General features: G+C 73.4%; 48 protein-coding genes and 1 pseudogene (1 of these 49 running past the window's edge). 27 read left to right on the forward strand and 22 right to left on the reverse strand.

Going from position 1 to position 57033, the window contains the following annotated elements:
* Positions 1-618: pseudogene (locus tag AB0A74_RS14745) on the forward strand (hypothetical protein); the annotation flags it as partial.
* Here the strand turns inward: AB0A74_RS14745 and AB0A74_RS14750 are convergent.
* Complete coding sequence (locus tag AB0A74_RS14750) at positions 599-913, reverse strand: metalloregulator ArsR/SmtB family transcription factor (protein ID WP_358249558.1); 315 nt, start codon at positions 911-913, stop codon at positions 599-601. The pseudogene AB0A74_RS14745 and the gene AB0A74_RS14750 overlap by 20 nt on opposite strands.
* Positions 914-998: 85 nt before the next feature.
* Here AB0A74_RS14750 and AB0A74_RS14755 point away from each other — a divergent pair, with 85 nt between their 5' ends.
* Positions 999-2153 (forward strand): site-specific integrase, encoded by a 1155-nt coding sequence (locus tag AB0A74_RS14755; protein WP_358249559.1) that lies wholly within the window; start codon positions 999-1001, stop codon positions 2151-2153.
* Between the two features lie 440 nt (positions 2154-2593).
* Here the strand turns inward: AB0A74_RS14755 and AB0A74_RS14760 are convergent, their stop codons facing one another.
* From AB0A74_RS14760 to AB0A74_RS14770, 3 genes are read right to left on the reverse strand one after another with little or no spacing between them, the layout of a single operon-like run.
* Positions 2594-3283, reverse strand: coding sequence for a histidine phosphatase family protein (locus AB0A74_RS14760; RefSeq protein ID WP_358249561.1), 690 nt, complete (start codon positions 3281-3283; stop codon positions 2594-2596).
* 10 nt (positions 3284-3293) lie between these two features.
* Positions 3294-4118 (reverse strand): undecaprenyl-diphosphate phosphatase, encoded by an 825-nt coding sequence (locus tag AB0A74_RS14765; RefSeq protein ID WP_358249563.1) that lies wholly within the window; start codon positions 4116-4118, stop codon positions 3294-3296.
* Positions 4115-5164 carry an LLM class F420-dependent oxidoreductase gene (locus tag AB0A74_RS14770; protein WP_358249565.1) on the reverse strand — a complete coding sequence of 350 codons (1050 nt, stop codon included), beginning with the start codon at positions 5162-5164 and terminating at the stop codon, positions 4115-4117. The genes AB0A74_RS14765 and AB0A74_RS14770 overlap by 4 nt, the downstream gene beginning before the upstream one ends.
* Before the next feature lie 119 nt (positions 5165-5283).
* Here AB0A74_RS14770 and AB0A74_RS14775 point away from each other — a divergent pair, with 119 nt between their 5' ends.
* Both AB0A74_RS14775 and AB0A74_RS14780 read left to right on the forward strand, forming a co-directional pair.
* The gene (locus tag AB0A74_RS14775) at positions 5284-6249 is read left to right on the forward strand and encodes an aldo/keto reductase (protein WP_358249566.1); all 966 of its coding nucleotides are present in this window, start codon (positions 5284-5286) and stop codon (positions 6247-6249) included.
* A gap of 131 nt (positions 6250-6380) precedes the next feature.
* Entirely contained in the window at positions 6381-7073 is a 693-nt protein-coding gene (locus tag AB0A74_RS14780; protein ID WP_358249567.1) for a carbonic anhydrase, read from the forward strand.
* Here AB0A74_RS14780 and AB0A74_RS14785 read toward each other — a convergent pair.
* Positions 7070-8137, reverse strand: a complete 1068-nt coding sequence (locus AB0A74_RS14785) for a hypothetical protein (RefSeq protein ID WP_358249569.1) — start codon at positions 8135-8137, stop codon at positions 7070-7072. The genes AB0A74_RS14780 and AB0A74_RS14785 overlap by 4 nt on opposite strands.
* A 173-nt stretch (positions 8138-8310) precedes the next feature.
* Here AB0A74_RS14785 and AB0A74_RS14790 point away from each other — a divergent pair, with 173 nt between their 5' ends.
* The 4 genes from AB0A74_RS14790 (at position 8311) to AB0A74_RS14805 (ending at position 12887) form a co-directional block, all read left to right on the forward strand.
* Complete coding sequence (locus AB0A74_RS14790) at positions 8311-9282, forward strand: hypothetical protein (RefSeq protein ID WP_358249570.1); 972 nt, start codon at positions 8311-8313, stop codon at positions 9280-9282.
* On the forward strand, positions 9279-9491 hold the full coding sequence (locus AB0A74_RS14795) for a DUF5703 family protein (RefSeq protein WP_358249572.1): 213 nt from the start codon (positions 9279-9281) through the stop codon (positions 9489-9491). Before AB0A74_RS14790 ends, AB0A74_RS14795 begins: the two co-directional genes overlap by 4 nt.
* Before the next feature lie 450 nt (positions 9492-9941).
* A complete protein-coding gene (locus tag AB0A74_RS14800; protein WP_358249574.1) occupies positions 9942-10130 on the forward strand; it encodes a hypothetical protein in 189 nt (62 codons plus the stop codon).
* A gap of 234 nt (positions 10131-10364) precedes the next feature.
* Positions 10365-12887: a CHAT domain-containing protein gene (locus tag AB0A74_RS14805; protein WP_358249576.1), complete on the forward strand. Its 2523-nt coding sequence runs from the start codon at positions 10365-10367 to the stop codon at positions 12885-12887.
* A 92-nt stretch (positions 12888-12979) separates the two neighbouring features.
* Here the strand turns inward: AB0A74_RS14805 and AB0A74_RS14810 are convergent, their stop codons facing one another.
* From AB0A74_RS14810 to AB0A74_RS14820, 3 genes are all read right to left on the reverse strand, one after another.
* Positions 12980-14083 (reverse strand): SWF/SNF family helicase, encoded by a 1104-nt coding sequence (locus AB0A74_RS14810; protein ID WP_358249578.1) that lies wholly within the window; start codon positions 14081-14083, stop codon positions 12980-12982.
* Entirely contained in the window at positions 14080-16689 is a 2610-nt protein-coding gene (locus AB0A74_RS14815; RefSeq protein ID WP_358249669.1) for a DEAD/DEAH box helicase, read from the reverse strand. Before AB0A74_RS14815 ends, AB0A74_RS14810 begins: the two co-directional genes overlap by 4 nt.
* A gap of 100 nt (positions 16690-16789) precedes the next feature.
* Positions 16790-17371, reverse strand: a complete 582-nt coding sequence (locus AB0A74_RS14820; RefSeq protein WP_358249579.1) for a PadR family transcriptional regulator — start codon at positions 17369-17371, stop codon at positions 16790-16792.
* Between the two features lie 60 nt (positions 17372-17431).
* On the opposite strand from AB0A74_RS14820, the gene AB0A74_RS14825 reads away from it, so the two are divergent.
* Together AB0A74_RS14825 and AB0A74_RS14830 are read left to right on the forward strand one after the other, a co-directional pair.
* Positions 17432-18586 carry a winged helix DNA-binding domain-containing protein gene (locus AB0A74_RS14825; RefSeq protein ID WP_358249581.1) on the forward strand — a complete coding sequence of 385 codons (1155 nt, stop codon included), beginning with the start codon at positions 17432-17434 and terminating at the stop codon, positions 18584-18586.
* Entirely contained in the window at positions 18583-19503 is a 921-nt protein-coding gene (locus AB0A74_RS14830; RefSeq protein ID WP_358249583.1) for a GNAT family N-acetyltransferase, read from the forward strand. The genes AB0A74_RS14825 and AB0A74_RS14830 overlap by 4 nt, the downstream gene beginning before the upstream one ends.
* Here AB0A74_RS14830 and AB0A74_RS14835 read toward each other — a convergent pair.
* Together AB0A74_RS14835 and AB0A74_RS14840 are read right to left on the reverse strand one after the other, a co-directional pair.
* Positions 19478-20245, reverse strand: coding sequence for a putative protein N(5)-glutamine methyltransferase (locus AB0A74_RS14835; protein ID WP_358249585.1), 768 nt, complete (start codon positions 20243-20245; stop codon positions 19478-19480). The two genes, AB0A74_RS14830 and AB0A74_RS14835, sit on opposite strands and share 26 nt — an antisense overlap.
* A gap of 10 nt (positions 20246-20255) precedes the next feature.
* Positions 20256-21029 carry a TetR/AcrR family transcriptional regulator gene (locus tag AB0A74_RS14840; protein ID WP_358249671.1) on the reverse strand — a complete coding sequence of 258 codons (774 nt, stop codon included), beginning with the start codon at positions 21027-21029 and terminating at the stop codon, positions 20256-20258.
* A 280-nt stretch (positions 21030-21309) separates the two neighbouring features.
* Here AB0A74_RS14840 and AB0A74_RS14845 point away from each other — a divergent pair, with 280 nt between their 5' ends.
* On the forward strand, positions 21310-23586 hold the full coding sequence (locus AB0A74_RS14845) for an excinuclease ABC subunit UvrA (protein WP_358249587.1): 2277 nt from the start codon (positions 21310-21312) through the stop codon (positions 23584-23586).
* Positions 23587-23614: 28 nt separating this feature from the next.
* Positions 23615-24427, forward strand: coding sequence for a siderophore-interacting protein (locus tag AB0A74_RS14850; protein ID WP_358249588.1), 813 nt, complete (start codon positions 23615-23617; stop codon positions 24425-24427).
* Between the two features lie 70 nt (positions 24428-24497).
* Here AB0A74_RS14850 and AB0A74_RS14855 read toward each other — a convergent pair whose 3' ends face one another.
* Positions 24498-25313, reverse strand: a complete 816-nt coding sequence (locus AB0A74_RS14855) for a hypothetical protein (protein ID WP_358249590.1) — start codon at positions 25311-25313, stop codon at positions 24498-24500.
* A 292-nt stretch (positions 25314-25605) separates the two neighbouring features.
* Here AB0A74_RS14855 and AB0A74_RS14860 point away from each other — a divergent pair, with 292 nt between their 5' ends.
* The 3 genes from AB0A74_RS14860 to AB0A74_RS14870 all read left to right on the forward strand — a co-directional run bounded on the left by AB0A74_RS14860 (position 25606) and on the right by AB0A74_RS14870 (position 29536).
* Positions 25606-27528, forward strand: a complete 1923-nt coding sequence (locus tag AB0A74_RS14860) for a S8 family peptidase (protein WP_358249592.1) — start codon at positions 25606-25608, stop codon at positions 27526-27528.
* A 64-nt stretch (positions 27529-27592) separates the two neighbouring features.
* On the forward strand, positions 27593-28333 hold the full coding sequence (locus AB0A74_RS14865; RefSeq protein WP_358249593.1) for an IclR family transcriptional regulator: 741 nt from the start codon (positions 27593-27595) through the stop codon (positions 28331-28333).
* A 51-nt stretch (positions 28334-28384) separates the two neighbouring features.
* Positions 28385-29536, forward strand: a complete 1152-nt coding sequence (locus tag AB0A74_RS14870; RefSeq protein WP_358249595.1) for a 4-hydroxybenzoate 3-monooxygenase — start codon at positions 28385-28387, stop codon at positions 29534-29536.
* 100 nt (positions 29537-29636) lie between these two features.
* Here the strand turns inward: AB0A74_RS14870 and AB0A74_RS14875 are convergent, their stop codons facing one another.
* A complete protein-coding gene (locus tag AB0A74_RS14875) occupies positions 29637-30779 on the reverse strand; it encodes a S1 family peptidase (protein ID WP_358249597.1) in 1143 nt (380 codons plus the stop codon).
* Positions 30780-31421: 642 nt separating this feature from the next.
* On the opposite strand from AB0A74_RS14875, the gene AB0A74_RS14880 reads away from it, so the two are divergent.
* Positions 31422-31544 carry a hypothetical protein gene (locus AB0A74_RS14880; RefSeq protein ID WP_358249599.1) on the forward strand — a complete coding sequence of 41 codons (123 nt, stop codon included), beginning with the start codon at positions 31422-31424 and terminating at the stop codon, positions 31542-31544.
* A 153-nt stretch (positions 31545-31697) separates the two neighbouring features.
* Here AB0A74_RS14880 and AB0A74_RS14885 read toward each other — a convergent pair whose 3' ends face one another.
* Positions 31698-32267, reverse strand: a complete 570-nt coding sequence (locus tag AB0A74_RS14885) for a hypothetical protein (RefSeq protein ID WP_358249601.1) — start codon at positions 32265-32267, stop codon at positions 31698-31700.
* A 112-nt stretch (positions 32268-32379) separates the two neighbouring features.
* On the opposite strand from AB0A74_RS14885, the gene AB0A74_RS14890 reads away from it, so the two are divergent.
* From AB0A74_RS14890 to AB0A74_RS14905, 4 genes are read left to right on the forward strand one after another with little or no spacing between them, the layout of a single operon-like run.
* Positions 32380-32826 (forward strand): YbaB/EbfC family nucleoid-associated protein, encoded by a 447-nt coding sequence (locus AB0A74_RS14890; protein WP_358249603.1) that lies wholly within the window; start codon positions 32380-32382, stop codon positions 32824-32826.
* Complete coding sequence (locus AB0A74_RS14895) at positions 32823-33131, forward strand: type VII secretion target (RefSeq protein WP_358249605.1); 309 nt, start codon at positions 32823-32825, stop codon at positions 33129-33131. Before AB0A74_RS14890 ends, AB0A74_RS14895 begins: the two co-directional genes overlap by 4 nt.
* A complete protein-coding gene (locus AB0A74_RS14900) occupies positions 33128-34513 on the forward strand; it encodes a hypothetical protein (protein ID WP_358249606.1) in 1386 nt (461 codons plus the stop codon). Before AB0A74_RS14895 ends, AB0A74_RS14900 begins: the two co-directional genes overlap by 4 nt.
* Positions 34510-35001 carry a DUF6346 domain-containing protein gene (locus AB0A74_RS14905; protein ID WP_358249608.1) on the forward strand — a complete coding sequence of 164 codons (492 nt, stop codon included), beginning with the start codon at positions 34510-34512 and terminating at the stop codon, positions 34999-35001. Before AB0A74_RS14900 ends, AB0A74_RS14905 begins: the two co-directional genes overlap by 4 nt.
* A 33-nt stretch (positions 35002-35034) precedes the next feature.
* Here AB0A74_RS14905 and AB0A74_RS14910 read toward each other — a convergent pair whose 3' ends face one another.
* Positions 35035-36537, reverse strand: a complete 1503-nt coding sequence (locus tag AB0A74_RS14910; protein WP_358249610.1) for an alpha/beta fold hydrolase — start codon at positions 36535-36537, stop codon at positions 35035-35037.
* 170 nt (positions 36538-36707) lie between these two features.
* Here AB0A74_RS14910 and AB0A74_RS14915 point away from each other — a divergent pair, with 170 nt between their 5' ends.
* Genes AB0A74_RS14915 through AB0A74_RS14935 form a run of 5 tightly spaced genes read left to right on the forward strand, consistent with a single transcriptional unit; the run spans position 36708 to position 39392 of the window.
* Positions 36708-37154, forward strand: coding sequence for a YbaB/EbfC family nucleoid-associated protein (locus AB0A74_RS14915; protein ID WP_358249612.1), 447 nt, complete (start codon positions 36708-36710; stop codon positions 37152-37154).
* 3 nt (positions 37155-37157) lie between these two features.
* The gene (locus AB0A74_RS14920; RefSeq protein ID WP_358249613.1) at positions 37158-37481 is read left to right on the forward strand and encodes a hypothetical protein; all 324 of its coding nucleotides are present in this window, start codon (positions 37158-37160) and stop codon (positions 37479-37481) included.
* Positions 37474-38172, forward strand: a complete 699-nt coding sequence (locus AB0A74_RS14925; RefSeq protein ID WP_358249615.1) for a hypothetical protein — start codon at positions 37474-37476, stop codon at positions 38170-38172. Before AB0A74_RS14920 ends, AB0A74_RS14925 begins: the two co-directional genes overlap by 8 nt.
* Before the next feature lie 9 nt (positions 38173-38181).
* The gene (locus AB0A74_RS14930; RefSeq protein ID WP_358249617.1) at positions 38182-38940 is read left to right on the forward strand and encodes a nucleic acid/nucleotide deaminase domain-containing protein; all 759 of its coding nucleotides are present in this window, start codon (positions 38182-38184) and stop codon (positions 38938-38940) included.
* Complete coding sequence (locus AB0A74_RS14935; protein WP_358249619.1) at positions 38937-39392, forward strand: SUKH-4 family immunity protein; 456 nt, start codon at positions 38937-38939, stop codon at positions 39390-39392. Before AB0A74_RS14930 ends, AB0A74_RS14935 begins: the two co-directional genes overlap by 4 nt.
* On the opposite strand, the gene AB0A74_RS14940 is transcribed toward AB0A74_RS14935, so the two are convergent.
* A complete protein-coding gene (locus AB0A74_RS14940; protein WP_358249621.1) occupies positions 39393-40049 on the reverse strand; it encodes a maleylpyruvate isomerase N-terminal domain-containing protein in 657 nt (218 codons plus the stop codon).
* A gap of 21 nt (positions 40050-40070) precedes the next feature.
* Positions 40071-42368 (reverse strand): PEP/pyruvate-binding domain-containing protein, encoded by a 2298-nt coding sequence (locus tag AB0A74_RS14945; RefSeq protein ID WP_358249622.1) that lies wholly within the window; start codon positions 42366-42368, stop codon positions 40071-40073.
* 172 nt (positions 42369-42540) lie between these two features.
* Between AB0A74_RS14945 and AB0A74_RS14950 the strand changes: the two genes are divergently transcribed.
* Positions 42541-43392 carry an alpha/beta hydrolase gene (locus AB0A74_RS14950; RefSeq protein WP_358249623.1) on the forward strand — a complete coding sequence of 284 codons (852 nt, stop codon included), beginning with the start codon at positions 42541-42543 and terminating at the stop codon, positions 43390-43392.
* Positions 43393-43412: 20 nt separating this feature from the next.
* Here the strand turns inward: AB0A74_RS14950 and AB0A74_RS14955 are convergent, their stop codons facing one another.
* The 4 genes from AB0A74_RS14955 to AB0A74_RS14970 are packed head-to-tail and all read right to left on the reverse strand — an operon-like array spanning position 43413 to position 47903.
* Positions 43413-43976, reverse strand: coding sequence for a QsdR family transcriptional regulator (locus tag AB0A74_RS14955; RefSeq protein ID WP_358249625.1), 564 nt, complete (start codon positions 43974-43976; stop codon positions 43413-43415).
* Positions 43973-45265 (reverse strand): MFS transporter, encoded by a 1293-nt coding sequence (locus AB0A74_RS14960; RefSeq protein ID WP_358249626.1) that lies wholly within the window; start codon positions 45263-45265, stop codon positions 43973-43975. The genes AB0A74_RS14955 and AB0A74_RS14960 overlap by 4 nt, the downstream gene beginning before the upstream one ends.
* A complete protein-coding gene (locus AB0A74_RS14965; protein WP_358249627.1) occupies positions 45262-46221 on the reverse strand; it encodes an alpha/beta hydrolase family protein in 960 nt (319 codons plus the stop codon). Before AB0A74_RS14965 ends, AB0A74_RS14960 begins: the two co-directional genes overlap by 4 nt.
* An 8-nt stretch (positions 46222-46229) precedes the next feature.
* Positions 46230-47903 (reverse strand): fatty acyl-AMP ligase, encoded by a 1674-nt coding sequence (locus AB0A74_RS14970; protein ID WP_358249628.1) that lies wholly within the window; start codon positions 47901-47903, stop codon positions 46230-46232.
* Positions 47904-48199: 296 nt separating this feature from the next.
* On the opposite strand from AB0A74_RS14970, the gene AB0A74_RS14975 reads away from it, so the two are divergent.
* On the forward strand, positions 48200-54823 hold the full coding sequence (locus AB0A74_RS14975; protein WP_358249630.1) for a type I polyketide synthase: 6624 nt from the start codon (positions 48200-48202) through the stop codon (positions 54821-54823).
* Between the two features lie 51 nt (positions 54824-54874).
* Here AB0A74_RS14975 and AB0A74_RS14980 read toward each other — a convergent pair whose 3' ends face one another.
* Both AB0A74_RS14980 and AB0A74_RS14985 read right to left on the reverse strand, forming a co-directional pair.
* Complete coding sequence (locus tag AB0A74_RS14980) at positions 54875-56053, reverse strand: S8 family peptidase (RefSeq protein ID WP_358249632.1); 1179 nt, start codon at positions 56051-56053, stop codon at positions 54875-54877.
* Positions 56054-56166: 113 nt separating this feature from the next.
* Positions 56167-57033, reverse strand: the 3' portion of a protein-coding gene (locus AB0A74_RS14985) for a DMT family transporter (RefSeq protein ID WP_358249634.1). The gene runs 84 nt beyond the window's last position; the window shows 867 of its 951 coding nt (coding positions 85-951); the start codon falls outside the window, past its right edge; its stop codon occupies positions 56167-56169.

Consider the following 57033-nt stretch of genomic DNA (forward strand, 5'->3'; position numbering starts at 1 on the left):
ACCGCGGCCGACACCGACACCACCGCGGCCGACACCGACACCACCGCGGCCGACACCGACACCACCGCGGCCGACACCGACACCACCGCGGCCGACGCCCTCCCCGACCCGACCGGTTCTGTCGGTACCCCGTGGGACGCTGGAACCGGGGGCCGGAGGCCACACCACCGCGGCCACCCACCCGCGCCGGCCACCGCGAACAACCGCGCCACCCGCCGCGCCTTGGCAGCGGCAGCGGCCGGCGCGGTGCTCGTCGTGGGCGGAGCGGTCCACGCGCTGCGCCCCGACCCGACCACCCCTCCCGCCGCCGAACACGGGAGCACCGCGCCGAACACCGCCGCCCCGAACACCGCCGCCCCGAACACCCCCGGGCCGAACACCGCCGGGCCGAATACCCCCGCCCGGAACACCGCGGTGCCGAACAGTGCCGAGCCCACCACCACTCCGCCCTCGACACCCCCGGCCGGCCCCTCGTTCCCCTACCGCCTTTACACCCACTGCGGCATCGACGAGGCCAAGATCGGCGACACCGGGGCCGTCTTCACCGACGCCAAGGGCCACGAGGTCCGGTTCCGGGTCCGCCCGGAGGCCATCGACTTCACACGGGTGTGCCGTTGACCGCCCGCGTGATCGAGTCCAGCACCCCCGGGAAGCGCTGCTCCATCTCCTCGCGCCGCAGCTCGTGCGTCCGGTAACTGCCCTGCGGGGTCACGCGCAGCACGCCCGCCTCCCGCAGCACCTTCAAGTGGTGCGACAGCGTCGACATGCTCACCGGAACGTCGAACTGCCCGCACACGATCCCACCCGACCGCGCCAGCTCCGCCACGATTCGCAACCGCACCGGGTCGGCGAGCGCGGCGAGCACCGCGGAGAGCCTGAGGTCCTCCACAGCGGGGTGTTCCAGCGCGCGCATGCCGGGGATCGTAACCGCCGATCAGGATTCCATTTCTGTCTACACTGAAGGAATAAAGATTATTGACCTGGTAGCGTCACGCCCCATGAGCCTGCCGGAGCCGGTCCGCGCCGAACTCGACCGCGTCACCCACCCGGTCCTGGTCGACCTCGCCGCCCTGGAGCAGGTCCGCCGCCGCTTCGACGACGAGCAGGCGGCCGCCCTCGCGGGCTACCTCAGCGCCGCACAGTCCCCCAACACGCTGCGTGCCTACCGCTCCGACTGGGTCGCCTGGGCCGCGTGGTGCGAGCGGGAGAACCGCCAGGCGCTGCCCGCCGACCCGGTCGACGTCGCCGTCTACCTCGCCGTGGCCGCCGAGAGCGCCAAACCCGACGGCTCCCCCGCGTTCAGCCCCTCCACGCTGGAGCGCAAGGCCGCCGCCATCGCCGCCGTGCACGCCGCCGGCGGCCTCCCCTCCCCCACCAGGTCCGACGTCGTCCGCCTGACCCTGCGGGGCATCCGCCGCACCCGCCGCGACCAGCCCCGCCGCAAGCGCCCGGTCCTGCTGGACACCCTGGCCGACCTGCTCGCCGAACGCCCGCCGCCGGGCTGGCCCACCGGGGTCGCCCGCCGCCGCGACGCCCTGCTGCTCCTGGTCGGCTTCGCCGGCGCCCTCAGGCGCAGCGAACTGGCCAACCTCCGCCTGGAAGACGTCACCGTGGACGTGGACGCCCGCACCCGGGAGCCGCTGCTGCTGGTGGACCTCGGCGTCACCAAGACCGACCAGACCGGCACGCACGCCCAGCGCGTGGTGCTCCCCCGCGGCGCGCGCCGCCCGACGTGCCCGGTGTGCGCGTTCGCGGACTGGGTGGACGTCCTGACCGCCGCCGACCCGCGCGGCCTGCTGGAGGACGAACCCGACGGCGAACCCACCCACCGCTGCCACAGCTACCGGCCCCAGGCCCACCAGGGGCCGCTGTTCCCCGCGGTGAGCCGGTACGGCCGGATCGCCGCCAAGCCGATGTCGGACAAGGCGGTCTCGGACCTGGTGAAGCGGTACGCGCTCAAGGCCGGCCTGGACCCGGCGCTGTTCGGCGGGCACTCGCTGCGCGCCGGGTTCGCCACGCAGGCGGCGCTGGGCGGGGCCAGCGACCGGGAGATCATGCGGCAGGGCCGGTGGACCAACCCGCGCACCGTGCACCGCTACATCCGTACCGCCAACCCCCTCGAAGACAACGCGGTCACCCGTCTGGGCCTGTGAACACGCGTCCGGGAGTGTGACGCAGAGCGCACGAACGGTTGTTAACTGTAAACAGGCCCCGTCCGGGCGGACTGGACCGAACGGGCCAGCGGAATGCGGCACAAGACCGCTTGCCACGATTTGTTTCCGTGGTGTTTCCACATAGTTTGAGCTGCGGTTTTGCCAGTTTTTCGCACGTCGTGCAGGGAGCTGACCTGCACTGCTCGCGAACTCGTGAAAGCGTCTCACGTTTTAAGAGGGCATTTACCCGCGCATTAACGGCAATACGATCAGTCCACCTTGGTCGCCCTCGCCACGACCACCGGCTTTCCGCCGCCAGGCCGTGGCCCCCGGACTACCCTGCACTGTCCGGGGGCCACCGTCACCCTTCCGGGACCCGCTGCCCGCCCGGGACCGCCTCCGGCCCGTCCACGGCGATCGGTGGGTCCGCGGCTACCGGATCACGTGGTGCCGCCGACGACGGCGTCCGAGGACGGCTCCTCGTCGCGCTTCTCCGGCGGCGGCACGACCCCGGACAGGTCGCCGCCGTTGTCGTTGACGCGCAGCACGAAGGGCCGGGTCGGCGTGTAGGACACCACCGACACCGACGCCGGGTCCACGACGATGCGCTGGAAGCCGTCCAGGTGCACGCCGAGCGCGTCCGCCAGGACCGCCTTGATCACGTCGCCGTGGCTGCACGCCACCCACACCGCCCGCGGCCCGAACCGCTCGGTCACGCGGGCGTCGTGGGCCCGGATCGCCGCCACCGCGCGGGCCTGCACGGCCGCCAGGCCCTCGCCGCCGGGGAACACCGCGGCCGACGGGTGCTGCTGCACCACCTGCCACAGCGGTTCCTTGAGCAGCTCCTTGATCTCCTTGCCGGTCCACTCGCCGTACTCGACCTCGGCCAGCTCCGGCTCGACCACCGGCTCCAACGCGCGCGCGGCCAGCAACGGGGCCAGGGTCTGGGCGCAGCGCTCCATCGGCGAGCTGACCACGGCGTCGATCGGCACGCCGGCCAACCGCTCCACGAGCTTCTCCGCCTGCGCCACGCCGCTGTCGGCCAGCCCCACGCCGGGGGCGCGGCCCGCGAGCACGCCGGAGCCGTTGGCGGTGGAACGGGCGTGTCGGAGCAGGATCACGGTAGCCACGACGACCACCCTATGTGGCGTTGATGAGACCCATCGACAGCAGGCCCATCAGCACGATGCCCAGCAGCAGCCGGTACCAGACGAACGCCGAGTAGCTGTGCTTGGACACGTACCGCAGCAGCCACGCGATGGTCGCGTAGCCGACCACGAACGACACCAGGGTCGCCACGATCATCTGCGGCACGGACGCGGCGTTGGGCTCGGACCGGTCGAGCACGTCGGGGATGCTGAACAGCCCCGCGCCGAACACCGCGGGCAAGGCCAGCAGGAAGGAGTACCGCGCCGCCGCCGCCCGCTCCAGGCCCAGGAACAGGCCCGCGGTGAGCGTGCCGCCGGAGCGGGACACGCCCGGGATCAGCGCCATCGCCTGCGCCAGGCCCATGCCGACGGCGTCCTTGAGCTCCAACCGGGTGCGGATGTGCTTGGCGAACTGGTCGGCGACGCCGAGCAGGATGCCGAACACCACCAGCACGGTCGCGGTGATCCACAGGTTGCGCAGCGAACTGCGGATCTCGTCCTTGAAGACGTAGCCCAGCACGCTGATCGGGATGGACCCGATGATCACGTACCACGCCATCCGGTAGTCCTCGGTCTTGCGGGCGGCCTTGCTGAACAGCCCCTTGAACCACGCGGCGATGAAGTTGCCGATGTCCTTGGCGAAGTAGATCAGCACGGCGACCTCGGTGCCCAGCTGGATCACCGCGGTGAACGACGCGCCCGCGTCGTTGCCGAAGAACAGCGTCGAGACGATCCTGACGTGCGCCGACGAGGAAATGGGCAGGAATTCCGTCAAGCCTTGGACGATTCCGAGAACCAGGGCCTGCAACCAGCTCAACTACCCACTCCCGCCAGATCCAGAGCTTCGGTCGCGGTGCGCAGCGCCGCGATCCCCTGCTCAAGATCTTGCAGCATGGGCGAAAGGGTGAGCGTGGTGACCCCCGCTTCGGCGTAGGCCTTCATCCGCTCGGCGATGCGCTCGCGGGTCCCCAGCAGCGACGTCGAGTCCAGGAACTCCACCGGCAGAGCGGCCATCGCGCCCTGGTAGTCCCGGGCGAGGTACTTCTCCTGCACCTGCGCGGCCTCGGCGGCGAAGCCCATGCGCGCGGCCAGGGCGTTGTAGAAGTTCTTCTCCCGGCTGCCCATGCCGCCGACGTAGAGCGCGGCGTAGGGGCGGACGGTGTCGGCGCAGGCGCGCCAGTCCTCGCCGACGACCAGCGGCACGGTCGGGACGACGTCGAAGCCCTCCAGGGTCTTGCCGGCCTTGGCCCGGCCGGCGCGGAGCGCGTCCAGGGAGGCGGCGGAGTGCTCGGGCGAGAAGAACACGCCCAGCCAGCCGTCGGCGATCTCGCCGGTCAGTTCGAGGTTCTTCGGGCCGACCGAGGCCAGGTAGATCGGGATGTGCTCGCGCACCGGGTGCACGGTCAGGGTGAGCGCCTTGCCGGGGCCGTCGGGCAGGGGCAGCCGGTAGTGCTCGCCGTCGTAGCGCAGCTTCTCCCGGCGCAGGGCGGCGTTGACGATGTCGACGTACTCGCGGGTGCGGCCCAGCGGCTTGTCGAAGCGCACGCCGTGCCAGCCCTCGGAGACCTGCGGGCCGGACACGCCCAGGCCCAGCCGGAACCGGCCGCCGGACAGGGTGTCCAGGGTCGCGGCGGTCATCGCGGTCATGGCGGGGGTGCGCGCCGGGATCTGCAGGATGGCGCTGCCGACGTCGATGCGTTCGGTCTGCGCGGCCACCCACGCCAGCACGGTCGGCACGTCGGAGCCGTAGGCCTCCGCCGCCCAGACGACCGACCAGCCCAGCCGGTCGGCTTCCCTGGCCAGTTCGAGGTTGGCGGAGTCGTTGCCCGCGCCCCAGTACCCGAGGTTCAGTCCCAGTCGCACGGGACGGGACCCTACCGGCGGGTAACCGGGTGCGCCAGGGCAGGCTATCGGGTTGTTCTGGACCGGACATGCGCCGTGTGCGCCCGCCGGAATGTCGATCACCGTTTAGGCTGCGCCGCGTGGAACAGCGATACCTCGGCCGCAGCGGTCTGCGGGTCTCCCGGATGGCCCTGGGCACGATGACCTGGGGCCGGGACACCGACGCGGACGAGGCCGCCACGCAGCTCATGGCCTTCACCGAGGCGGGCGGCACGCTCGTGGACACCGCCGACGTCTACGTGGAGGGCGAGAGCGAGCGCATCCTGGGCGGCCTGATCGGGGAGGTCGTGCCGCGCGACGAGCTGGTCATCGCGACCAAGGCGGTGGCGCGGCGCAACGACGGCCCGTTCGGCGGCGGCGCGTCGCGGGCGGCGCTGCTGTCGGCGCTGGACGGCTCGCTGCGCAGGCTGGGCGTGGAGCACATCGACCTGTGGCAGCTGCACGCGTGGGACCCGGCGGTGCCGCTGGAGGAGACGCTGTCCGCGCTGGACCACGCGGTGGCCTCGGGCAAGGTCCGCTACGCGGGCGTGTCGAACTACTCGGGCTGGCAGTTGGGCACCGCCGCCGCGCTGCCCGGCCACACGCCGATCGTGTCCACGCAGGTGGAGTACTCGCTGCTGGAGCGCGGGGTGGAGCGGGAGGTCGCACCGGCGGCCGAGCACCACGGGATCGGGCTGCTGCCGTGGGCGCCGCTGGGCCGCGGCGTGCTGACCGGCAAGTACCGCAACGGGACGCCGTCGGACTCGCGGGGCGCGTCGGCGCACTTCGCCGGGTACGTCGAGCAGCACCGCACCGAGCGGGCGGCGCGGATCGTGCAGGCGGTGGCGACGGCGGCGGACGGCCTGGGCACCAGCCCGCTGTGCGTGGCGCTGGCGTGGGTGCGCGACCGGCCCGGCGTGGTGGCCCCGGTGGTGGGCGCGCGCGACACCGGCCAGCTCCTGGGGTCGTTGGCGGCGGAGGACATCGCGCTGCCGCCGGCGATCCGGTCGGCGCTGGACGACGTGAGCGCCGTCGAGTTCGGTTATCCGGAACGTCCGATGGGGTGACGTTCGACCGAATCCTCCGCTTTGGTAACTTCGCGTCACCAAATGTGTGTGATCTGTTACCCCAATGGCGGTGTCGGTCGTGATCGGGTCTAGCGTTCGCCGCCGTGCGCGATTCAAGTGACACAGCCGCGGTGACGCGGCGTCGACTGTTCGGCCTCACAGCCGGCACGGCGGCGGCCCTGGCCGCCGCGTCCCCCGCCTCCGCGCAGGAGGCGCCGGACTCGAAGAACCTCGACGCGGAGGCCTCCTGGCGCAAACTCGCCGAGGGCAACCGGCGTTTCGTCAGCGGTCACCAGACCCACCCCCACGAGTCGCTGAAGTGGCGCGAGTCCCTGGTCAAGGGCCAGCACCCGTTCGCCTGCGTGGTCGGCTGCGCCGACTCCCGCGTGCCGCCGGAGCTGGTGTTCGACGAGGGCTTCGGCGACCTGTTCACCATCCGCGCGGCCGGCGAGGTCCTGGACAACAGCGTCCTGGGCAGCGTCGAGTACGCGGTGGAGCACCTGGAGGTGCCGCTGGTCGTCGTGCTCGGGCACGCCTCCTGCGGCGCGGTCTCGGCCACGATCGACGTGGTGCGCGGGCGGACCGAGGTGTCCGGTGACATCTCCACGCTGGTGCGGGCGATCGAGCCCGCGGTCCTGGCGACCCCGCCGGACCGGGACGAGAAGGCGTTCCTGGCCCGGTGCGTGGACAACCAGGCCAAGCGGGTGGCGGCGCTGATGGTGGAGCGGTCGGTGACCATCAGGACCGCCGTGCGCCACCACGGGGTGAAGGTCGTGGCGGCCAGCTACCAGCTCGACACCGGCGCGGTCACCCGGCTGACCTAGATCAGCACCTCGTCCACCAGCCGGAACCACTCCCGGACCCCCGCGAGCTGGTCCTCCAGCCAGGTCGCCACGTCGGCGGCCAGGTCCAGCGCGCGGGGTGTCCGGACCCGGCCCGCCAGGTGCTCCACCAGCGCCTGGATGCGCCGCACCGGCGGCGGGTGGGTGGCGGCGAACGGGACCGGCCGGGACTGCTCGGCGGCCAGGCGGTCGGTCACCTCGTGCAGGAACAGCACCAGCAGCAGCGCGCCCACCAGGCACGGCTCGATGACGTCCACCTGGCGCGGGGCCAGGTCGTCGAGGGTGCGCAGCATGATCGTGGCGGCGACCCGGTCGGCCTCGTGCTCGCGCGGCCAGCCGACCGACCAGGCGTCCAGGGCGCCGACCGGCGTGTCGGGGTCGGTGACCCGGCGGGCGGTGACCAGGTGGCCCGCGAGGACGTGCGCGACCTCGTGCGCGATGACGAACTGGGTCGCGCGGCGCAGCATCAGGCCGACCAGCGCCAGGCGTTGCCCGGCCAGTTCGGGCAGGGGGCGGGCGGCGACGGCGCCGTTGCCGTAGAGGTAGGCGTTGACGGCCTCGGCCAGGGCGTAGCCCGCCTGGTCGGCGGTGAGCAGGGACGGCGTGCCGTAGGCGGGCAGCGCGCCGGTCATGATCTTCAGCACAGCGGCGGTGAGGTCCAGCAGGGCGGTGTTCACCAGGACCAGCACGCCCCGGCCGGGCACCGGCACGCTGACGCCGTCCAGGGTGCCGGTCGGGAAGACGCCCGCCAGCACCGGGGTCCGGACGCTCCAGCCCGCCGCGTCGGCCAGGTGCAGCACCTCGGGCTGGCAGGCGTCGAGGGTGGCCTGCAGGTCGCGCAGGTGCGCCGGGCGGTAGGCCGCGGGGCGCACGCGGACGTCGGCGAGCCTGGTCAGGCGGGTGCGCAGCGGTTCGGCGGCCACCTGGGTCCAGGTGTGGTAGCGGTCCTCGCCCGGGGCCTCCCGGGCGGGTGGGCCGAGGTGGTCGGCGACCCTGCGGTCGCGCAGCAGCTCCACGTGCCTGGCCCGCAGTTCCTCCACCGTCATCGGCCGCCTCCCGTCACCTGGGATAGTCGCGGAAAGGCCCGTCGGGGTACGGGTGCGCGGCCACTACCACTCCCCTGGACCAACGACAACACCCTCCCCCTGCGTGACGATGGTGGTTTCGTGATGGATGCTGGGAGGACGTTCTCGCGATCGGGCTAGCTGGAGGTTCGACGTTGCGCCGACTGGCCGCGGCAGTGCTCACCGGGACCGCGTTGCTGTCCGGCTGCGCGACCGAGGAGAACCCGGGCGACCCGCTGCAGATCGCCGCGACCCTGGAACCCGCAAAGCCCGCGGTGTCGCCGCGGGTCACGGCCACGCCCGAGGGCACGGTCCTGCCGATGCGCCGCGCGAGCGCCGTCGCGGTCCTGCCCGGCCACGTCGCCGTGGCGCTGGCCGACCCGCCGTCGGTGTCGCTGCACCCGTTGGACAACCTGGCCGCCCCGCGGGTGGTGCCGCTGCCCGGCGTGGCCGAGCGGCTGGTGGTCGCGGGGGACGCGGTGGAGGTCCCGGTGCCCGGCAGCGGGGTCGTGGTGACCGTGCGCGCGGACGGCACGTCGTCGTCGCGGCCGGTCGACGGCGGGCCGGTGGACGTGGCGCGGGCGGGCGGCAAGGAGGTCGTCGCGCGCCGGGACGCGAAGTCGTTGGACGTGGCCGGTCGCGCGGTGGGCGGGGTGTCCAGCCCGGACCGGCTGGTGGCGGTCGGCGACCACGCGGTGGTGCTGGACCGGCCGCGCAGCGCGGTGTTCGACGTGGACCTCGGCGCGGAGCCGAAGCTGGGCGCGGGGTTGCGGGCGGGCGAGGGCGCGACCGCGGCGGTGGCCGACCGGTTCGGCCGCGTGCTGGTCGTGGACACGCGCGGCGGTGAGCTGATGGCGTTCTCGGTGCGCCCGCTGATCATGCGGCAGCGCTTCCCGCTGCCGGGCGCACCGTACGGGATGGCCTACGACGAGCGGCGCGACCTGCTGTGGGTCACGCTCACCGAGCGCAACGAGGTGGTCGCGCTCGACGTCGCGGGCGGCGAGCCGGTGGAGAAGCGCCGGTACGCCACGGTCCGCCAGCCGGACTCGGTGGCGGTGGACCCGGGCAGCGGGCGCGTGTTCGTCGCGTCCGGAGACGGCCAAGGGATGCAGGTGATCGGGTCATGAGCGAAGGGGTGGTCGACGGGGACTGGGAGTACCGGCCGCTGCGCCTGCCGGCCGGTGTCTCCCGTCGCACGGCGACGACGCAGTTGGCGATCCACGCGGAGTTCGCGGGCTGGGAGCTGTCGCGGACGCTGCTGTTCGGCGACGGTTCCCGCAAGGTGTGGCTGCGCCGCAAGCGCACCGCCGACTCCCTGCCCGGCGTGATCACCTGACGCACCCCCGGGGTCCGCACGCGCCCACGGGCACGCGCGCCGTCCCCTGCCGCCCGCACGACCGCCGGCGGGCACCGCGCGACTCGGCCACCCGGGTGACGCGCACAGCCCCGGCCGGGTGACGCGCACGACCGCCCGCACTCCCCCGAACCACCGGATTTATTCGCGGCGCTGAGGAATTTTCGCTTTCGGGCGAACCCGCCTGCGACAGCCGGCGTGATCCACTCGGCCGGCCACGCCCCCAGTATTACCTGAATGGGTGAATACTGCGCCGTTTACGCACGTCAGCCCGAGGTTGCTCGCCGATGTGCAAAATTTACCCATCGATCATTACTCCGTTGTGCCACCATTGGTCCGTTCGTGCGGAAGAGGGGCCGCCGAACGTGACTCGGCGCAGTCGCGCGGGTCGCTTGATTGGCCTAGACAGATCATCAGGGGAGGAAGATCGCTATGTCTACGACCACCGAAACCGGTTTCCAGGGCGGCGACGTCCCGGAGGACGCGACCACCACCGACGTCCTGCCGGAGACGCCGGAACAGGACGGGGAGCAGCACGACCACGAGCACAACCACGACGGCGGCGAGCTGACGCCGATGTGCTCGGGCAACGGCTGCGTCCAGAAGACGTCCGCCAACTGACCGGCCCGGAGAACCGATCGAGAGGAACCGATCGGCCCTGGGAACCGATCGACCCAGCGTGACCGCGCCCGCCGACCGACGATCCGGTCGGCGGGCGTTTCCCGTCGCCTTCTGTGCTGTGATGGACATGTGCCTGTGATCGCTTCCCGCGACGAATCCGAGGTCATCCGCGAAGCCCGCGCCCTGCACCGCGACGGAGTGGACGCGTCGTGTTCCGGGCGACATCGCGAAGCGATGCGGTTGTTGCGCCGGGCCCGGGGCATGGCGGAATCGGTGGATCCGGTCGATCCGGGCATCCGGCTGGAATGGCTCGTGACGCGCATCCGCCTCTCCTCGACGCTTTCGGCGCTCATGGCCGACACCGCGGGCCTGACCGCCGGGCTGACCGGCCTGGACGAGGTGCGCCTGCTCATCGAGGACGTCGCCGACCCGCTGCTGCGCGCCGAGCTGTCCGGCAGCGTCGGGCACAACCGGGGCCTGCTGCTGCTCAACGCGGGCCTGCTGGAAGAGGGCGTGGCCGTGCTCGACCAGGCCCTCGCGCACGAGGAGTGGCGGCTGGCGGCGGCCGACGAGCCCGTCCCCGCGCTGGTCGAACCGATCGTCAAGACGCTGCGCAGCCGCGGCACCGCGCACACCAACCTCGGCTCGATCACCCAGGCCCGCCAGGACCTGTCCCGCGCGGTCGCGTTGGCCACCGGGCACGGCCTGGTGCACCTGGCCGCCGACGCCAGCCACGCGCTGGGCCGGCTGGAGCTGCGCATCGGCGACGTGCCCGCGGCGCTGCGCCGCTACGAGAACAGCGAACGCGCCTACCGCGACCTCGGCCTGGACGTGCCGCCGCTGCTGGGCCTGCACCGCGCGCAGGCGCTGCTGGTCGCGGGCCTGGCCGACGAGGCGGGCGACCAGCTCGACCGCGTGCTGCCCGAGATGCGCGCCGACCGGGGCGTGGCGACCGGCGAGCTGGCCGACGTCGAGCTGACCCGGGCCGTCGCCGCCTACATGACCGGTGACCTGGACCTGGCGCGGGAGATGGCGTCGGCGGCGCGGCAGCGGATGCGGCGGTGGGGCTGCGAGACGTGCGTGGCGAACGCGACGCTGATCGGGTTGCGGGTGGACACCGAGCTGGCGCTGCGGTCGGGTCGGGTGCCGCGGTCGCTGCCGAGCAGGGTGCTGGCGTTCGCCGACTCGCTGCCGGTGCCGCGCCTGGCCGAGCAGGCGGCGCTGGCCCGGATGCTCGCGGTGCGGCTGGAGGTCCGCCGCGGCGACCTCGACGCGGCCGACCGGGTGCTGGACGGGGTGCCGCGCCCGAGTCGGCTGACCGCGATCGACCACCGGATGTTGCGCCGGCTGTGCCGGGCGGAGCTGGCCACCGCGCGCGGCGACCGCACGGCCGCGCTGGCCGAGGTGCGGGCGGGGCTCGCCGAGCTGGACCACGTGCGCGACCGGATGGGCGGGCTGGAGCTGCTGTCCGGCACCGCCCTGCACGGCCGGGAGCTGACCGAGCTGGCCGTGCAGCTGGTGCTGGAGGAGGGCGACGCGCGGCGGCTGTTCGCGTGGCTGGAGCGCACCCGTGCGCAGACCTACCGGTACGAGCCGGTGACCCGGGTGGACAACCCGCAGCTGGCGGAGCTGATCGCCGAGGTGCGCAGCCTGACCCAGTCCATCCACAAGGCCCACCACGACGGCCACCCGACCGGGTCGCTGCGCACCCGCCGGGCGGAGCGGCTGCGCAAGGCCAACCAGATCGGCTGGCACTCGGGCCGCTGGGGCAGCCCGCGCCCGATGGCCAAGCTCGGCGAGGTGGTGGCGCAACTGGGCGCTCGGGCGTTGGTGAGCTTCGCGTCGTCGGAGGACGACCTGGTCGCCGTGGTCGTGGTGGACGGGGACGTGCGCGTGGTGCGGCTCGGGTCGGCGGGCGCGGCGGCGGAGAGCGCCCGGATGCTCAACGCCGACCTCAACGCCCTGGCCCCCGACCACCTGCCGGACGCGCTCGTGCGGGTGCTCTCGACCTCGGCGCGCAAGCAGGCGGACCGGCTCGACGCCCAGCTCGTCCGGCCGCTGGTGGACCTGGTCGGGGACCGGGACCTGGTGGTCGTGCCGACCGGCGCGCTGTACGCGGTGCCGTGGGGCGTGCTGCCGACGTTGCACGCGCGGCCGATCGTGGTGGCCCCGTCGGCGACGGCGTGGCTCGCGGCCGAGCGCGGCGAGTGGGCGCGGGACGGGCGGACGGTGCTGGTGCGCGGCCCGGGGCTGCCCGCGGCGGTGGGCGAGATCGCGAAGCTGGGCGCGCACTACAGCTCGGCGGCGCTGCTGTCGGGCGAGGCGGCGACGGTGGCGGCGGTGCTGTCCACTTCGGACGACGCGGAGATCGCGCACTTCGCCGCGCACGGCGTGCACGAGCCGGAGAACGCCCTGTTCTCACGGCTGGAACTCACCGACGGACCTCTGTACGCCCACGAACTCGCCAACCTCCCGCACCCGCCCCGGCAGGTGGTGCTGGCGGCGTGCGAGCTCGCCCTGAACCGGATCCGGCCGGGCGACGAGCCGTTGGGGTTCGCGAGCGCGTTGCTGGCGAGCGGGTCGCAGATGGTGGTGGCCCCGGTGAGCCGGGTCGGGGACCAGGCGTCGGCGGCGACCATGGACTACTACCACCGCAGGTTGGCCGCCGGCGCCCAGCCGGCGTTGGCGCTGGCGGACGCGATCGCGGTGGACCCGCTGCGGCGGCCGTTCGTGTGCCTGGGCAGCGGCCGGAACTAGCAGCCACCACAGGTGTGGTACCACACCTGTGGTGGTTCCAGGTCGGGCAGGCCAGGTCGGTCGGGCAGGCCGAGTCGGTCGGGGCGGTGCGGTCAGGGCAGGTCGGTGAGGGCGGCTGCCGGGTCGCGGTGCGGGGTGCCGGTGGGCCACCAGCCGTCGCCCTGGGCGCGGTAGGGGTACCAGCGGTGGTCGGGGCCGTAGCGGAGTTGTCCGTTGTGGACAGTCCACCGGTTGCGCCACACCTTCGCCGGCGGGAGTTCCGCGTCCCGCCAGGCCGAGCGCGCCCGGTTCAGGTCGGACTTCGGCGGGGTCCACGCGTCGTCCAGGACGGACAGTCCACTCGCGCCACCCTGGTGCCACGCCGCCACCTCGCGCGGGTCGGCGGCCAGCCGGGTGGCCAGCGCGGGCTGGGTGGCGGCCAGGCGGACGGTGTCCTCGCGGTCGGTCCACGACGGCCACTCGCCGGTGCGCAGGAACGCTCGGGCCTTGGCCGCCGCGTCGGCCACCAGCAGGGACAGCACCTCGACGTCCAGGCCGTCCACCGGGTCGAACCGCGGTGGCGCGCCGAGGTCCTCGACGGGCGGGTCCTCCGGCAGCGGCACCGCCGGTGCGGCGTAGGCGGCCACCGCGGGCACGCCGGCCGCGGGGCGGGCGCCGGCGACGACCTCCTCCTGGGTCCGGCCGCGCAGCAGCAGCAACAGCCACGGGTCGGTGTCGAGCAACCACGACGCCTGGTGGCACAGGGCCGCGCCGTGCCGGCAGGGCAGTTCCCAGTCCGGGCAGGAGCACTCGAAGTCCAGGTCGCCGATGCCGGGCAGCAGCCGCACCCCGGCGTCGGCGGCGGCTTCGGCCAGTTCGCGCGGCATCTCGCGGTCCAGCAGGGCGGCCAGGTGGCCGGCCTTGGCGGCGACCGCCGCGAGGAACCGCGTCCACTCGGGCTCGGTGAACTCGGCCAGCCGCACGGTGGTGCGGTAGGTGTCGTCGGTGTCGTGGACGGGCGCGGTGATCCGGCCGGGGCTGACGGTGATGGTGCCGACCAGGCCCGCGTTGGCGTACTTGCGGCCCTGGCGCAACGGGGTCTGGTCCAGCGAGGTGTCCTCCAGGGCCTGCGACCAGGTCCGGCCCCACCACGACCGGGCCCGCCGCACGCCCTTGCCGAACGGCGGGAACCCCTTGGCGCGTTCGGGGGAAGTCATGAGCCGCTCCTCAGTTCGACCAGGTCGGCCAGTTCCGCGTCGGACAGTTCGGTGAACGCCGCCTCGCCGTGCGCCAGCACCGACGACGCGAGGTCGCGCTTGGCGCGCAGCATGGCCGCGATGCGGTCCTCGATGGTGCCCTCGGCGATGAGCCGGTGCACCTGCACGGGCCTGGTCTGCCCGATGCGGTAGGCGCGGTCGGTGGCCTGGTCCTCCACCGCCGGGTTCCACCACCGGTCGTAGTGCACGACGTGGTCGGCGCGGGTGAGGTTGAGCCCGGTCCCGGCGGCCTTCAACGACAGCAGGAAGACCGGCACGGACCCGTCCTGGAAGCGCGCCACCATCTCCTCGCGCGCCGGCACGGGGGTGCCGCCGTGCAGCAGCCGCGACTCGACGCCGCGCGCGGTGAGGTGCCTGCCGATCAGCCGCGCCATGGCCACGTACTGGGTGAACACCAGCACCGCGCCGTCCTCGGCGAGGATGGTGTCCAGCAGCTCGTCGAGCAGTTCGAGCTTGCCGGAGCGGCCCTCCAGCTTCGGCGAGGTCTCCTTGAGGTACTGGGCGGGGTGGTTGCACACCTGCTTGAGCCCCGTGAGCAGCTTGACCACCCGGCCGCGGCGGGCGATGCCGTCGGCCTCGGCGATCTCGGCCATCAGCTCCCGCACGACCGCCTCGTACAGCGCGGCCTGCTCGCGGGTGAGCGCCACGGGCCGGTCGGTCTCGGTCTTGGGCGGCAGCTCGGGGGCGATGCCGGGGTCGGACTTGCGCCGGCGCAGCAGGAACGGCCTGATCAGCGCGGCGAACCGGTCGGCGGCGGCGCGGTCGTGGTCGGCCTCGATCGGCTTGGCCCACCTGGCTTTGAACGAGGCCAGCGTGCCGAGCAGGCCGGGCGTGGTCCAGTCGAGCACGGCCCACAGCTCGGTGAGGCTGTTCTCCACCGGGGTGCCGGTGAGCGCGACGCGGGCGGCGGCGGGGATGCGGCGCAACGCCTTCGCGGTGTCCGACGACGGGTTCTTCACGTGCTGGGCCTCGTCGGCGACGACCAGGCCCCACTCGACCTCGGCGAGCCGCTCGGCGTCCAGGCGCATGGTGCCGTAGGTGGTGAGCACGAACCCCTCGTGCGCGACCTCCCGGCCGCTGCCGTGGTAGCGGGTGACCGGCACGCCGGGCGCGAACCTGCCGATCTCGCGCTCCCAGTTGCCCAGCAGCGACGCCGGGCACACCACGAGCGTGGGGCCGGAGTCGCGGTGCAGGTGCAGGGCGATGAGGGTGACGGTCTTGCCCAGGCCCATGTCGTCGGCCAGGCACGCGCCCAGTCCGAGCGAGGTCATCCGGTCCAGCCAGCGCAGGCCGCGCAGCTGGTAGTCGCGCAGGGTGGCGTTGAGCGCGGCGGGCGGTTCGACGGGTTCGGTGTCGAGCAGGGCGAGCTTGGCACGGACGTCGTCGAGCCAGCCGGTCGCGGCCACCCGCACCTGTTCGCCGTCGATCTCGGTGACGCCGGTGAGGGCCGCGCCGAGGGCGTCGATCGCGGCGACGGGCTTGAGGTCGCGTTCGCGGGCCTTGCGGGCGAGGTCGGGATCGACCAGGGTCCACCGGTCGCGCAGCCGGACCACGGGCCGGTGGGCCTCGGCGAGCCGGTCGAGCTCCTCGGGGGTGAGCGGGTCGTCGCCCAGCGCGAGCTGCCAGTTCACGGCGGTGAGCTGGTCGGGGCCGAAGAAGGTCGGCCGGTCGCCCCGGTCGTCGGAGCCCAGGACGACCCGGGCGGACAGGTCGCGCACGAGGTCCTTGGGCCAGTGCACGTCCACGCCGACGGCGGCCAGCCGCACCGCGCCGTCGCGCAGCAACTGCTCGACGTCGGAGTCCAGCAGGGCGACCTCGTCGGGGACTGGCAGGTCGAGCAGGCGTTCCAGCGGCGGGAACGCGCGGGCGGCGCGCCGCACGACCAGCATCGCGTCGGACTGGGCGCGCCGGTCGGCCCCGGCCCACAGCTCGGCGGCGTCCACCACCAGCGACGGGTCGGCGAGGCTGTGCACCTGCACCACCGCGCGGAACCGCTCCAGCCCCTCGATCCGCAGCGAGACCCGGACGCCCTGGTCGGCCCACGCCCGCAGGTGCGGCACGCGCTGCGGTTCGGGCGCGGCGAACGCCGGGGCGCCCAGCGCGCGCACGGCCGCCGCGCCGCGCGGCATGGTGTCGGCGACGGCGTCGAGGAAGGCCCGCAGCAGCGGCTCGGCCTCGGGCAGCTCCAGCGGGTGGCGGCCGGGCAGCGGGACGGCGCGGGCGGGCGCGGGCATCGCCTCGGCCAGGTCGCGCACGCGGCGCAGGTCGGCGGGGTCGAGCGGCCCCAGTCGCCAGGCGTCGAAGTCGCCGTCGGTGACCGCGGGCCGCACGCGGCCCCGGGCGACCAACTGCAACGCCACGACCACCGCGGCGCCCCAGAACGCGGCGGCGGGGTGCGCGTCCCCGGTGCGGCGGGCCTTGGACAGCACGGGCACGGCGTCGGCGACCGGCAGCCGCACCGCCGCGACCTCGCGCTTGCTCCCGTCGGGCGACGCGACGACCACCGTCCCCCAGCCGGGGTCGGGACCGTCGTCGTGGTCGGGCAGGTGGTCGCCGTAGAAGGCGACCGTGGACGTGCGGGGCGGGTCGGCGGCCTCGAAGACGGCCGCGCAGCGTTCCAGACCGGTGTTCAGTGCTCCCCCTTGGCTACTCAAACTTGAGTATAGGCCAACTGCCGGGGTCACCGGGGGAATTCCGCTCCCCCGCCATCGGGTAGGCCCCGCCCTCCAGCCGCTCCAGCAGCCCGCGCGTCCACGCCACCCCGCTGTCGGCGGTGTGCTCCCACAGCCCGAACAACTCCCGCACGTGCGGCGGGTCGGTCCACGCGGCGACCTGTGCCCGCGCGGCGTCGCGCCGGCTCTCCAACGCCGCCAGCCGTTCGTGCAGCAACGCCACCGCGTCCGAGCGCGGCAACGACGGCAGCAGCGCCAGCCCCGCCCCGAGCATGTCCGGCCGGGTCTCCGGACGCCGCAGCGCGTCGCGCAGCAACCGCTGGAACTCCCGTTCGCCCTCGGCGGTGATCCGGTAGTCGGTGCGCGCGGGCGGGACCTCCTCCGCGGCCAGCCGGCCCTCCTTGGTCAACTGCTTGAGCGCGTGGTAGATCGAGCCCCACTTGACGTTGGCCCACTCCCCCGCGCCCCACGACATCAGGTCGTTGCCGATCAGGTAGCCGTGCGCCACGCCGTACCCGCGCACCACGCCCAGCACCAGCAACCGCGTCGCCGACATCGCGCCCCTGCCTGAATGAATCCGGTTTCGCGGCCAGCGTAGATCGCCCAGGATGGGCCCGTGGCCCTGCCCGAGATCACCGACGACGACCGCCGCGCCCGCCTGGGCCGCCGACACCTGCTCGCCGCGAAGGCCGACACCGTGGAGGAGGTGGTGGACGCCCTGGTCGGTCTGCACGCCACCGACCCGGCGACGGTGTTCCTGTCCGCGTGCGCCCGCCTGACCAGCCCGTCCGTGGCCGCCGTCGAGGAGGCGTTCTACGAGCGGCGCAGCCTGGTGCGGCTGTTGTGCATGCGCCGGACCATGTTCGCCGTCACCGCCGACCTCGCCCCCGTGGTGGACGCCGCCGCCGCGCGCGCCATCGCCGCCAAGGAACGCGCCGGGCTGCTCAAGTACCTCGCCGAGGGCGTCGGATGGGACGCCGAACGGCTGGACGAGGTGGAGCGGGCGACCCTGGCCGCCCTGGCCGCGCGCGGCGAGGCCACCGTGGTCGAACTCGGCCGCGACGTCCCCGACCTGCTCGAACAGGTCGTGGTCGCGGAAGGCCGCAAGTACGAGACCCGGCAGAACGTGTCCAGCCGCGTCGTGCGCGTCCTGGCCGCCGACGGCCGCATGCGCCGCAGCCGCCCGCGCGGCTCCTGGTTGAGCAGCCAGTTCCGGTGGGCGCCCGCGCAGCCGTTCCCCGCGATGGACACCGACCGGGCCCGGGCCGAACTCGTGCGCCGCTGGCTCGCCGCGTTCGGGCCGGGCACCGAGGCCGACCTGAAGTGGTGGACCGGCTGGACGTTCGGCGCGGTCCGCGCCGCGCTGAAGACCGTCGGCGCGGTCGAGGTCGCGCTGTCCACCGGCCCCGGCTGGGCGCTGCCCGACGACCTTTTCACCCCCGCGACCGAGCCGTGGGTGGCGCTGCTGCCCGCCCTGGACCCGACGCCGATGGGCTGGCAGGGCCGCGACTGGTACCTCGCGCCGGAGCTGCGGCCCCGCCTGTTCGACACCGCCGGCAACGTCGGTCCCACCGCCTGGTGCGACGGCCGCGTGGTCGGCGGCTGGGCGCAGCGCCCCGACGGCGAGGTCGTCTGGCAGGCCCTGACCGACGTCGGCGCGCACGCCCGCGCCGCCCTCGACGCCGAAGCCGCCCGCCTGACCACGTGGTTGGGCGGCGTCCGGGTCGTACCCCGCTTCCGCACCCCGCTGGAGAAGGAGCTGTCCCGGTGATCGAACTGCGCCCGCTGGACGACGAAGGCCTGCACCGGCTGGCGGCGCTGGCCGTGTCCGACGCCGACCCGTCCGACGTCATGCCGCCGGACTGGACGCCGGGGGACGTGTCCGCGCTGCTGGACTTCTACCGCGGTTTCCAGGCCCACTCCTACGAGATCGTCCGGCGCGGCGACACGGTCGGGTTCATCCGCCTCACCCCGCAGGGCGAGACCGGCCTGTGGGTGGCGCGGTCCGCGCGCGGCCGGGGCGTCGGGCTCCGGGCGCTGCGCTCGGTGGTCGACCGGGCGGTGGTGCGGCGCATCCCCGTGGTCACCGCCGAGACCACCAGCGCCAACACCGCCGCCGTGTCCCTGCTGCGCCGGGCCGGAGCGGTCCTGGAGGTCCAGGGCGACCGGGTGACCGGCCGGCTGGGCGTGCCGCTGGAACCGCCGACCGACCTCGCCGACCCGGTCGAGCTGCTGGAGCGCTACCTCGACTACTACCGCGCCACCGTGCTGCGCAAGCTCGAAGGCCTGACCGACGAGCAGCTGCGCACCAGCCGCGTCCCGTCCGGTTGGTCACCGCTGGGGCTGGTCAAGCACCTGGCGTACGTGGAGCTGCGCTGGCTGCGGTGGGGGTTCACCGGCGAGGAGGTCGACCGGCCCTACGGCGACCCGGACGTCGAGCGCGCCGAGTTCGTCGTGGACGCCGACACCGTCGAGGACGTCCGCGCGTTCTACCTGGAGCAGTGCGCGCGGTCCCGCGAGATCGCCGCCGCCGCGCGGCTGGAGGACCGGATGGCCCGGTGGCGGGTGGAGACGCTGCCGACGCCGACCCTGGCGTGGATCCTGTTCCACCTGCTCCAGGAGTACGCGCGGCACGTCGGGCACCTCGACGTGGTCCGCGAGCTCACCGACGGGGTCGTGGGGCAGTGACCCCGACGACGACGGTCGCCCCGACCTCGTCGTCCCGCTCGACCCGGGCCGTGAAGCCCGCCCGCTCGAACGCGGCGAGCGTCGTCGGCGCCTGGCGGTCGCTGGTCTCCAGCAGCAGCGCACCGCCGGGCGCGAGCCACTCCGGCGCGCCCGCCGCCACCCGGCGCTGCACGTCCAGGCCGTCCGCGCCGCCGTCCAGCGCGACCAGCGGCTCGTGGTCGCGCGCCTCGGGCGGCATCAACGCGATCGCCCCGGTCGGCACGTACGGCGCGTTGACCACCAGCACGTCCACCCGACCCCGCAGCTCCCCGGGCAGCGCCGCGTACAGGTCGCCCTCGAAGACCCGGTCCGCCGGCAGGTTGCGCCGCGCGCACGCCACGGCCGCCGGGTCCAGGTCCGCCGCGTACACCAGCGCGCCGGGCACCGCGTCGGCCACCGCCGCGCCCAACGCCCCCGACCCGCAGCACAGGTCCACCACGACCGCGCCGGGTCGCACGTACGGCACCGCCAGCCCCACCAGGTGCGCCGTGCGCTGACGCGGGACGAACACGCCCGAGTCCACCGCGACCCGCAGGCCGCGGAACTCCGCGAACCCCAGCACGTGCTCCAGCGGCAGCCCGGCCACCCGCCGGTCCACCATCGCCTCCAGCTCCGCCGGCGACGGGGCGGCCTCGATCAGCAACCGCGCCTCGTCCTCGGCGAACACACACCCGGCGGCCCGCAGCCGCGTCACGACGTCCACGCGCGTACCCCTACCCCACCGAGCGGGCGACTGTCGCCTCGATTCCGTCCAGCAGGACGTCCAGGCCGACGGTGAAGTTCCACTCCGCCTCGCGCTCCAGGTAGGGCGTGCACTCGTCGTCGGTCGGCGCCTCCGCCCCGCCCAGCCAGGTGGCCAGCGGGAACCGGGTGGCGAAGTCCGCCGCGACCTCCTCCAGCACCGGCGACCGGGCGTACCACCACTCCTCGTCGCTGACCCCGGTGTCCCGCGAGGCCCGACGGGCGTCCGCGATCACCTCGGCCGACCCCCGCACGAACTGCACCACCACCCCGACCACGCCGCGCAGCACCTGCACGTCCAGGCCGGTCTCCTTGAGGACGCGCAGGAGCGTTTCGAGCATGCGGAACTCGTTGGGTCCCAGCGCCGGGCGGGCCTGCGACACCTGGAGCACCCACGGGTGCCAGAGGTAGAAGGCCCGGGTGTCCCGCGCCCAGGCGGTCAGCGCGGGCCGCCAGCCCTGGTCGAGGGGGTAGTCGCCGGGGAGTTCGCCGAGGACCTTGTCGTACATGAGGTCGATCAGCTCGGCCTTGTTCGGCACGTAGGTGTAGAGCGCCATGGCCGTCCGCCCGAGCCGCTCCCCCACGGCCCGCATCGAGAGCGCCGCCATACCGTGCTCGTCGGCCACCGCGACCGCCGCGTCGATGATCGCTTCCAGGTTGAGCCCCGGCTTCGCCTCCCCGGCCGGCCGCCGCCACAACAACGACATCGACCGACGGACGTCCCCCTGCCCGGCGTAAACGACCACACGCATCTCCTCACGGAACTACCAGTCAGCCGCACTTTACGCCATAAAGAAACCTGCGGCCACCAGGCCGCCGCTCGCCGGTCTCGGGCCGTCGTGGCGTCGACCGAGCGACTATGTCACCTCGGGCGTTTCGCCCAGTCGGCGAGCGTGCGGGCCGCTAGCGATCAGGCCGCCGCCAACCGCGGGCTCGCCGCACGTCGAAGCCGCTTGCGCTTCCTTACGGCATAAACTACGCTGGCTCGGCACTTTACGGCATAAAGAAACCAGGGGGAAGCAAGGCATGGGAACCGCCGCCGACAGCCACGACGTCATCGAGGTCCGAGGTGCCCGCGAGAACAACCTCAAGGACGTCAGCGTCGACATCCCCAAACGCCGCCTCACCGTCTTCACCGGCGTCTCCGGCTCCGGCAAGTCCTCGCTCGTCTTCGGCACCATCGCCGCCGAGTCGCAGCGCCTGATCAACGAGACCTACACCGCGTTCATCCAGTCCTTCATGGCCCCCGTCGGCCGCCCCGACGTCGACGCCCTGCGCAACCTCAGCGCCGCCATCGTGGTCGACCAGGAACGCATGGGCGCCAACTCCCGCTCCACCGTCGGCACCGCCACCGACGCCCACACCATGCTGCGCATCCTGTTCAGCCGCCTCGGCGAACCGCACGTGGGCACCTCGGGCGCGTTCAGCTTCAACCTCCCCGAGGGCATGTGCCCCGAGTGCGAGGGCCTCGGCCGCGTCTCCACCATCGACGTCGACCGGCTCGTCGACCGCACCAAGTCCCTCAACGAGGGCGCCATCACCGTCCCCGGCTTCACCGCCGACGGCTGGCTCACCCAGACCTACGCCCAGTCCGGCTTCTTCGACCCGGACGCCCCGCTGGACACCTACACCGACCAGCAGTGGCACGACCTGCTCCACAAGGAGAACACCAAGGTCAAGGTCGGCAAGACCAACGTCACCTACGAAGGCCTCGTCCTCCGCGTCCAGCGCTCCTTCCTCTCAAAGGACCGCGAGTCGATGCAGCCCCACATCCGAGCCTTCGTGGACCGCGCCGTCACCTTCAAGGACTGCCCCGGGTGCCGCGGCGCGCGCCTCAACGCCGCCGCCCTCTCCTCGAAGATCAACGGCGTCAACATCGCCGAGTGCGCCGCCATGCAGATCAGCGACCTCGCCGACTGGGTGGCCAAGATCGATGACGAGTCCGTCCGCCCCATGGTCGCCACCCTGAAGGAAACCCTGGACTCCCTGGTCGAGATCGGCCTGGGCTACCTCAGCCTCGACCGCCAGTCCGCCACCCTCTCCGGCGGCGAGGCCCAGCGCGTCAAGATGGTCCGCCACCTCGGCTCCGCCCTCACCGACATCACCTACGTCTTCGACGAACCCACCGTCGGCCTGCACCCCCACGACATCCAGCGCATGAACGACCTCCTCCTGCGCCTCAAGGACAAGGGCAACACCGTCCTGGTCGTGGAGCACAAGCCCGAGACGATCGAGATCGCCGACCACGTCGTGGACCTCGGCCCCGGCGCCGGCGTCCACGGCGGCGAGATCACCTACACCGGCACCGTCGCCGGCCTGCGCGCCTCCGGCACCCTCACCGGCCGCCACCTCGACCACCGCGCGAGCCTGCGCCCCGACCCCCGCACCCCGCGCGGCCACATCGCCATCACCGGCGCGAACCTGCACAACCTCAAGGACGTCAGCGTCGACATCCCCCTCGGCGTCCTCACCGTCGTCACCGGCGTCGCCGGCTCCGGCAAGTCCAGCCTCATCCACGGCTCCCTGGGCAGCCGCGACGACGTCGTCACGGTCGACCAGTCCCCCATCCGCGGCAGCCGCCGCAGCAACCCCGCCACCTACACCGGCCTGCTCGACCCGATCCGCACCGCCTTCGCCAAGGCCAACGGCGTCAAACCCGCCCTGTTCAGCGCCAACTCCGAAGGCGCCTGCCCCAAGTGCAAGGGCATCGGGCTCGTCTACACCGACCTCGCCATGATGGCCGGCGTCGCCTCGACCTGCGAGGAGTGCGAGGGCAAGCGGTTCACCCCCGCCGTGCTGGAGCACAAGCTGCGCGGCAAGGACATCAGCGAAGTCCTCGCCATGTCCGTCACCGAGGCCCGCGACTTCTTCACCCAGAAGGATTCGACTCAGAAGGCCGCCGCCGCCATCCTCGGCCGCCTGGTCGACGTCGGCCTCGGCTACGTCTCCCTCGGCCAACCCCTCACCACCCTGTCCGGCGGCGAACGCCAACGCCTCAAGCTCGCCATCCACATGGCCGAGAAGGCCTCCACCTACATCCTCGACGAACCCACCACCGGCCTGCACCTCGCCGACGTCGACCAGCTCCTCGGCCTGCTCGACCGGCTCGTGGACGACGGCGGCACCGTCATCGTCATCGAGCACCACCAGGCCGTCATGGCCCACGCCGACTGGATCATCGACCTCGGCCCCGGCGCCGGCCACGACGGCGGCCGGATCGTGTTCACCGGCACCCCCGCCGACCTCGTCGCCGACGGCTCCACCCTCACCGCCCAGCACCTGCGCGCCTACGTCGGCCGCTGACCCGACCCGGACCCACACAGGACCACCGATGCCACTCCTGCACGTCACCGCCGTCCACCCGGTGACCCCGCGCGTCACCCGCGTCCGCTTCACCGGCGACGGCCTGGACGACTTCCCCACCTGGCCCGACCAACAGCTCAAACTGCTGTTCCCGCGCGACGGCCACCCCGTCCCCGACCTGCCCGCCGACCGCGGCGACAAGTACGGCATGGGCTGGTACCAGGCCTACCAGGCGATCCCCGAACCCGAACGCCCGTGGCTGCGCAGCTACACCGTCCGCGCCCACCACCCCGACACCGCCGAGATCGACATCGACTTCGTCCTGCACGACCACGCCGGCCCCGCCACGCGGTGGGCGCTGCACGCCCGGGTCGGCGACACCCTCGGCCGCTACGGCCCGTCCAAGGTCTACCACCGGCCCCTGGGCAAGGCCGACTGGTACCTGCTCGCCGGCGACGAGGCCGCCACCCCCGCCATCGCCACCCTCCTGGCCTCACTGCCGGCGGGGACGCGGGCGCTGACCTTCGTCGAAGCCCGCGACGCCACCGAGGAACAACCACTCGGCGACGTCCACTGGGTCCACCGCGGCGACACCCCACCCGGCCACGGCACCGGCCTGCTCGACGCCGTGCGCGCCGCGGACCTCCCCGCCGGCAAGGGTTACGCGTGGCTCGGCGGCGAAGCGTCGACGGTCCGCGCGCTGCGCCGCCACCTGGTGGACGAGCGCGGCTTCGACAAGCGGGCCGTCGACTTCACCGGCTACTGGCGGCTCACCCTCACCCAGGACGACTCCCCGACCGACGAAGACCTCGCCGACGCACAGGAACGCGTCGCCTTCTAGAACGGGTGCGGGGGCGGCCGACTCCCACGCGAACCGACCACCCCCGCACCCACACCCGCCCGACCCGGCCTCAGGCGGCCAGTCCCGGGAAGTCCTTGCGCTTGATCTTCGCCCGCCGCCCGTCCGGGTGGTGGAACACGATCCCCTCCGCCAGGTTCCCCGGCGAGAACCGGCTCTCCAGCGTCGCCAGGAACTCGCGCAGCTCGCCGTACCCGCGCGGCACCTCGTCGTACACCGGCGCGGTCGTGTTGAACGGCACGCACAGGTGGTCGTCCAGCCCCAGCGGGTTGCCCTGGATGCGCGGGCCCAGCGCCTCGCACGAGTGCTCGCCGTCCGGCCAGCCCGACACGTCGGTGCCGCCCGCCGCGGCGAGGATCCACTTGTCCTCGGCCGCGTCGGCGGACGTGTCGACGTACCACCCGTCCACGATGCCCAGCGCCTTCTGCTCCCGGCCCGGGTTGCGCCGCTTCTCCACGCGCACCAGGTGGCCCGACCGCACGGTCAGCCGCACGTTCGTCCCGTCGAGCTTCTCGGTGCCCATGCCCTCGCCCTCGAACACCCACGCGCACTCGGGCTTGGGCCGGTCGGTCACCCGGAACCGGTCGTCGCGCTCGAACAGCGTCGGGATCTTCTCCACGACTGGTCCCCCTCTCGTTCGTCCGCTCAACAACGACTCGTGGCTGACGACCCCGGTGGACAAGCCGTCCGCCAAGCGCCGCACGAGGTCGGCCACCGGCACGTCCGCGTCGGCCGCGGCGTGCTTGAGCGCCCTCTTCTCCTCCGGCGAGATCCACGCGACGAGCCGGGACCACCCCTCGGGCGGTGTCCAGCGCGCCAACCGGTCCGGGTCCTTGCGGGGCCTGCCCCGTCCCCTGCCGTCCGCCACGCCGGAACCGTAGCGATCTTGTGCAAGTTGGCACAACAGAAATTCCAAGACTTAAGTTCAGTCAACACTGAAATCATCGTGGGCAGTAATCAATGCGCGGAATGATTCCGGAACAGCCGGTCCGAGACGTTCGGGAACCCGCACGCCGGTGCCACGGTCGGCCGATTGTCGGCCCGCACCACCTGCTCTAACGTTGCCGATCACGTCCGCGCGAACGTGCCAGAACTCCGCTCTCCGGCCCGGCCCCCGCCGCAACGGGCCCCGCCGGATCCTGCATGAGGGAGACCCTGCCATGCGCGGAAATCGAACACCCCTGCTCGCGTTAGCCACGGCCGCGGTGACGGCTCTGGCGTTGGCCGGCACGGCCACGCCCGCCGCGGCCGAAGGGGAGATCCTCGGCGCGGACAACCCGCGCGCCATCAAGGACAGCTACATCGTCGTCTTCAACGACCTCTCGACGCAGAGCGTCGACGCGTTGACCAGCGACCTCAGCGCCAAGTACGCCGCCAAGGTCGAGCACACCTACCGCCACGCGCTCAAGGGCTTCGCGGGCACGCTCAGCGAACGCGCCGCCCGCCGCCTGGCCGCCGAGCCGACCGTGGCCTACGTCGAGCAGAACGGCGTCGTCGAGGCCCTGGACACCCAGCCCAACCCGCCCTCGTGGGGCCTCAACCGCATCGACCAGCGCGACCTGCCGCTGGACACCGGCTACACCTACCCCAACACGGCGTCGAACGTCACCGCGTACATCATCGACACCGGCATCCGCACCACCCACCAGGACTTCGGCGGGCGCGCGGTGTGGGGCACCAACACCGTGGACAGCAACAACACCGACTGCAACGGCCACGGCACCCACGTCGCCGGCACCGTCGGCGGCACGGCGCACGGCGTGGCCAAGGGCGTGAAGCTGGTCGCGGTCAAGGTGCTCAACTGCCAGGGCTCCGGCTCGTTCGCCGGGGTCGCGGCGGGCATCGACTGGGTCACCGGCAACCACACCTCCGGCCCGGCCGTGGCGAACATGAGCCTGGGCGCGCAGGGCAGCGACGCCACCACCGAGAACGCCGTGCGCAACTCCATCGCCGACGGCGTCACCTACGCCATCGCGTCGGGCAACTCCAACGCCGACGCCTGCAACTTCACCCCGGCGCGCGTCGCCGAGGCGGTCACGGTCAACGCCTCGGACATCAACGACGCGCGGGCGTCGTTCTCCAACTACGGCACGTGCACCGACATCTTCGCGCCGGGCGTCAACATCACCTCCGCGTGGATGACCAACGACACCGCCACCAACACGATCTCCGGCACGTCGATGGCCGCCCCGCACGTCGCGGGCGGCGCGGCGCTGCTGCTGGGCGAGACGCCGACGTTGACGCCGGCCCAGGTGCAGAGCCAGCTCATCGCCAACTCCACCACCGGCAAGATCACCAACCCGGGCGCCGGCTCCCCCAACCGCCTGCTGTTCGTCAACACCGGCGGCTCGGTGCCGGGCAACCCGTCGATCGCCCCGCCGGGCAACCAGACCGGCACCGTCGGCACGGCCACCAGCCTCCAGCTCAAGGCCAGCGGCGGCACTCCCCCGTACAGCTTCGCCGCCACCGGCCTGCCGCCGGGGCTGTCGATCGCGCCGGCCACCGGCCTGATCTCCGGCACGCCCACCACCGCCGGGTCCTACTCGGTGACCGCGACCGTGACCGACTCGGCGGGCAAGTCCGGCAGCACCACGTTCGGCTGGACGATCAGCCCGCCCGGCGGGTCGTGCGCCAGCCCCGGCCAGAAGCTGGTGAACCCCGGCTTCGAGTCCGGCGCCACCGGCTGGTCCAACGCGACCTGGACCATCGGCCCGTGGACCGGTGAGGGCGCGCCCCGCTCCGGCACCCGCTCGTCGTGGATCAGCGGCTACGGCTACACCGCCACCGAGACGCTCCAGCAGGCCGTCACCATCCCAGCCGGCTGCACGGGCTCGACGTTGTCGCTGTGGCTGAAAATCAGCACCTCGGAGTACGAGCCCGCGGTGTTCGACACCTTCACCATCAAGGCCAACGGCACCACGCTGGCCACCTACACCAACCTCAACCCGTCCGGGTACGCGCTGCGCACGTTCAGCCTGGGCGCGTACGCGGGCCAGTCGGTGACGCTGACGTTCACCGGCGCCGAGGACTGGTCGTACCAGACGTCGTTCGTGCTGGACGACCTGGCCGTCACGGCGGCCTGATCCGGACGCGGGGGTCCGGTTCTCCGCACCGGACCCCCGCGTTCCCGGCGGGTACCGTGACGCCATGGCGGGTCGGTCGTCGGGACGCGGGGTCCTGGAGAAGGCGCTGGGCGTGCTGGACGCGTTCGAGGGCCGCCGCGACGGGCTGCGCCTGGCCGACCTCGCCCGGCACAGCGGCCTGCCGGTGACCACCGTCCGCCGCCTGGCCGCCGACCTGGTCGAACGGCAGGTGCTGGAACGACTCCCCGACCGCCGCTACGTCGTGGGCCGCCGCTTGTGGCGGTTGGGCCTGTTGGCCCGCGTTCAGGGCGGTCTGCGGGACGTGGCGCTGCCGTTCCTGCAGGACCTGTACGAGGTGACGCGGGAGAACGTGCACCTGGCCGTCCGGGACGATCGGCACGCCCTCTACCTGGAACGGCTCCACGGCCGGACGTCCGTGCCGCTGGTCAGCCGGCCCGGCGGGCGACTGCCGCTGCACGCCACCGGCGTCGGCAAGGTGCTGCTCGCGCACGCGCCCGAGGACGTGGTGGCGGCGGTGGTCGCCGGGGCGGAGAAGGTGACGCCGTACACGATCACCGAGCCGGGGCGGTTGCTGCGCGACCTGGCCGAGGTGCGGCGACGCGGGTACGCGCGGACCGCGCAGGAGATGACGCTGGGGACGTGCTCGGTGGCGGTGCCGGTGCACGACGGGACGGGTGCGGTGGTGGCGTCCATCGGCCTGGTCCTGGCCACCGGCCGTGACCCCGGCCGGCACCTGGCGGCGCTGCGGGTCGCCGCCGCGGGGATCGCGCGGAACTGCCACTGAGTGGATGTTTCCGCTTGGGGTCGCGGTGGCCGATCGGCGAGGCTCGACGGCATGCGCACCCAGGTCGCCATCGTCGGCGCCGGCCCCGCCGGCCTGCTGCTGTCCCACCTGCTCTCGCTGCACGGCGTGGACTCCGTGGTCGTGGAGACCCGGTCGCGGGCGTACGTGGAGGCTCGCATCCGGGCGGGTGTGCTGGAGCAGGACACGGTGGACCTGCTGGTGGGCGCCGGCCTGGGCGACCGCCTGAAGGCGGAGGGGCTGCGCCACGACGGCGTCCACCTGCAGTGGCCCGGCGAACGGCACCGGATCGACTTCCGGGCGCTGACCGGGCGGTCGGTGTGGGTCTACGGCCAGACCGAGGTGGTGAAGGACCTGTTGGCGGTGCGCGGGGACACCGTCCACTTCGAGGTGACCGGGACGGCGCTGCACGACCTGGGCTCGAACCCGTCGGTGTCCTTTGTGGACGCCCACGGGCGGCGGCAGGTCGTGGAGGCGGAGTTCGTGGTCGGCGCGGACGGCTTCCACGGCGTGAGCCGACCGCACGTCGAGGGCCTGCGCACGTGGGAGCGCGACTACCCGTACGGCTGGCTGGGCATCCTGGCGGAGGTCGCGCCGTCGACCGACGAGCTCATCTACGCCTGGCACCCGCGCGGGTTCGCCATGCACAGCATGAGGTCCCCGTCCCTGAGCCGCCTCTACCTCCAGGTGGACCGCGACGAGGACGTGGCGTCCTGGTCCGACGACCGCGTGTGGACCGAGCTGAGCACCCGACTGGCCCTGGACGGCTGGACCCTGCGGACCGGCCCGATCGTGGACAAGGGCATCACCCCGATGCGTTCCTTCGTCAGCGCCCCCATGCGTCACGCCCGCTTGTTCCTGGTCGGCGACGCGGCCCACATCGTCCCGCCCACCGGGGCGAAGGGCCTCAACCTGGCGGTCGCCGACGTCGCCCTGCTGTCGCGGGCACTGGTCGCGTTCTTCACCGAGGGGCGCGAGGAGTTGCTGGAGTCCTACGGGGAACGGGCGTTGCGCCGGGTCTGGCGGTGCACGCACTTCTCGTGGTGGATGACGTCCATGCTCCACGTCACCGGGGACGACCTGGACCGGGAGCTGCAACTGTCCCAACTGCGCTACGTGTGCTCCTCCCCCGCCGCCGCGACCAGCCTGGCGGAGAACTACGTGGGTCTGCCGCACGAGCTGTGAACGCCGCACCGGTGGCCGGGTGTGGGACCCGGCCACCGGCGGTGCCCCGGTCGGACGCGGGTCACCGCGCCCGACGGCGCTCACCGGCCGACAGCGCGGTTCAGCCGGTGAGCAGGCGCAGCCCGTAGACGCCGAGGATCTCGTTCACGGGCTGGAAGTACGTGGTGCCGCCGGACGTGCAGTCGCCGGAACCACCGGAGGTCACGCCCTGGGCCTGCTGGCCGGTCACCCAGGAGCCGCCGGAGTCGCCCGGCTCGGCGCACGCCGACGTCCGGGTCATGCCGTAGACCGCGCCCTCCGCGTAGCGGATGGTCTGGTTCTTGGCCTGGATGGTGCCGCAGCGCCAACCGGTCGTGGAGCCCGAGCGGCAGACCGACGCGCCCACCGGGGCCTCCTGCGACCCCTTCACCACGACGTTGCCGCCGCGGTAGTTGTTCACGTAGGGGTAGAGGGTGACCCCGGAGTAGGTCTGGACGAACGCGTAGTCGTTGCCGGGGAAGCTGGAGCCCGCGAACTGCCCCAGCCGCTCGCCCCGGCTGTTGGTCGCGGCCGTCCCGCGGGTGCCGCAGTGTCCGGCGCTGACGAAGCCGCCCTGCACCGCGAACCCGATCGAGCAGCGACCGCCGCCGCTCATGTAGTAGGCGTCGCCGCCGCGGACGCTTGCCAGCTTCCGCGGTGACCCGGTGACCTCCTCGACCCTCAGCGCGCTCCCGCCGAGCGCGGCGGCGCGCGCGGTGAACGCCGTGGTGGCGGCGTCCACCAGGGTCTTGTCCACGGTGACGACGACCTGGTTGCCGGCCGGGTCGACGTACCAGCCGGTGACCGCCTTGGGCGCGGTGGCCTCCAGCGCGTCGAGCCCGGCCTTCACACCGTCCAGCGTGGCCGCGGTGTGGGCGACCTCGCGGGCCTCCGCCCCGGCCGCGCGGATCGCGGCCAGGTCGTGGTCGTCGGTGGTGCCGACGACCAGCCTGCCGGTCGCGCCGTCGAACCAGGAGCCGGCGAAGTCCGCGCCGACCAGGCCGCGGATCCTCCCCTCCAGCTCGGTGGCCGCGGCCTCGCGGGCAAGGCGGTCCACCGCTTCCCCGGCGCTCAGGCCGAGGTCGCGCTGCATGGCCGCGACCATCCCGTCGTGGACCGGCGCCGCCCCGGTCGGCTGGGCGGTGGCGGGCAGGCCCGCCGCGGCGACGGCTCCGGTCGCGAGCATGACGACACCCGCGAGACGTGCCGCAGTAGTGCGGTTCATTCGATTTCTCCTTGTGGGAGCAGGGAGATCCGTGCGGTGCCGCAGGCGCGCCGCACGGATCGGGTCGGCAGAGTCCTGCCCGCGCAACCCTTTCCGGGTTCGGGTCGATCGACCGGATTCGGGGGAAGCGCACCCGAGGGCAAGCTAGGACCGGGCGGATCGGGGCCAGTACCTACGATCGTCGGGTCCTCCACCCGCCGCCGCGCCCCCGCCCGCGCCCGCCACCGGCCGCACCGCCGCGGTGACCAGGCACGGCCGGGCCGACGCGCGCGCCGCCGGAACAAAAATGCGACAAAAATTCACCATTGACGATGGTGGTCGCGCACAAGCGACTTCGCACACGACTGTCCATGATGGACCGCCCCGGATCGTCCACAATGTCATAAGTAGGCGGTAGTTCCGCCTTGCCCGCGAACGTGATACGCGACGAGCCGGGGCACCGCCGCCGCGCCGGTGCGGTCGCACACATCGGAGCGGGCCGCCACTCCCACACCGCCGGTCCGCCACCCGGTCCACCGCGCGGTCAGCCGCTCGGCGCAGCCGCGACCGGGTGCGGTGGCTGCGCGAACTCCCGCACACCACGTACGGTCGAGGGTCGGGCGCAGTCGAGTGCGACTGGCACGTTCGGGAGGGGAGACGACGATGACACTGGAGCAGTTGGCGGCGGACATCCGCCGGGACGAGGCGGACGGCCCCGCGCTGACGGAGCACACCGCCGAGTACCAGACCGCCGGCAAGATCTTCGCCGGCAAGCAGGACGACTGACCACGTCGCGGCCGCACGCCGCCCGACCCCCGGTGAGCGCGGGACGCCGACCGCGCCCGACGCGCTCACCGGGGTGTCGGATACCGGCCGCCGCGGGACCGGGGCGGCCGGCCCGGCCGTCGCCGCGCCGGTCCGGGGTCGCCGGTCGGGCGGTCAGAGCACGGTGGCGTGCAGCGCCCGCGCCAGTTCGTCGCCGGGCACGGTCAGCCGCACCCCGGCCGGCCCGCACAGCCGCAGCTCGAACCGCTCCTCCGCCCGGTCGAACACGACCGCCAGCTCCGCGCCCGTGCGGCGCTGCCAGTGCTGCGGCCAGTCGGCGGGCGCGACCCGGTCGGAGGTGAACGCGTCCACCACCCGCACGCCCCGCTCCTCGCGCAGCACCAGGTGCGGCCGGTCGCGGCGGGCCGGGTCCAGCGGCAGGACCAGTTCCGCGCCGAGCACCGCCAGCAACGCCTCCTCCAGCGGCATCGACCCCGCGCCGACCAGGAACATCGCCCCTTCCAGCTCGTTGCCGGGACCCTGGTAGCGCGGGTTCTCCACGTAGGTGTCGGTGATCTCACCCCGCGCGTCGACCAGGTACCGGCCGATCACCGCCTCGCTGACCGCGCCCACCACGCGCTCCACCACCGGGTCGAACACCTGCAACCAGCTGTTGGGGATCGTGCGGGCGTGCTCGCGGGCCCGCTCGGTGATCGGCGGCCTCGTCGTCTCCTGGGCCGTCACCAACCCACCTCTCCTTCACGTCGGGGGGTGCACATCGTGCCATTTCGGTCATCCGGCCCGGCCGGCCGTGCCAGTATCCCCGGCAGAGAACCACCACCCCGAGGACTTCGACGTGACCGACCCACACCAGTACCTGGCCGACTTCGAGCAGCACCTGCAGCGCGCGCAGCAGCAGGTGGACGCCATCCAGACCGCTTTCCGCGACGCCCGGACCACGGCGACCAGCCCCGACGGCGCGGTGACCGTGACGGTCGCCAGCGGCGGGCGCATCGAGTCGCTCCAGCTCTCCCCCAAAGCCGACAGCCTGGGCCACACGGCGCTGGGCGCGGCGATCATGACCACGATCCGCAAGGCCCAGGTGGACGCGGCGCGGATGATCGAGGAGACCGTCCGGCCGGTGCTCGGCGACGGCGAGGGCATGAGCTTCCTGCGCGAGCAGGTCGAGCAGGGCATCGCCACGATCGACCCGACCGGCGTCGCGACGCCGCCCGCCGAGCGGGAACGGCGCGAGCCGCCCAAGGACGACGACGACTACTACGGCGGGCCGGTGCTGCGATGAGCGGGTTCAAGACGACCAAGACGGCCCTGGACGACCACGCCAAGCTGCTCGACACCACGCTGTCCTCCGAGGTGCAGGAGGCCGTGGACGCCGCCGGGCAGGTCAAGCTCGGGGCCGAGACGATGGGCGTGATCTGCCAGGTCTACTCGTTCATCTTCAACGACGAGCTGGACACCGCCTGCGACCTGCTGTCCAAGCTGCCCGAGGCGCTGGACGCGACGGGCGCGGAGCTGCGGGCCGCCGCGACCCTCTACGACACCACCGAACAGGGCGAGCGCACGAACTTCGACGGGATGCACGCATGACCAACGAACTCGTCCAGAAGCCCCAGGACGACGGCAAGATCTTCACCGGCGCGGGTCTGCTCGACACCGGCGAGGACCTCGTCCGCAACTTCTCGGGCAAGAGCCAGGCCAAAGACGGCAACGACAACGTCAAGGACAAGGAACTCGACGAGGTCGCGCTGGCCATCGACGGCATCGCGATGGGCCTGGGTCTGGTGGGCCTGGCCGTGGACCCGTTGGGCACGCTCGCCGCCAGCGTCGTCGGCTGGATCATCGAGAACGTCAGCTTCGTCCGCAAGCCGTTCGACGACCTGGCCGGCGACCCGCCCGCGATCGAGGCCGTCGCCAACACGTGGACGGAGATCTCCAAGCGGCTGAACGAGGTCGCTGGCACGTACGAGACGAGCCGCGGCAAGATCACCGACTGGGAGGGTGGCGGGGCCGACGCCTACGGCAAGCGCGCCGACGCCCTGGTCGCCCACCTGAAGAAAGCGGCGACGTCCGCCGAGGAGGCCGCGACGGCCATCAAGCTCGCCGGCGCGGCGGTCGCCGCCACCCGCGCGCTGATCCGCGACGTGCTCGCCGAACTGGCCGCCACCCTGATCACCTGGGGCATCCCCGCGGCGGCCGCCGCCGTGCCCACGGCCGGCGCGTCCATCGCCGCGTTCATCACCCGCGCGGTGACCAAGGCCATCCAGATCGGCGGCAAGATCGCCCAGTTCCTCAAGAAGCTGTTCACCATCATGGACAAGCTGTCCGCGGTGGCCAAGCGGATGGGCAGCAGCATGCGCGGCCGGGCGGACGAGCTGGCCGACATGGCCCGCATGTCGCCCAACACCCCGGCGGGCAACCAGCGGGCGGGCGAGCTGCTGCACACGTCGTCGGTGCGCAACGCCCGCGCCGACCGGCTCGACAACCTCGGCGACAACCTGGCCAACGGCGCCAACCGCGGCCGGGACTCGATGGACAACATCACCAACCGCGCCAACGACATCGCCCAGAACTGGAACCGGCGCGTCGGCGACTGGGCGGACCGCGTCAAGCAGAACGGCCCGAACCGCAAGCAGCGCGTGCAGGACCTGTTCAACCGGATCGGCAGCCCGCCGCCCGGCACCCGCAGCGCCGACATGCCCGACCCGACCCACGTGCCGCGGTCGTTGTCCCGCATCGACAACCTCGCGGGCAACGGCATCATCGACGGCCAGAACTGGGCGCGCGCCGCCCGGACGTTCGACATCGGCCACCTGATGCCCGCCCCCGGCGACCTGATCTCCCCGACCCGCGAAGGGCTCAAGGAGGTCAACAAGGGGTTCTGGGCGGATGACGTGGAAAAGTCCCAGGAGAAGGACCGCAACCAGGGCGACCAGGTGTTCCTGCCGTACCGGAACCGGGAGAAGGAGTGACGACCCCCCGACCGTGGCACCGCAAGCGCCGAGTGCTCGGCCTGCTCATCCTGCTGTGCGTCTACGTGATGATCTTCCTGTACGACGGAGTCCGCTGGGGTGACAAGCCCGAGACCGCGGCTGAAGCCGTCGGCAGGAACGTGCGGTGCGAGGCCAGCGGCTTCCACCTCGGCCTGGTCCACGACTGCTCGGTGAGCTTCGAGTGGGAGGGCAAGACCTACACCGACTCGTTCAGGCACGAGATCAGCCCGGCGGACGTCGGCCGCGAGGTCCCCATCACCATGACCAGCAAAGCCCCTCGGACGGGGTACCCGAGGTTCATCGTCGCCCGCGCCTACGACGGCCCACCGGAGTTGTTGCTGCCAGTTTCGTGGTTCCTCCTCGGCATCACGGCGCTGGTCCTGATGTTCCGCATCTTCTCGGTGACCTCCGCCCTGAACCGAGCCCGTCAGGGCGCGTCCGGTGGTGCTTCCGCGGGAAGCGGTTGACCGAGCGCATCGCCGCCCGGGTCACGCCCAGCCCTACGGCACCACCGGCACGTGCACGGTGACGTCGCGCAGCAGCATCGCGCCCGGCGTGCGGCTGCCGTGCAGCGGGAACATGTCCGAGATCGGGCTGACGGTGAGGAACAGCGACTGTCCGGCCGGGACCGTCGCCGCGACGGCGGGCAGTTCGATCGTGCGTCGCGCGCCGAAGGTGGTGCCGGGCTCGCGGTGGGGCAACACGTTGTGCTGGACCACCTTGGCGTCCAACGGTGACGTGCCCACGCTGAGGGCGAAGAACGCGCGGGTGTCCAGGCCCAGCGTGCTCACCGCGGCGGTGAGGTTCGGCGACCCGGCCACGGTGAGCGGCCCGTCGGCGACCTTGATCGACTGGGGCAGCCCGAGGCCCGCCGTCGTCAGGACGTCCGGCAGCGCCACGGTCCGGGTCGGTGCGACGGAATCCACTGTGACGCAACCACCTTCGGCGGTCATGAGCCGGTAGCGGCCGTGACCGGTGAGGGTGCGCGGCGCGCCCAGCAGGTTCTCCGCGAGGAACCGCAGTTCCAGCGCGTCGTAGCCGCCGAACTCGGCCGCGCACGCGTCCCCGCTCACCGCGTACCCGGCCGGCACGACCGTCGGCAGCGCGTGTCCCCCGTTGTAGCCGACGAACAGGCTCTGGGCGCGGGCGCGCGGGGTCAGGGCGCGGTCGAAGTTGTCGATCGCCTGGTCGAGCGGGAAGAGGTTGTCACTGGCGCCCTGGTGCAGCAGCACCGGCACGTCCAGCCGCCGGCCGGCCGCGACGTGGTGCGCCGGGCCGTTGTCGCGGAAGAACCGGTCCATCGTGGTGGGCCAGCCGCCGGTGAGCAGGCCTTCGGCGTACCCGGCGTGGACCGTGGAGGTGTGCGCGCCCGGCGCCGCGGCGTAGAGGGCCGTGACCCACGTGGTGCGCACGACGCCTTGCGGGGCGAGGCTGTCGTTGAGCGAGTGCCAGGTGATCTGCGGCGCCAACGCGTCGAACCGCGTCCGCCCGGTCTTGGCGATCTCGGCGAACGCCCCGGCGAACTGATAGCCGCCGCCGTAGGACCCGCCGACCGCCCCGAGCACCGGGTCGCCCGGACCGGTCGTGCGCACCCAGTCCAGCGACGCCACGTGGTCCACGACGCGGATCACGTCCTCGCCCTCGAACGCCGGGTCACCGACGTGCGCCTTGCCGCCGCTCTGCCCGAACCCGCGCTGGTCGATGCTGACCACGCCGAACCCCGCGTCCAGGTACCGCCGGAACGACCCGGGCGCGGACGTGCGGCTGCCGCCCCACCCGTGGCTGTGCAGCAGGACGGGCACCCGGTCGTCCCGCGACGCGGTGTCCGGCCTGAACACGCTGAAGCAGATGTCCACCGGTCCGGGCTCCAGCGGGTCGGTCTCCGGGACGCCGGCCACGCACGCGTCCACCGGCGCGGGGTGCTCGGCCAGGGCGGTCGGGGCCGTGGCCGCGGCGACACCGGCCGCGGTCACCACCGCCATCAACGCGGTCAGGATGCGCATGGGAGGGCTCTCCACATCGTCGTGGGGACGCGTTCGCCGCACCAGTATCGCCAGGACCACCCCCGTGCGGGATAGACCGCGAGACGGAAGCACTCACGTTCCGATGATCATCCGAGTACAGTGCGTGGCCGGAGCTGCGTTGTCGCCAGTGCATCGGCAGGGGAGGCCGCATGGACGAACGCATCCTCGACCCGGACGGCGCACGCGAGCGGTTGGCCGCGTGGAAGGGTCGGATCGACCAACTCGCCGCCGACACCAGAACGATGAGCGAGCGCATGCAGGCGGTGCGGGTCACCGCGAGCGACCCGAACGGCCTGGCCGAGGTCACCATCGACTCCACCGGCACCCTCGTCGGCCTGCGGCTGACCGACCGGATCCAGCGCGTGCCGCCCACCGTCGTCGCCCAGACGATCATGGCCACGCTCGGCGAGGCGCGGACCAGGCTGGCCGACCGGTCCCAGGAGATCATCGCCGACACGGTCGGCACGCAGTCCCCCGCGGGCCGGGCGATCGCCGAGAGCGTCGGACGGCACCTGCGCGGCGGCCCCGCACCGCACCAGCCGGCGCCCGATGACGACGAGGGCTTCGACAGCCGCTCCTACCTGCGGGAGAGGTGAGCCGTGGGCGACGGGTACATCGTCGATGTCGAGCAGATCCGCGCCCACGCGCGCAACGTCGAGGCGATCCGGGCGCGGTTCGACGCGGTGAAGACCGCCAGCGCGCACATCGCCCAGGACGACCAGGCCTACGGCCTGCTCTGCGGGTGGATCTCCGCGGTGATGGAGGGCCGGCACACCCGGCAGGACGAGCTGATCGCGCAGGTCGAGGAGAACCTGGCGCTGGTGGTGGAGGAGTTGGGCGCCGGCGCGGACGAGTACACCGACGTGGAGGAGTCCAACGCCCGGTCCATCACCGCGGCCGGCGGCGGGACCGGCGATGGATGACCCGTCGCTGATCGCCCCGGTCCGGTCCTCCCGCGAGGTGTGGACCGGGTCCGGGCTCGCCGACAGCGTCGAGGGCCTGGTCGACGCCATCAAGACCGAGGGCTGGGTGGACGACGCGCTGGCGGGCGCCGCTCTCGGCGTCGAGGTCGCGGCGACCGTCATGGACCCGGTGAGCGCGTTGCTGGCCAACGGCCTCGGCTGGGCCATGGAGTACTTCGAGCCGCTGCGCCAGATCCTCGACGAGCTGACCGGCAAACCGGACGTGGTCGCCGCGCACGCCTCCACCTGGACCAGGATGGCCACCGAACTCGACGCCATGTCCACCGACCTGCGGTCCGCGCTGGACGACGACCTGCCCGACTGGCACGGTCCCGCCGCCGACGCCTACCGGCAGCTCATGGTCAACAACGTCGAGGCGATCGGCGGCCTGGCGGCGGTGTCGGCGGCGATGGCGTCGGCCACCGAGGGGGCCGGCGGCCTGGTCGAGCTGACCCGCGAGATCGTCCGCGACCTGATCGCCGACCTCGTGGCCCGGGTGATCGTGTGGGTGGCGGAGGCGATCTTCGTGGTGACCATCCCGGTGGTCGCGTCCCAGATCGCGGCGGCGGTGGTCAAGTGGGCCGGGCGCATCCTCGTCTACACGACGGCCCTGATCACCAGCCTGACCAACCTCAAGAAGCTGCTCGGGTAGGCGGGGGCCGTGGAGCGACTGTTCGCACTCTTCCTGCTCATCGCGCGATTAGCCCTGCACCGGCGCGGCGGCGGCGGTGGCGACGGCCCCGACCCGCCGTCGGACGGCCCGAACCGCCGCCCCGACGACCCGGCCGGGCGACCGGCGCCGGCCAAGGACGTCAAGGACGCCCAGACCGAGACGGGCAACGCGGCGGACAAGGGCACGCCGCGCGCCGGGAGGGGACGGCGCCGCCCGCCACGGCAGCGCGACCCCGAGGTGCCCAAGCCGGCGCGCAGTCCGCGCCGCAACCCCGACGGCCCGATGCCGGCGCACTACCAGCAGGTCGCCTACGGCCAGACGCCGGAAAGCCAACTGGCCCAGGCGGCACGGCTGCGCGACGGGAACCGCGACAACCTCTACGGTGGAGCCACGTTCAGGGACAGCCAGGGCAACAGCTACCAGGTGGACGGCCGCGCGGATTCGACCAAGCACGCCGAAGGGGACATCCTGAAGCAGATGCGCCAGCAGATCGCCGAGCGGCAGGGGATCCGGCCCGACCAGGTCGATCTCCGGACGGAACTGCGCGACGTGCGGCTCTACGTCGAGTTCTCCCCGTGCCCCACGGGCAACCGGTGCCAGGACATGCTGGACCAGTACCTCCCGCCCGGCTCGGAGATCCAGTACTCCTGGCCCTGGCAGCCGCGGTCGGCGCAGGACTCCTCGCGGCAGGCCCTGGCCGACGCCGTCCACGACCTCTTCACGAGAAAGCGCCCGGGAACGTCATGACCGTCTACACCGCACAGCAGGTCGCCGTGATCGACAACCCGGCGGCCAGGGCGGCGCTGACCGGCACGGGTCTGCCCGACACCGACGCCGTGTCCTTCCGCGCCGCCGCCACGATCACCGTGTGGGACCGCGACCCCGACTACGCCGTCCTCGGGTTCTGGAACCTGGACGAGATCCCGGTGGTGGTGCACCGCGCGGAGGGCTCGGTGTTCACCGCTCCCCCGTGGTCGGAGGAGATGGACCCGCTCAACGCGTCGGTCGCCGCGTTCGCGGACAGCCTCGCCGCGGTCGAGGGCGCGAAGCCGTTGTCCAAGGCCCGGTACGGCACCAACGCCGAGGCGGGCGACCAGGTGCACGCCTTGCTGCGCGTCATCGACGCCGAGACCCTGGCCGACCCGTACTCGTTCTGGCAGGCCGTGGTGGACGACGTCAAGAGCGGCGTCTACGCCTGATCAGCCGAGCACGAACGGGAGCCGGCCCGCCAACCCGCCCAGGTCGGCCCGCTCGCGGTCGGTCGGGGCGCGGCGGCCGGTGGCGACGAGCAGGGCGTCGGTGTCGGTGAACGTCGCCGGGAACGGGGTGCCGGCGATCTCCTCCAGCATCCGTCGCGTGCGCGCCAGGCCCTCGGCCGGCGGGGGCGGCGCGTCCGGGAGGTCCGCGACCAGGTCGAGGTGGTGCAGGGTCCATTCCAGGACGTAGGCGTCGAGGTAATCACCGGCGGTCAGGACCTGGTCCTGGGTCGTGACGTGCCGGGACCGGTCGGCGAGGCCGGCCGCGCGGCCGGCGGCCGAGCCGACGTCGTCCAGGTGGAACTTGAGCAGGGCCGGGTCCTCGTAGGCGGCGGCCAGGCGGACGGTCAGGGCGGCCAGCGGGTCGTCGCCGGTGGGCGGGGTGTGGCCGACCCGCCAGTAGGTGACGGCGTTCCGGGTGGCGGGCGCGTCCGTCGGGGTGACCAGGGTGATCAGGACGTCCTGGGCGTCGATCACCAGGTGGCACACCAGGTCCCGCACCAGCCAGCCGCGACAGCCCGACGGGCGGGTGAAGTCTTCGGTCCCGAGGTCTTCCACCGCGGCGCGCAGGGCCGTCCAGGAGTGGGTGAAGAGATCCACACCGGCCACGGTAGTGAAGAGTCACAGCGGCGTCACGGTGCCCCTCCCGCCGTCCACGCGGACGCGGTCGCCGGTGCTGATGCGGCTGGTCGCGTTGCCGCAGCCGACCACGGCCGGGATGCCGAGTTCGCGGGCCACGATGGCGGCGTGGGACAGGGGTGCGCCCACGTCGGTCACCACCGCCGCCGCACGCGGGAACAGCGGCGTCCAGCCGATGTTGGTGACCGTGGTGACGAGGACCTCACCCGGCCGCAGGGCGCTTCCCGCGTCCAGGCCGGTGACGACCCGGGCCGTGCCCTCGGCCACGCCCGCCGCGCCCGGGAACCCGGTGATCGCGTCGGACGCGGGCGCGTGGGCGCGGGTGGCGTCGTGGAGGTCCTGGCGGCGGGCCGGGTCGGCGGCCCAGGCCTCCGGGTCGAACTCGCCGCGGATCAGGGTCGGGTACGGCGGTAGTGCGCGGTAGCGCTCGTAGGCCGCGCGTCGGGGTGCGATCGTGACCAGTGGGCGGTCGTCGCCGTCCAGGACGGCCAGGGTTTCCCGGTAGGACAGCATGAACGTGTCCGCGCCGGTCAGTTCGCCGGCCCGGAGCACGAACGCGCGGAGCACCGCGAACCCGCGCACCATCTCCGAACGGGCGCGTTCCCGACCGCGGGTCGCCTCGGCCAGGGCGTCCAGCCGGCGGCGCAGGCGGGCGGCCCGGCGGGGGTGGGCGGTGCGCAGGCGGCGCCACGCCCGGTCGCGGGCGGCGGCCTGGCGGCGCAGCAGCTCCTCCGGGTCCGGGCCGTCCAGGGCGGCCAGGTGGTCGATCCAGGACGGGTCCTCGGCGGGCCGGGGCACGGAGACCTCGTACTCGTCGGCGCACCGGTGGCCCCACAGCCGGGTGTAGGTGGCGCGGTCGATCTCGCCCCGGCGCAGGCGGGACAGGCCGAGCAGCGGGCCCAGGCTCGCCAGGTCGCCGGCCGTGCCGTGCGCCCCGGTCATCAGGGCGGTGGTGTCGGCCTCGCCGACCAGCGCGTACAGCTTCCGGCGCAGCTTGGCGTCGCCCATGACGACCGAGCCCGCGCCGGCGTCGTAGACGCGGATGTCGTCCCGCAGGTAGGAGTCCAGTTCGGACGTCCACAGCGCACGGAGTTCGGCGGGTGTCCGCGCGTCGGCGATCTTGGCTTGCAGGGCTTCGGCCCGCGCGGGCGCGTGGGGCAGCAGCTCGCCGATGCGGCGGCGGTATTCACGGGTCTGGCGGACGAACGGGACCACCGCGCCCAGCGCCGCGCGCAGGGTGGCCGCGCGGGACAGCGGCAGCGGGGGCACCTGGACGTCGTCCGGGATGCGCCCGAAGGTGTGCTCCGCCAAGCGCCGCATCAACCCGGTCAGCCCGAGGGCGGACGCCACGGCGAACACGGCGCTGAGGTTGAGGTAGAACCGGCCGCCGATGTTGCCGGTCGTCGGCACGCCGCCGATCGGCGGCCGGGCCAGGACCCGGGCGAACGACCAGGTGGCCGGGGTCATCACGCTGGGCACGGCCTCGCCGAGGTTCGCGCACGTCCACAGGTGGTCGCCGCGCAGGGTGTCGTTCCACACCTCCGGCAGCGCGGTCACCGGCCGGGCCTGGAGGATCGCGATCCGGTCGCCGTGCACGGCCCACTCGACGTCCACGGGCACCCCGAACAACTCCTGCACGCGTGCGCCCAGCGCGGCCAGTTCGAGCACCTGCGCCTCGGTGAGGACCGTGCCGGTGGCGGACTGCACCACTCCCCCGGCCACCACGTACTCGTCCGGCGTGACCTCGCCGCCGACCAACGCCTCCCCCAGGCCCGGCGCGGCGTTGACCACGGTCTCGTGCCGTGCGCCCGTCACCGGGTTGGCGGTGAACAGCACGCCGGCGGCGTCGGCGGGCACCATCTCCTGCACGACCACGCCCATGGCCACGTCGGTGATGCCGTTGCGCTCCCGGTAGGCCACGGCCCGTTCGGTGCCCAGCGACGCCCAGCAGCGCCGGACCGCGTCCAGCACGGCGTCCGCGCCGCGCACGTCGAGCACGGTGTCGTGCTGGCCCGCGAACGACAGGTCGGGCAGGTCCTCGGCGGTCGCGGAGGACCGCACCGCGACCGGGCCGGGCGGCAGCGCCGCGCGGATCCCCGCCGCCACCTCGGCCGGCACCTCCCCGGCCGGCTCGGCCAGCCGGAACGCGTCGGTCGTCACGTGGAAGCCGCCCGGCACCGGCAGCCCCGCCCGGACCAGACGGGCCAGCGACGCGCCCTTCCCGCCGACGGTGGCCAGGTCGGCCCCCGGGTCGGCCAACGGCAGCACGAATCTCCCCATGTCCCGATCCTGGCACACCCGCCCGTTGTCACACCGGCGAACAAATGAAGTCGCGCTATTCGCGGAAATCTACAAACAATTCCCCTTCCGGCGCGTGGTTTTTCCGCGATAAGCTGCCCCCGCCGCGCGGCCTCCCCATTCCCTTTCCGAGGAGTAGGACGACGTGGGTTCCATGAGCAGGATCGCGGCCGGGCTGGCTGTGGCGGCACTGGTCGGCGTGGCCGTTCCGGCGACCGCGGCCGACAATCCGCACCAACGCGGGCCGGCGCCGACGAAACAGAGCGTGGAGGCGCCGCAGGGGCCGTTCGCCACCGCGACGGCGACGGTGTCGGCCGCACAGGCGGGCGGGAAGTTCGGCGGCGGCACCATCCACTACCCGACCAGCACCGCGGAGGGCAGGTTCGGCGCGGTCGCGATCTCGCCCGGGTTCCTCGGCTCCCAGGCCACGGTCGCCTGGTACGGGCCACGGCTGGCGTCGCACGGCTTCGTCGTCATCGTGATCGACACCAACGCGGTGTTCGACCTGCCCGACGCGCGCGGCGACCAACTCCTGGCCGCGCTGGACCACCTGACCACGGCAAGCCCGGTGCGGGACCGCGTGGACGCCGCGCGGCTGGCCGTCATGGGCCACTCGATGGGCGGCGGCGGCAGCCTGGAGGCCGCGAAGGACCGGCCGACGCTGCGGGCCGCGATCCCGCTGGCGGGCTGGAACCTCACGAACAACTGGTCGGGCAACCGGGTCCCGACGCTGGTCGTGGGCGCGCAGAGCGACTTCATCGCGCCCGTCGGCCAGCACTCCGAGCCGTTCTACGCCTCCCTGCCCGCGACCACCGACAAGGCGTACCTGGAGATCCGCGGCGCCGACCACTTCGTGGTGAACTTCCCGCACACGACGATCGCGAGGTTCGCGATCTCCTGGTTGAAGCGGTTCGTGGACGACGACACCCGCTACGAGCAGTTCCTGTGCCCGCCGCCCGCGCCGGACGCGACGATCTCGGAGTACCGCGACACCTGCCCGCACTGACCCGGCGGCGGTCCCGCGGCTCAACGCAGCAGCAGCCGCAGGACCGCCTCCGCGTGCGCCGCCTCGGGTTCGCGGCCGGTGATCAGGTTGAGGTAGGCGTAGGACTCGATGATCCGGACGATGATGAACGCGACCTCGTCCAGGTCGGCGGGCAGGTCCAGCAGGCCGGCCGCGGTCTCCTCCTCCAGCACGCGCCGGAACCAACCGATCAGGCGCGGCTGGAACGCCCGGTCGTGGCGGGTGAGCAGGCGCATCGCCAGTTCGCCCTCGTGGGCGAGCCAGTACGCCATGCCGGGGTTGCCGATCACCACCTCCAGGAACCCGACGGCCAGGCGCACCACGCGTTCCGCGCCGTGGTGGCGGCGCGGCGGCCCGTCCAGCTCGGCGAGGTTGAACTCCGCGAGCGACCAGGTGACCTCGACCAGCAGCCGTTCCCGGGAGCCGACCCAGCGGTAGAGGGTGACCCGGCTGATGTCGAGCCGTTCGGCCAGCAGCCCCATGTCGACGCGCCGGCGTTTGAGGAAGGTGCGCTTGGCCTCGCGCAGGGCGTCGGCCGAGGTGGCTCTCGGGGGCAGGACGGTCATGGCCGCACGCGGGTCCGTGCGGCGTCGACGGCCAGCGCCGACGTGAGGGCCACGGCGACCGCGCCGGCGGCCAGCAACAGGGCGGGCACCGGTCCGCCGCCGGTGTGCGCGAGTCCGATCAGGGCGACGCCGAACGCGCCGGCCAGCTCGCGGCTCGCCGTGATCGACGCCGACGCGACGCCGGCGACCCGCTCGTCCGCCGCGTCCAGCGCCGCCGTGGTGAGCGGGGTGGTCAGCGCGGAGCCGAAACCGACGACGACCAGGCACGCCAACAGCAGCAGCGGGCCGGCGGCCACCATCGCGACCAGTCCGGCGGTCACGGCGGCCAGGCCCGCCGCCGCGGTGCGCCACGGTCCGAGGCGGGCGACCAGGGGTGGTGCCGCGGGTGCGCCCGCGATCACCGCCAGCGCGGCGGGCACGAAGAACAGGCCCGTGGTCATCGGCGTGAAGCCCTCGGTGTGCTGGAGGTGCAGGGGCAGCACGAACAGCACGCCGCTGATCGCCAGGCCCCACAACGCCTGCGCGGCCGTGCCGCCGATGAACGCCCGGTCCCGGCGCAGCGCGCGGGGGAACAGCGGCGTGGCGCGTTCGGCGTTGAGGAACAGCAGGCAGGCCGCGCCGGACAGGGCGATCATCGCGGCGAGGGGTTGTGCGCCGAGGACGGTCGCGGTCACCACGAACACGGCGGCGGTGAGGGCGAGCGTGGACCGCCACGGCAGCGGGGTGGGACGTGGTCGTCGTGGCGCCAGGCAGGCCCTCGCGACGACGGCGGTGGCGACGCAGCCCGGGACGTTGCCCAGGAAGATCCACCGCCAGTGCGCGGCCTCGCTGAGCAGGCCGCCCAGCGCGGGTCCCACGGCGAGGGCGACGGCCAGCGCCGCCGTCCACGCCACGATCCCGGTCCGCCGGTGGGCCGCGTCGAGGTGGGTGCGCAGGACGGCCAGCCCGGTCGGCACCACCGCTGCCGCCGCCGCGCCCTGCGCCGCCCGCCACAGCGCCAGCGACACGCCGGACCCGGCCGTGCCGCAGCCCAGCGAGGCGACCGCGAAGCCGATCAGGCCGACCAGCAGGACCCGCCGCACCCCGTACCGGTCCCCCAGCGCGCCGGCCGCGACCATCAGGCTCGCGAACACCAGCATGTAGCTGACCACGACCCATTGGAGCCCGGTGGTGCCCATGCCCAGGTCGCGGCCGATGGTCGGCAGCGCCACCATCAGGATGCTGTTGTCCAGCGCCGTGACGAAGCCCGCGAAGCAGGCGACGAGCACGACCGGCAGCGGCCGGGTCATCCGATCGCGGCCGTCAGCATGGGCCAGGACGCCCGCAGCTCGCGCTGCCAGTACTTCCACGCGTGGGTGCCGCCGCCGTAGGCGTGGACGGTGATCGGGATGCCCGCCTGCCGGACGCGCTGGACGAAGTCCGGGGCGGTGGCCCCGACGACGGTCTCCCACGGGTCGTAGACCCAGCCGGTGTCCAACTCGCCCGCGAAACCGTTGCCGTAGCTCATGTAGAGGGCGGTGCCGCGCAGCTTCGGGGCGAGTTCGCGGGGGTTGTTGGCGGCCCAGACCTGCGGGGTGAGCGACTCGCGGCCCCACGGCCCGTACGGGTCGAGGCCTTCGCGCAGGACCGTGGTGTAGACGAACTGCGGCACGCCGACGAACTGGGTGGACAGCAGCCCGCTGTAGGAGGCGGCGGCCTTGAACATGCCGGGGTGCTTGGCGGCGTAGCCGAACGCGCCCGTGCCGCCCGCGGACAGGCCCGCCACGGCGCGGCTGGTGCCGCCGCGGAAGTCGCGCTCGACGAGTTGGAGCAGTTCGGCGGTGTGGAAGGTCTCCCACTTCGGGGAGCCGCCCCGGCCGTTGTTGTACCAGTCGGTGTACCAGCCCGACCGGCCGCCGTCGGGCATGACCACGAGGACGTCGCTGTCGGCGGAGAGCTGTTCGACGTCGGTCTCGCGGGTCCAGGAGGTGTAGTCGTCGCCGACGCCTTGGAGCAGGTAGACGACCGGCCAACTACGGGTGGCGGTGGGCGACCAGCCGCGCGGGGTGAGGATGCGCGCCTTGACGTTGCCGCCGATGGCGGGCGAGGCGATGGTGATGTCGGTGGTGCGGTCGTCCAGCCAGGTCTGCTCGACGATGCGGGCACCGTCGTCGGCGGTGCTCGTAGCCCGGGTGGTGCTTGTGGCTTGGGTGGGGGCGGCGACGAGGAGCGTGGCGGACAGCGCGAGGACGAGGACTCGGTGCATGGGGTCTCCTACGACACGGGGAGCTCTGCGGCGAGGTAGCGGTCCCGGCACGCGGCGCGGGAGAGCTTCCCGCTGGAGGTGCGGGGCACCGAGCCCGGTTCGACCAGCAGGACGTCGCGCACCCGGACGTCGTGGTGGGCGGACACGGCGGCGCGGACGGCGCGGCGGACCCGGGCGGGGTCGATGACGTCGCGCGGGACCTTCGGGGCGCGTTCGGCGACGATGACCAGGGCTTCCTGCGCGTCGCCGGGGACGCTGAACGCCGCCACGTGGCCGCGGCGGAGGGCGGGGTCGGCGCGTTCGGCGGTGGCTTCGACGTCCTGCGGGTAGTGGTTGCGGCCGTCGATGACGATCAGGTCCTTGATCCGGCCCACCACGTACAGCTCGCCGTCGTGCAGGACGCCGAGGTCGCCGGTGCGCAGCCAGGGGCGCGGGTCGCCGGGCAGCGGCGCGCCGAACACGCCGGGTTTGGCGACCCAGTAGCCGGGGGCGACGTTCTCGCCGTGCACCCAGATCTCGCCGATCCGGCCGGGCGGGCACTCGACGCCGTCGGCGACGACCTTCACGTCCTGCTCGACCGCCTGGCCGCAGCCGACCAGGGTGGTCGCGCGCCCGGGGTCGTCCTGGACCTCCGCGCGGCCCTCCGCGAGGGCCTTGCGGTCGAACGGGGTGGTGGTGGGCGGGCCGGTGGCGGCGGTGACGAAGACGGTGGCCTCGGCCAGGCCGTAGCTCGGGCGCTGGGCGTCGGGGCGCAGACCGTGCGGGGCGAAGGTGTCGTGGAAGCGGGCGATCGTGGCGGCGTGGACGGGTTCGCTGCCGTTGATCAGCGCGGTGACGCCGGTGAGGTCGAGGTGGGCGCGGTCGTCGTCGGTGGTGCGGCGGACGCACAGGTCGTAGGCGAAGTTCGGCGCGGCGCTGATGGCGTTGCGCTTGCCGTGCAGGGCGTCCAGCCAGCGGGCGGGGCGGTAGAGGAAGGCGAGCGGGTCCATGAGGGTGGCTTCGACGCCGGTGAGCAGGGCGACGCCGAGGCCGAGCACCAGGCCCATGTCGTGGAAGAGCGGGAGCCAGCTGACCGGGGTGGCGGGTTCGTCGCGCAGGCCGTAGGCGGTGAGCGCCTGGCGGACGTTGACCTGGAAGTTCCGGTCGGTGACGACGACGCCGGCGGGGGTGCGGGTGGAACCGGAGGTGTACTGCAGGTAGGCGGGCCCGTGGCCGGGGGTGGGCGGCGCGTCGGAGGGTTCGACGCGGTTGACGACGATCATGTCCAGGCTGGTCGCCCCGGGTGCTGCGTGGGCTTCGTCGACCAGGGCGGCGGTGGGTGAGCAGTCGCGGAGGATGCCGTCGAGCCGGTCGCGGTGGCCCGCGCCGGTGAGCGGGAAGAGCGGGACGGCCAGGACGTCGGCGTAGAGGCAGGCGACGAACGCGACGGCGTAGTCGATGCCCTGGGGAAGGAGGATCAGCACCCGGTCCTCGGGGGCGCAGGTCCGGCGCAGCCGGGCGGCCAGCCCGCGGGCGCGGCGGTCCAGGTGGGACCAGGTGATGCGGACCGGCAGGCCGGCGGGGTCCGCGTCGTGGTCGAGGAAGGTGAAGGCCGTGGAGTCGGGACGCTGCCCGGCCCAGTGCCGCACGGCGTCGGCGACCGGGCCGGAGTTGGTCGTGACGCCCGGCGCGGTGACCGTCATGCCGAACCCTTTCCGCAGGGGTTGATAAATTCGTCGATTGGTTTTGTGCGTGGACCACAAAACTGTTTCCGGGTGATTTCCACCACGTTCGGGTCCGAGAAGCTACCCAGGCGGTGGCAGAACTGTCAACAGTTCCCCGAATGGTGCACGGGTGACCCGAACGGCCTATTGTTCGGCAGGGGCGGAGCAGGTCACCCTTCCCTTCGCCCGGCGTGGAACATCGTTTTGGGGTGTTTCATCGGAATTGGTGGAGAAAGCCGCGGAAAGTTGTCGCACATCGCACCCGGAGGTGTCCTTTGAGCGCGTCCGCCGAAACGGAGCTGCGTGGCTGGCTGGTGCGCGCGGTAGCGGAGACCACCGACGTTCCGGCGGAGGAGGTCGAGGTGGACCGGCCACTGGCGGAGCTGGGCTTGTCGTCGCGGGACGCGGTGGTGCTGGCGGGCGCTTTGGGCGACCACCTGCGCCAACCGGTACCGCCGACCGTGCTGTGGCAACACCCGACCATCACCCAACTAGCCCACCACCTGACCACCCACCCCGCCCGCCTTCCAGCAACCGCCGACTCCGCCCACGCGCCGACCGGTGGAGGGGAGGTTGCCGCGGTGACCGACGACGGTTCTGCGCTCGCGGCGTCCGACGGCGGCTCAACGACCGCAGCGGCCGGCGGCGGCCCGGCGACCAGCGACGGCCCAGCGCCCGCCGTGACCAACGGCGGCCCGGCGCTCGCAGCGGCCGGCGGCGGCCCAGCGCCCGCCGTCACCAACGGCGGGCCTGCGCCCGCGGCGGCCGGTGGCCTCCCCTCGGCCGGCGGCGGCCCGGCACCCGCAGCGGCCGGCGGCGGTTCAGCGGCCGCAGCGGTCGTCGGCGGGGCAGCGTTCGCGCGGTTCGGTGGCGGGGTGGCGGGTGGTTCGTCCGGCCCGGATGTCGGTGGGGCGTGGGATCATGGAGACGGGGGCCGGAGGCCGGCGCTTGAGGGTGTCGCGGTGGTCGGGGTCGGGTGTCGGTTGCCCGGTGGGGTGAGCGGGGCCGAGGGGTTGTGGCGGTTCCTTTGTGCCGGCGGGGACGCGGTTGGGCCCGTGCCGGCCGGGCGGTGGGTCGGGTTGCCCTCCGGGGTGCCGCCGTGGGGTGGGTTCCTCGATGACATCAAGGGGTTCGACGCCGAGTTCTTCGGGATCGCGCCCAGTGAGGCGGCGGCGGTCGATCCGCAGCAGCGGCTGGTGCTGGAGGTCTCGTGGGAGGCGCTGCACCACGCCGGGATCGCGCCCTCCTCCCTGCGCGGCACGCGCACCGGGGTGTTCGTGGGCATCTCGACCGGCGAGTACGGCGCGGCGCAGGCCGTGGACCCGCGTCGGGTCGAACCGTGGACGGCGACCGGTGGCGCGCTGAGCATCGCCGCCAACCGGGTGTCCTACCTGCTCGACCTGCGGGGGCCGAGCACGGCGGTGGACACGGCGTGCTCGTCGTCGCTGGTCGCCGTCCACCACGCCGTGCGCAGCCTGCGGTCCGGTGAGACCGACGCCGCCATCGTCGCCGGGGTGAACGTGGTGCTGGGCAGCGCGGTCACGGCGGCGTTCGCGCGGGCCGGGTTGTTGTCGGCGAACGGGCGGTGCAAGCCGTTCTCCGCGTCGGCCGACGGGATCGCCCGGGCCGAGGGGTGCGCGGCGGTCGTGCTGAAGCGGTTGTCCGACGCGCGGCGCGACGGTGACCGGGTGCTCGCGGTGATCCGGGCCAGCGGGGTCAACTCCGACGGCCGGTCCAACGGCCTGATGGCACCCAACCCGGCGGCGCAGGAGGCGCTGTTGCGGGAGGTGTACGCGGAGGCCGGGGTGGATCCGGCGTCGGTGTCGTACGTGGAGGCGCACGGGACCGGGACGTTGCTGGGCGACCCCATCGAGGCGGGGGCGTTGGACGCGGTGCTGGGGGTGGGGCGTCCGGCGGACCGGCCGTTGCTGGTGGGGTCGGCGAAGTCGAACTTCGGTCACACCGAGGCGGCGGCGGGTGTGGTCGGGTTGGTGAAGGCGGTGCTCGCGGTGCACCACCGGGTGCTGCCGCCGACGCTGCACTTCGACGGACCCAACCCGCACATCGACTTCACGCGGTTGGCGGTGGTGACGGGGGTGCGGGAGTGGCCTCGGTACGGGGGGCGGATCACGGCGGGGGTGTCGTCGTTCGGCTTCGGCGGGACCAACGCGCACGTGGTGTTGGAGGAGGGGCCGGGAGAGAGCGCGCCGCGGTTCGTGGGCGGGCCGGGTGTGCTGGGGTCCGTGGACGGGCCGGGTGCGCTGGTCGTGGCCGGGGCTACGGAGGAGCGGGTGCGCAGCCATGCCGCTCGGTTGGCCGATTGGTTGGCGGGCGGGGATGAGGGCGGGACCGGTCGGGGTGGGCCGGACTTGCGCGCGATCGCGGCCACGCTCGCCCGGCGGCGCGGGGATGAGCCGTTCGCGGCGGCCGTGTCCATCGGTGGCGAGGCGGGCGCAGACGGCAACAGCGAGGCGGGCGCGGACGGCTACGGCGAAACGGGCGTGGCGGCCGGCTGTGACGCGGGACCGGCTGGCGGCGGCAGGCTCGCGGCGGTTGTCGGCGGGTTGCGTGAGGTCGCGGAGGGGCGGCGAGGGGTTGAGCGGGTCGCGCGGGGGGATGGGCGGGTTGTGTGGGTGTTTTCCGGGTTCGGGTCCGGATGGCCCGGCATGGCTCGCAACCTGTTGGCCCGCGAACCCGTCTTCGCCGCCGCCGTCGACGAAGTCGATCGGCTGCTGGCGCCCTGGTCGGTGAGGGGATTGATCAACAATCCTACAAGGGGATTGGGGGACGGTCAGATCGTCCTCTTCGGGGTGCAGATCGCGCTCGCTCGGCTGTGGCGGGCCTGTGGCGTTCGGCCGGCGGCCGTGGTGGGGCAGTCCGCCGGCGAGGTCGCGGCGGCGGTGGTCAGCGGGGCCTTGACGTTGGCGGACGCCGCTCGGGTGGTCACCACGCGCGCCCGCCTGTTGGACTCCCTCGACGTCGATGGCGACGGCGGGATGGCGGCCGTCGAGCTGAGCCCCGAGGAGGTGGACGACCCGGAGTTGTGCGTCGCCGTTCACGCCGCGCCCCGGCGCTGCACGGTGGCGGGACCGATGGACCGGCTCAGGGCGCTCGTCGCCCGGGTCGAGGCGGCGGGCGGGTCGGCGCGGATCCTGCCCCTGCGCACCAGCGGGCACTCCCCCGCGGTCGAACCGGTGTTGGGGCGACTCCGAGAGCAGTTGCGCGGGACCGAAGGGGCGGAGCCGAGCATCCCCATCTACGGCACCGTCATGGAGGACCCCCGGCGGCTGCCGCCGTTCACCCCCGACTACTGGGCCGCGCACATGCGGCGACCGGTCCGCTTCGCGCACGCCGTCGCGGCGGCGGTCGAGGACGGGTTCACCACGTTCCTCGAAGTGTCCCCGCACCCGGTCGCCCTCCCGGCCATCGCCGAGACCGCGCCCCACGCCACCCTCGTCGGCACCCTGCGCCGCGACACCGACGACCTGCGCACCTTCCACGCCAACCTCACCGCGCTCCACCTGCACGGCGCGGTCCCGGCCACCGGCGTCACCGACGTCCCCACCGCCCCCTGGCACCACCGCGAGCACTGGACCACGCCCCCGACCACCTCGGCGGGCCACCCGCTGCTGGGCGTGCACGTCGAACTCCCCTCCGGCGTGCACGCCTGGCAGTCCGACGTCGGCCTCGACGCCCACCCGTGGCTCGCCGACCACCGCGTCCACGACGTCCCGGTGCTGCCCGGCGCGGCCTACGTCGAACTCGCGCTCGCGGCGGCGGACGTCCTCGGCGCCCCGCACGAGGTCCGCGACGTCACCTTCGACCGCCTCCTCCCCCTCGCCGCGCACGTCCCGATCACCACCACCCTCACCGGCCGCACGGTCGAGGTCCACGCCAAGAGCGACGGCCGGTGGGTCCGGCACGCCACGGCGACCCTCGCGCCCACCGGCGATCCGACACCGACCAGCACAGTCCACAGTGGACACACGGCCGACCTGTACGCCGCCATGGACGCGGCGGGCATGAACTACGGCCCCTCCTTCCGCACCGTCGTGGAGGCACGCGCGGGCGACGGCGTGGCCACCTGCCGGATGCGCCGCCCCGACGGCCCCGACCGCGACTTCCACCTGCCGCCCACGCTCCTCGACGGCTGCCTGCACGCGCTCGCCGCCGCCGCGACCGTCACCGGCCCCAAACTGCCGACCGGCATCGGCACGGTCCGCCTGCACGGCGACCCCCGCCGCGCCCACACCGCCGAAGCCACCACCGCCACCGGCGACGTCCGCCTGTTCGCCGAGAACGGCGACCTCCTGCTGGAAGTCCTGGGCGTCCGGGCGAAGCAGCTCACCGGCCTGACCGTCGAGCACCGCTGGGAACGCGCGGACGCCCCCGCCGACCACTCCCCCGGCACCTGGCTGCTGGACGGCGACGCCGACGACCTCGCCGACGCCCTGACCCGCGCCGGCCACCGGGTCACCCGCGACCCGCGAATCCCCGTGGACGGCGTCGTGTTCGTGCCGCGGAACGTCGAGGAGGACCTGCACCGGCTGGCCGCGACCAGCGGACCACGCGTGTGGGTGGTCACGCGCAACGCGGCGGCGGTGCGGGACGGCGAGGCGGGCGTGCCGGACCAGGCCGCGTTGCGCGGTGCGGTGCGGGTGATGGCGTTCGAACGGCCGACCCTGCGAGCGTCCATTGTGGACGTTGACGATCCGGGGGTGCTGGCCCGTGAGCTGGCCGCCGACCTGCCGGACGACGAGGTGGCGTGGCGGGACGGTGTCCGGTACGTCGCCCGCCTGCGGCCGGTCGACCTGCCCGAGGACTTCGGCGTGGCGCCGGGCGCGTATGTGATCACCGGCGGGTTGGGCGCGCTGGGGCTGGTCACGGCGCGGTGGCTGGCGGATCGGGGCGCGACCAGGGTCGTGCTGTGCGGGCGGACGGCGCGGGAGGTTCCGCGGCTCGCGGCCGAGGTGGTCGTGGTGACCGGGGACATCGCCGAGCCGGGGACCGCGCGGCGGGCCGTCGAGGCGGCGGTGCGGGGCGGGGTGCCGTTGCGGGGTGTCGTGCACGCGGCGGGGGTGCTGGTGGACGAGCCGCTCGACCGGTTGACCCGTGACGGGGTGGCGGCCGTGCTGCGGCCCAAGATCGGCGGGGCGTTGGCGTTGGCGGAGGCGACGCGCGGGCACCGGTTGAACTGGTGCGTGATGTTCTCGTCGGCGGCGGGGCTGGTCGGGTCGCCGGGCCAGGCCGCCTACGCCACGGCCAACGCGTGGCTGGACGCGTTCGCCGCGCGGCTGCGGGCCGACGGGGTGCCGGCGGCGACCGTCCAGTACGGCGCGTGGAGCGGGGTCGGGCGGGCGAAGGACGTGGTGAACCCGTTGCTGCGGCCGTTGTCGCCGGCGGAGGGGGTGCGGGCGCTGGAGGCGGTGCTCGGGTCGGGGCGGCGGGCGACCGGGGTGGTGCGGTTCGACCGGGGCGCGGTGGTGGAGCTGTTCCCGGAGTTGGGGCGGCGGCCGTTCTTCTCCGGGTTCCTGGCGGTGGCGGACGGGCCGGCGGAGGACCGGTTGGCGGCGGTGGTCGCGCGGGTGCTGGGGTGCGACGACGTGGACCCGGCGGTGCCGTTGACCTCGCTCGGGCTGGACTCGCTGATGGCCATGCGGCTGCGCAACGCGGTGGAGCACGACCTGGGGGTGACGCTGCCGATCCCGCTGCTGCTCAAGGGCGCGAGCCTGGACGACCTGGTGGCGGGCGCGGCCTCCGGCCCCCGACACCATTCTCCCACGGGGGACCGACAAGACGGCGGCGACCGCCGATACGGTGCGACCGGCGGCGACCGGCGAAGCGGTGCGACCGGCGGCTACCGGCGAAGCGATGGGGTGGTGGGGCCGCGGGATCCGGTGGAGCGGTGGTTGGGCGGGTTGTGTGCGCGGCTCGGGTTCGTGGGTGGGGTGCATGACGTCATTCCCGAAGGGGTGCGGCCCGAGCTGCTTGGGTTGATGGCGCAGCGGGTCGCCGGCGTGGATCGCGGCGTGTTCGTCGTGCCGACCGTGGAGGGTGTTGCGGAGAGGGTGCGGGAGGCGTTCGAGGTCGCTGGTGGGACGGTTCGGGTGTTGCGGGAAGGCGTGGGGGCGCCGTTGCACCTGTTCCACCCGGCCGGTGGGCCTACCAGCGTGTACCAGCCGCTGGTCGGACTGCTGGGCGACCGCCCCTGTTACGGCTACGAGCGGGTGGACGACGTGCCGGACATCCCCGGGAAGGCGCGGCGGTACGTCGAGTTGGTCAAGTCGGTCCAGGCCGAAGGGCCGTACGTCCTCGGTGGGTGGTCGTTCGGCGGGTGCCTGGCGCACGAGGTGGCGTGTCAGCTCCTGGACGCCGGTGACGCGGTCGACGTCGTGGTCATGATCGACACCGTGCGGCCCCTGCCGGCGCCCGACGTGTCACCGGAAGAGCTGGTGCGGCACCGGTTCGAGCGGTTCGTGGGGCACATCCGCGACACCTACGGGGCCGACGTCGAGCTGCCGTGGGCGGAGCTGGCCGGGCTGGACGACGTCGGGCAGGTGGACGCCGTGCTGGCCGCGATGGTGGCCGCCGAGGTCGGCATCTCCGCCGGGGCCCTGCGGCACCAGAAGACGTCCTACCTCGACGCCCGCGCCGCCGAGCGGTACTCGCCGCGGCGCTTCCCGGGGCGGGTGGTGTTCTACCGGGCCTGTGACCGGGAGACGCTGACCACCGTCCTGGACCCCCGCTACCTGCGCCGCCAGGAGGACGACGACCTGGGCTGGGCGGACGCGTGCGGGGAGCTGGAAGTGGTGCCGGTGCCCGGTGACCACCTGTCGATGGTGGACCTCCCCCACGTCACCGTGCTGGCCGAGCACCTGGCCAAGGTCCTGGGGCCGTAGGGTTCCCCGGCGCGCGGGGTGAGGGCTGGTCCCCCCGCGCGCCGGGGACGATCACAGGGCGTTGGTGAACAGCAGGCGGTTGACCGTGCCGCCCGTGGTGCCGCCGCTGACCACGTTCGGCGTGGCGGTGCTGTTGATCCAGTTGTGGACGGTCGCCGACGACGCGTCGCCGTAACGCGCCTTGTAGAGCGCCGCGACGCCCGCGACGTGCGGGGTGGCCATCGACGTGCCGGACTTGGCGCCGCTGCCGCCGGTGTTCAGCGTCGAGACGATCGAGCCGCCGGGGGCGTAGAGGTCGACGCACGCGCCCGTGCTGGAGAACGACGACCGGGCGTCGGTCCGCTCCGAGGACGCCACCACCGACGCCGTCTCGACCTTGCGCGGCAGGCGGTCGCACGAGTTCGCGCCGGTGTTGCCCGCCGAGGTGGCCAGGAAGACGCCGGAGGAGATCATGTTGCGGATCGCGGTCTCCAGGCTCGCGGTGGCCGGGTAGTTCCACGACGTGTTGGCCACGGCCGGCTTCTGGGCGTTCGCGGTCACCCAGTTGATCGCCGCGATGGCCGCGGAGGTGGTGGTGCTGCCGGAGCAGTTCATCATCTTCACGCCGTGCAGCCGGACACCCTTGGCCACGCCGTAGGTGTTCGACCCGACGGTGCCCGCCACGTGCGTGCCGTGGCCCTGGCAGTCGGTGTTGTTGCTGTCGATGGCGTTGTAGTCGAACGTGGCCCGGCCGCCGAAGTCCGGGTGGCCGGGGGTGATGCCGGTGTCGATGATGTAGGCGTGCACGCCGGAACCGTTGACGTTCCAGGTGTAGCTGTTGGACAGCGGCAGGTTGCGCTGGTCGATGCGGTCGATGCCCCACGACGGCGGGTTGGTCTGGGTGGCGTCGAGCGCGTCGGTGACCACCATGTCCTGCTCGATCAGCTTGACCGACGGGTCGCGGCTGAGCTTGCGCAACTGGCCCGGGGTGAGCTTGGCGGCGAACCCGGTGAACGCGGAGTCGTACACGTGGGTCGGGGTGACGCCGGCCGCCGTGGCCGCGGCGGTGAGGCCGCGGGCGGAGCGGTCGACGGTGACGATGTAGCTGTCCTTGATCGGCGTGGCCGTCGCGGTCGCGGCGGCCGTGACGATCCGCGCCTGGTGCGGCTCGGCGTTCGCGAGACCGGTCGCCATGGTGGCGGCGGTCGCGGCGGAGGCGAGGACGGCGAGTGTTCTGATGGCAGGGCGCACTGATCGGCTCCTCGGGTCACCCGCGGACGCGTGCGCTCCGCCGCAGGGTTGACGGAGCGGACTTCACTCGTCCGGGGTTCAACCCAGCAGCCTGATCAGCGTCTCACCGCCGGTCAACGGTCATCCACTGAATAGCCGCCGCCACGCTCACGCTGGGTGGACAAAACCGGCAACTGGTGAGGACCGGACCCGTCTTGTGGCCGCTGGGGAGCCGCCAGGCGGGTCATGGCGACACCGGCGAGGACTACCGCCATCCCGACGACGATCCGGACCGTCAGCGGCTCGCCCAGCACGATCGCGCCCAGCGCCACGGACACCACCGGCAACAGGTAGCCGACCGTCGCGGCGGCCGTCGGGCCCTCGTCCTCGATGATCCGGTAGTTCAGGACGAAGGTCGCCCCGGTGCCGAAGATCCCGAGCACCACCACCGCCACGACCGCGGTCGCGTTGGGGTGCGCCGGACCGGAGGTGGGCAGGGCGAGCGCGCTCCACGCCGTCGCCGTGGTCAACTGCGCGGCGGAGATCGCCATCGGACCGCCCTTGCCGACCAGGTGGCGGCCCATGTAGGTGAAGGCGACGGCGTAACTGGCCGCCGCGCCGAGCAACGCCAGCGCGCCCAGGCTCATCAGGCCGTTCTGCCGCCACGGCGCGAAGATCAGCACCACGCCGGCGAAGCCCAGCGCCAACCCGGTCAACCGGACCGGCCGCAGGTCGCGGTCCAGGCCGAACGCGAGGCCGATGAGCAGCGACCACAGCGGGGTCGTCGCGTTGATCACGCCCGCGACCCCGGAGTCCACGCTCTGCTGCCCGATCGCGAACAACGCGAACGGCAGCGCGTTGCAGAACAGCGCCGCCACGGCGAGGTGCCCCCACGTGCGCGGCGAGCGCGGCAGCCGCTGACCACCCGCGCGGGCGAGCACGAGCAGCACCGCCGCGCCCAGCGCGCAGCGGATCACGGTGATCTGGACGGGCGTCAGGCC

The sequence above is a fragment of the Saccharothrix sp. NPDC042600 genome, assembly GCF_040647305.1.
Classification (GTDB): domain Bacteria; phylum Actinomycetota; class Actinomycetes; order Mycobacteriales; family Pseudonocardiaceae; genus Actinosynnema; species Actinosynnema mutabilis.

Excerpts from the sequence above, each read along its gene's own strand:
- AB0A74_RS14960 (WP_358249626.1), bottom strand. The coding sequence starts at position 45,265 with ATGACCCGGCCGCTGCCGGTCGTGCTCGTCGCCTGCTTCGCGGGCTTC.
- AB0A74_RS14935 (WP_358249619.1), top strand. The coding sequence starts at position 38,937 with ATGACCGTCTACACCGCACAGCAGGTCGCCGTGATCGACAACCCGGCG.
- AB0A74_RS14915 (WP_358249612.1), top strand. The coding sequence starts at position 36,708 with ATGGACGAACGCATCCTCGACCCGGACGGCGCACGCGAGCGGTTGGCC.
- AB0A74_RS14755 (WP_358249559.1), top strand. The coding sequence starts at position 999 with ATGAGCCTGCCGGAGCCGGTCCGCGCCGAACTCGACCGCGTCACCCAC.
- AB0A74_RS14880 (WP_358249599.1), top strand. The coding sequence starts at position 31,422 with ATGACACTGGAGCAGTTGGCGGCGGACATCCGCCGGGACGAGGCGGAC.
- AB0A74_RS14795 (WP_358249572.1), top strand. The coding sequence starts at position 9,279 with ATGAGCGAAGGGGTGGTCGACGGGGACTGGGAGTACCGGCCGCTGCGC.
- AB0A74_RS14925 (WP_358249615.1), top strand. The coding sequence starts at position 37,474 with ATGGATGACCCGTCGCTGATCGCCCCGGTCCGGTCCTCCCGCGAGGTG.
- AB0A74_RS14805 (WP_358249576.1), top strand. The coding sequence starts at position 10,365 with ATGCGGTTGTTGCGCCGGGCCCGGGGCATGGCGGAATCGGTGGATCCG.
- AB0A74_RS14845 (WP_358249587.1), top strand. The coding sequence starts at position 21,310 with ATGGGAACCGCCGCCGACAGCCACGACGTCATCGAGGTCCGAGGTGCC.
- AB0A74_RS14955 (WP_358249625.1), bottom strand. The coding sequence starts at position 43,976 with ATGACCGTCCTGCCCCCGAGAGCCACCTCGGCCGACGCCCTGCGCGAG.
- AB0A74_RS14870 (WP_358249595.1), top strand. The coding sequence starts at position 28,385 with ATGCGCACCCAGGTCGCCATCGTCGGCGCCGGCCCCGCCGGCCTGCTG.
- AB0A74_RS14910 (WP_358249610.1), bottom strand. The coding sequence starts at position 36,537 with ATGCGCATCCTGACCGCGTTGATGGCGGTGGTGACCGCGGCCGGTGTC.
- AB0A74_RS14820 (WP_358249579.1), bottom strand. The coding sequence starts at position 17,371 with ATGTCGGCGACGCGGTTGCTGGTGCTGGGCGTGGTGCGCGGGTACGGC.
- AB0A74_RS14785 (WP_358249569.1), bottom strand. The coding sequence starts at position 8,137 with ATGACGGTGGAGGAACTGCGGGCCAGGCACGTGGAGCTGCTGCGCGAC.
- AB0A74_RS14965 (WP_358249627.1), bottom strand. The coding sequence starts at position 46,221 with ATGCACCGAGTCCTCGTCCTCGCGCTGTCCGCCACGCTCCTCGTCGCC.
- AB0A74_RS14900 (WP_358249606.1), top strand. The coding sequence starts at position 33,128 with ATGACCAACGAACTCGTCCAGAAGCCCCAGGACGACGGCAAGATCTTC.
- AB0A74_RS14860 (WP_358249592.1), top strand. The coding sequence starts at position 25,606 with ATGCGCGGAAATCGAACACCCCTGCTCGCGTTAGCCACGGCCGCGGTG.
- AB0A74_RS14750 (WP_358249558.1), bottom strand. The coding sequence starts at position 913 with ATGCGCGCGCTGGAACACCCCGCTGTGGAGGACCTCAGGCTCTCCGCG.
- AB0A74_RS14895 (WP_358249605.1), top strand. The coding sequence starts at position 32,823 with ATGAGCGGGTTCAAGACGACCAAGACGGCCCTGGACGACCACGCCAAG.
- AB0A74_RS14875 (WP_358249597.1), bottom strand. The coding sequence starts at position 30,779 with ATGAACCGCACTACTGCGGCACGTCTCGCGGGTGTCGTCATGCTCGCG.
- AB0A74_RS14800 (WP_358249574.1), top strand. The coding sequence starts at position 9,942 with ATGTCTACGACCACCGAAACCGGTTTCCAGGGCGGCGACGTCCCGGAG.
- AB0A74_RS14945 (WP_358249622.1), bottom strand. The coding sequence starts at position 42,368 with ATGGGGAGATTCGTGCTGCCGTTGGCCGACCCGGGGGCCGACCTGGCC.
- AB0A74_RS14970 (WP_358249628.1), bottom strand. The coding sequence starts at position 47,903 with ATGACGGTCACCGCGCCGGGCGTCACGACCAACTCCGGCCCGGTCGCC.
- AB0A74_RS14850 (WP_358249588.1), top strand. The coding sequence starts at position 23,615 with ATGCCACTCCTGCACGTCACCGCCGTCCACCCGGTGACCCCGCGCGTC.
- AB0A74_RS14950 (WP_358249623.1), top strand. The coding sequence starts at position 42,541 with ATGAGCAGGATCGCGGCCGGGCTGGCTGTGGCGGCACTGGTCGGCGTG.
- AB0A74_RS14865 (WP_358249593.1), top strand. The coding sequence starts at position 27,593 with ATGGCGGGTCGGTCGTCGGGACGCGGGGTCCTGGAGAAGGCGCTGGGC.
- AB0A74_RS14810 (WP_358249578.1), bottom strand. The coding sequence starts at position 14,083 with ATGACTTCCCCCGAACGCGCCAAGGGGTTCCCGCCGTTCGGCAAGGGC.